Genomic DNA, 51,335 nt, shown 5'->3' with positions numbered 1-51,335 from the left:
TTAGGTGTTCGGTGTGGTAACCTCACTTTTAACCTAATTTCACGGGGGTGGCAAGTTTTTTGCATTTAAATCCCTTTAAATCAAGGATTATTAACTTTTTTAATATAAAAGTTTTGACAATACGACTTTATTACTAGGGGGTCCTTTATGACTTGGTTTACCAAATGGGCGTTACGGAACAAGGCGGCATTAGCTTTCGCTGTGTTTGCCTCTATGATTTTTGGTATTTTTAGTTACACCACGATTCCAATGGAACTGATGCCGTCTGCCGATCAGCCTTACGTGACCATTTCAGTGGTTGGAAACGGCATGGATGCTGTAAGTATGGATGAACAGGTAACACAACCGATTGAAAAAGCATTAAATGGCGTCAGAGGAAAACAAAATGTCGCAGCGCAAACAGGGAATAACTTCACGCAGATGACCGTCACCTTTGAATCTGACATTAATGTGAAAGAAGCTAAACAACAAATTCAAGAAAGAATTTCCATGGTTAATCTTCCCACTGGAGTCATGAAACCTTACGTCGTCAACCTGAACACATCTGAAATACCGATTGTTGAACTAGGTCTTACCTTTGACAAGGAAATTAGCAATCATGAGCTAAATCTCGTAGAAAACGAGATTATGCCGATGTTCCAAGACCTAAAAGGTGTCGGCAATGTCATCACCAACGGCGGCAGCAATCAACAAGTGATGATTAAAGTTGATCCTGGCAAACTAGCAGCCGCACAATACCCGCTTGAAAAGCTCTACACTCTTCTTCAAGGAAAAAATGCATCGGTGGCAGTGGGCGAACAAACCTTAAACAACGAAGCAACAAGTATCATCGTAACAGGAAAATTAGAATCCGTTGATGACCTCAAAAATATTCAGTTAAATAATAAGACCAAACTGCAAGATGTCGCTGAAATAACCATGCAAAAAGATACCGCAAGCATCACCCATTTGAACGGGAAGAATTTTATCGACGTCGTAATTCAGAAGGATTCGACCTCCAATGCGGTAACCCTCGGGAAACAAGTAGAAGAGGCGGTTAAACAAATTAACAAAGACTATGAGGGAACACTACAAGCTACTATTTTTATGAATTTAGGGAATACCGTTCTTGATTCAATTAACTCGATGACTAGAGAAGTATTGACCGGAGCATTATTTGCGACTCTTATTATCTGGTTATTCCTTCGCAGTTTCCGAATGACCCTGATCACGATTGTCAGCATTCCACTTTCTCTTTGTATTACAATGATTTTACTCTCATTTTTTGGCGTTACGTTAAACATCCTCACCCTTGGAGGGATTGCGGTATCGGTCGGACGACTGGTGGATGATAGTATTGTTGTCGTTGAAAATATTTATCGAAGAAAGAAAGATCATGAACTAACCCCTGCCTTTCTTATCGAAGCTGTTAAAGAAGTTGGCGCAGCCATTACGTCCTCCACCCTTACAACGGTGGCCGTATTTCTCCCAATGATGATTGTTTCGGGAGGTTTAAGAGACCTGGTTGCCCCGTTTGCGATTACGATCACTTGTTCACTACTAGCTTCATTGCTGGTTTCGCTGACAGTCGTACCAGTACTCAGCGGCCGTATGATGAAAAAGGTAAAAGTGAAAGAACACAAGACACATTCGTTCTACCCCACTGTGTTGAAATGGTCGCTTAACCATAAATGGCTTCCTATCATACTAGTAGTTCTGGTGGTGGCCGGGTCAGTTGGGCTGTTTGTTAGCATGCCTAAAGGGTCTGTCGATCAGAAAGATTCCGCCTACATAGCCATCAATCTTCGCTATCATAACGGAACCCCATTAAGCGAAATAAATGACGGGATTTCGAAAATGGAGAGCATTCTTGCAGATAAAGAAGGGGTAAAGAACCGTATAGCGATCGCAGGAGTCAATGAAGGTGCTGCGCAGTATGGAAATTTACAAGATGCAAACGTGGTTCAATTTATGGTTTTCCCAAAAGAAGGGACCGATTCCGCCAAATTTGTAAAAGACATTCGAAAAACAAAAGATCAATTCCCAGGTGCGGAGCTGACTGCAGACACTGCTGGATTGTTGGGAGTTAATAAGACCACGGTTTCAGTGGATGTGATTGGTAAGAATGAATTAGACATAAAAAAAGCTGCTGATCTCGTCAAGAAAGAAATTAGTACCATTGATGGCGTACAAAAAGTCGAAAGTAATGATCAAAATACAAAGCCAACCGTTACAATTACGGTGGATTCAAAATTATCCAACGCACTGGAAATCTCTCAGTCGATTCATGCCATGATTCAGCCTGCTGCGATTGGAAGCATTAAAATAGATGGTCGGTCCACTACGGTTAAATTAGGAGCCCTCAAAGAAATTCAAACGGTAAATGATTTAAAAGATTTGCAGCTAATGACACCCAATGGACCAGTTCCTCTCTCAAGCATTGCTAAAATAGAAGAGAGTAAGGAACCAGGTACCATCTATTCAAAAGACGGTCATCATTATCTTCAAGTAAATGCTTTTGTGGATTCAGATAAAATGGTGGACGTAGCTGGCGAAATTCAAAAACAGATCGCTGGATGGGACAAAAATAATACATTTGGCAAAGAAACAAGTGCAGAAATCACTGGTTCTGCCATGCAGTCATCGGAGGATTTAGTAGAACTGGGTAAACTGGCAATGTTCTCGATTGGTATTGTGTTTATGATTTTGTTGGTTACCTTAAAGTCGTTCCGTGCAAGCATTGCTATTCTGATTTCTCTGCCGCTTGCAGCTATAGGTTCACTATTAGGGTTGGTGATCACTCAATCTAGCATTAATATCTCTTCTGGGATTGGAATGTTGATGCTAGTTGGAATTGTTGTTACAAATGCGATTGTGCTGGTCGATCGAATCCGTCATAATGAGGAGAGTATGAGTATTCGCGAAGCAATTATGGAAGCAGGAAAGGTACGTCTACGGCCAATTCTGATGACAGCACTTGCTACTGTATTTGCGATGCTTCCGCTTCTGGTTGCACATGAATCTGCGATGAGTTTAAATCTTGTTTCAAAGGGACTTGCGGTGGTCGTCATTTTTGGTCTTATCGTGTCCACTCTTTTAACACTGATTGTGATTCCAACCTTCTATGAATTATTTCATTTCCGCAAAGCAAAAAAACAAAGGCTGCATGGTATCCACGTATCAGATACGTTAGACCAATAATGTCGAAAAAAGGCGATGACACATCTATCTGTCATCGCCCTTTCTTTTTTACTTCTTAAGAAGGTCTAAAAACGAACAAATCGTTAAGATCCCTTTATCAAAGTTTTCCAAGTTAAAGTGTTCATTCGGAGCATGAAGATTCTCATCTGGCAATCCGAATCCCATTAAGACAACAGGGGCATTTAGAGAATGGTTGAAATCCGATACAATTGGAATCGAACCCCCTTCTCTTTTGTAAACTGGTGCTCTTCCATAAACCGTTTCATACGCTTCGGCCGCTTTTTGAATCATCGGGCTGTCGATCGGCGTTAAGAATGGATTCCCCGTATCTTGAAGAGACACTGATATGGTGCTGCCTTTTGGCGCATGTTCTTCTAGATGTTTTTTGATCAATCCCTGAATCTTTTCCGGGTTTTGATTGTGGACGAGACGGCAAGTGATTTTGGCATGTGCCTCGTTCGGGATGACTGTTTTTGTTCCTTCCCCCTGAAAACCTCCCCATAATCCGTTGATTTCTAAGGTTGGCCGGGAGCTGATTTTCTCAGGGTATGGGAAATTGTTTTCCCCTCCGGTTAAATCGGTTAACCCTAATGATTTTTTTAGCTTTTCTTCATCAAATCCTAACGCTTTAATTTGTTCCTTTTCAAAATCTGTAAGAAGAACAACATCATCATAAAAATGATCTACATTTACTTTTCCGTTTTCATCATGAAGGGTCGAAAGGAGCTGGACTAATAAATGGTTGGCGTTCTGTACTCCCCCGCCAAACATGCCCGAGTGCAAATCTGAATTGGCGGTTTTTAGGGAAAATTCCAGTGCACAAAGACCTCTTAACGAATAAGTGATGGCAGGAACGCCTCTATCCCACATATCTGAGTCAGAAATAACGACTACATCACAAGCTAATTTCTCTTTATTTTCGGATAAGTATGGCGGAAGATGAGGACTTCCGATTTCTTCTTCTCCTTCGATGCAAAACTTAACGTTCACCGGTAATTTACCTTCTGTTTTCAAAAGTGTTTCCACTGCTTTGATATGTAAGAATGTCTGCCCTTTGTCGTCGGTTGCCCCTCTAGCAAAGATCTTTTCATCACGAATCGTTGGTTCAAACGGAGGCGTTTCCCATAAATGAAGAGGATCAACCGGCTGCACGTCATAATGGCCGTACACTAAGACAGTTGGGGTGTTCTCCTGGTGAAGCCAGTCCGCATAGACAATTGGATGGCCTTTTGTCTGGATGATTTCCACATGTTCCATTCCAATGCTTTCTAATTTATTGGCAATCCATGAAGCTGCTTTTTGGATGTCCTCTTTATGCTCGGATAAGGAACTGACGCTTGGAATTCGGAGCAATTCTTTTAATTCCTCAACATTCTGATCATGTTCGTTAGATAATAATTCAGATAATTGACTCATATTATCACCTTTTCTAGTTTATTTCCCCTTCTTATTATATATATAAAGTCATGATTGGCATCAAGTAATACAACTCGGCTAACACCTATCACGTCAAAAAATAAAGACCCCACTCGAAGTCTTCACCTCACCTTTTATAATACCCCGCAAAAGCTGGAAAACTCTATTTAATATGTTTTAATAAAATTGCCAGCCCATAAAAAAAGTCTTATTGTGGTTTAATAAAAATATAAAAATAATCCCCAAGCTATAACTCCAGCAATAAATACTAAAAACCATCGTTTTGAATACGTTATTCCTAAAATTGCTGCTGCGCAAAAGAAAGGAATAATAATAATAAACATCCAAATCGACCATAAACTTAAAATCGTTGAAATGATAGAAAGAAAGAGAGCGATCCAGATATATTTCGTATTTTTCTTCTTAATGCCAAGCGTAACAATCATTAAACTTACAATAATTGACATATAAAAAGCAACGCTTAGAAACATCGCATTTTTCCTTCCTTATGGCAGTTAAATTTGAAATGAAACCAGTTTACTATTTACCGATATTTTCTTTTCCTTTTTGATATTTCCACTCCATAATGTTTACTACAATTAGAAAAATAAGAGCTGTTCCAGATGTAGAATAAAGAATATTCCAAGATATATCGGGAACGATATTCAACCTGGATATAAATATTGGAACAAGAAAAAAAGCTAAACCAAAACTTTTTAATAATAAAAACTTCTTACGCAATTTTGCTCCCCCTAAAAATTATCAAACACCTCTTTGTAACAGTTTTAATTTCTCCTTTTTTTTAAGTACAGGACTATATAACTCATTTAACTAAATCCCCAAAAAGGCGCCTTCTTATTTAAGAAAAGCGCCCGATGTTGAACAGTGAAATATGTGAAAGATTACTCTGCAAATACGTTCTAATGAATTTGACTATCACACCTGTTTCTACGGCTTGGCGAGGAAGGCCGCTGGATTATGGTGCTTTAGGACCAATCAACGCCACCCCAAGAGGATTGCAACTTTCGCAACAGAACAATTTGGCCGATATGATACGTATCGTGCATCATGATATGACTAAGTAAACGCTCGATAGAATATCTGTTAGCAGCATATGGAGCTTTTAACTTTTCATCGTCAAGATCCGCAATCACCGTTTTTAATTTATTCATGACTTCATTAAGACGCTGCACTGTCTGGGCCCACCCAATTTCGTCTTCTGGATCCCCCGGTTTTCCAAAGGTCTCTTCATTGTTTTCTGCCTTTTGCTGATTCTCTGTACCTTTAATTCGATGGATTACGTCTTCATTCCAAAATATCAAGTGATTAACAATCTGCCAAATTGAATTGCTGATTCCCGAACTTGTCCATGCTGCCTCAGCTGCGATGACTCCATGAAGCGCTTGATCCATGGATGCAAACCAATCATTCTCATGCCAATGCATGTCGTGTTGGTCTAAAAACATTTGGGTTACAACTTGCATTCAACCAATCTCCTCACTGTTTAGTTTCATCATTCAAATCATTTATTTTGAAAATTCAACAAAATCATGATCCTTATGACTTATTCGGCTCATCCAACTTTTATTCCTTCATCATGACAAATAAAGTACACAATAGGGCAAACGTTTTTATTTCAAATGATCAACGAGCCGATTGAGTAATTCACTTAAAACCACTATCTTCCGCAAATTGTCAGTGACCTCAGCGGCTTAAAATTAATCAGCTGGGTATTTGCCATCTACACTCTTACCACTTCTGTCACGACACCTATTTACGGGAATTTGGCTGATTTATTCGGCCGAAAAAAAGTTTTTATCTTCGGGGTTATTTTGTTTGTCGTTGGCTCGATGTTGTCGGGAGCTGCCCAAACGATGAATCAATTAATTTGGTTCCGTGCTTTTCAAGGAATTGGTGCTGGTGCGGTTATGCCGTTAACCTTTACAATTATTGGTGACCTTTTTCCTGGTGCATGGAACCGACAGCTATTTATATCCTATTTGCTGTTTCCGTCATCTTTATTGTGTTGTTCGGTTATATCGAAACCAAAGTGAAGGAACCGATGCTTCCTCCATCCCTTTTCAAGATTCCTGTCATTCTAGTTTCCAATCTCATCGGTTTTCTATCTAGTGCGGTCTTAATTGGTGTGAATGTATATTTGCCAATGTGGATTCAAACGATTCTTGGCCACAGTGCGACGAGCTCAGGACTGACACTTATGCCAATGTCGATTTCCTGGCCTTTGGGTGCAACTTTTGCCGGTCGGTATATGTATAAAATTGGCTCAAAGTTTACAGCCATTCTTGGTGCTGTTTTGATTGCCCTAGGTGGAACATGGCTGCTTGCTGTGGAACTTGACTCCCCGTATTGGTATTTTGTAGGAATTATGATTGTGATCGGTCTAGGCATGGGTTACGCGACCATCCCAACCACCGTTCTCGTTCAATCAGCGGTTGGCTGGCAAATGCGTGGAGCAGCAACCGCATCAAACAGCTTTACTAAGTCCATTGGCCAAACGGTTGGGGTTACTATATTTGGAACTATTTTTAACAACTCATTGATTACGTTTGGAAAAGAGCATGCAGGGGGAAGTTGGAGTGGAGGAGGCAATATTAGTAATCTCTTAAGCTCAGAAACCATTCATCAGCTGCCTGCGGACGTCATGACGATGATCCAGGAGGCTCTTGCCCATGGAATGCACCTTGTATTTATCCTCGTGTTTTTTATTGGGATTGCGAACCTCCTTTGTACTCTCTTCCTTCCTTCACACAAGAAGGTAATGGAGCATCAAAAGCAAGTCCAACATTAAACGTGAATAGCCGCCAATTTGGCGGCTTTTACTTCTAACATAGGCAAAATATTGGATGGTTTTAACTAACCGACTTTTCAAATCAATAAACCGCTCCATTCGCTTACTTCACATTGACCATATTCATTATCACCCACTGCTACCACCGTGCCATCCGATTTTATCCCTATGGTACGACACCAACCTGCCTCGACCGCTACAATATCACGCCAATCGTTTACATCGCATTGGCCATGCTTATTCCAACCTACAGCCGACACTGTCCTGTCAGATTTAAGGCCGATGGTATGAGCATTACCCGTGTTCGTCGCCATATGCACATTACCTGCCGCAACCGCCACAATATCCCGCCAGCCGCTTAGATCACATTGGCCATATTTATTATCACCCACAGCAGACACCGTACCATCCGATTTAAGCCCCACAGTATGACGCCGACCCGCAGCTATGGTACCTTTAGGCCACGGTTTCAGCTTTAACACCCCTTCTTTCGGTGAAATGTAATCCATGTTTTACCTCCTAATAAAAATCCATGCAATAAAAGGAACAATCACCACATACAATGCAGAAATAAACCAGTTGTTTGTGTAATAAATCCGCTAAAAATTAAGGAACCTACTTTAGTCCATGAAAGTATTTTAAAATATATTTTTATGAAAAAACAGTCGCACGCAAACACCAAAGAGGAACCCTCGAACAAAGTTTATAAAACCAGCAGACATATTTATGTGTATAGAATTTTTTACTCCCCCAAATGAAACAAAAAAGGGTCTAATTGTTTAAGTATGATATGGTATGATGAAAAAAAGCAATGTTAACTCGACGTTTTTTATAGTTAACATCTATTAACTAGGAGGAGAATGATGTTTAATCTACGAGGCCATCATCTTTTTTGCCTGTTGGGCTATCGGGGAATGGGCTATTCAGAAGAATACGTAAAAAATATGACTCGTTTGCATCAAACCTTGAGAAATAACCCAAAGACGTTAATTCAGATCGTTAAGGGTCCCGATCAGTTGTGTGAAAAATACCCCAACTCTGGTCAATACCACTGCCAGGACGACAATATTTATGAAAGAGATCAAGTTATATTAGATAAAATTGGACTTAAAGTCGGAGAAGTTCTGAACTGGGAGGACATTGAATCATGCATCAGAAAGTTTGTCGTTCCTTCCGATATTCAAACTGTGTGTAAAACTTGTTCCTGGAGTTCCTTTGGAGTTTGTGAGGAAGGTATTCAAGAGATTCATGAATGGAAGGGTTTAAGAGAAGTTACATAAGCCCATCCGCCTTTAGATTCATCATTTGCCTCCACTTAAACTTAATTTAATCTATACACTGAGTTTACAAGACTTTAATATTCAGATGTTATGATTGGATTAACAACGAATGAGGAGGCAATCTAAATGAATGTGCGTGCAATGTTTATTGATATGGATGGTACTCTACTAAAAGCCTCAAATAACATTTCCAGCCGAAATATGGAAGCCGTTAATACGCTCATGAATCAGGGGGTCAAGGTGTTTCTGGCTACTGGTCGACACTATGAAGTAACAGCTCCTTACCATAATCAACTTGGATTACGAACACCGATGATTTGTTTGAATGGTGCCGCTATTCACGATGCAGATTCAGGAAAAACAATACAAATGAAAACCGTCCGACTGAACGATGAACGATTCCACCATGTGACAGCTAAAAGTGCTTGGAATGTTATTATCCATACAGCAAATGGTGTTTATTGTAAGAAGACAAATGAGGAAATTGATTATTGGACACAAGTGGGGCGGATTCCGCCACATTATATTGGAGATTTAAGACAGGCAACTTATCAAGATGTACTTAAATATAGTGTTCGAACAGGTACACCTTGTCCAAACATTTCCGCTTTGTTTAACAAGGAAGCAGAAGTCATCAATTGGAATGACGGGTTTGAATTGCTTGCACCTAATGTTTCGAAATGGTCTGCTTTAAAAAGCCTCCTTCGTGAATATCGAATCAGTCCTAATGAAGTTGTCGCTATTGGAGACGGACCCAATGATATCGAGATGCTTCGTCATGTAGGTACTGGTGTAGCCATGGGGAACGCAAGTGAAAAGGTTAAAGCGGCTGCTGATTTTATTACGGGGCACCACGAAAATGATGGATTAGCTCAGTTTATCGAACAATATCTTCTTAAATCAAAACAATCCTATGCGATATAAAGTTGTTTTATATCTACTATAAATTGCAGCGATTATCAAAAAGCTCCAAACCGATTGAACAAGTTTGGAGCTTTATTTTCCATTATTTTGACAGTGCATGTTTCGTCATTGAGTTAGTTACCTGGCTTAAAATTACTGCTGCGATTCCCTGTATGATCGTTTTCACGATGACTTGCCCAAGAATAGCTGCTGGCACGGCTTCCCATGGTAAGAAGTTGGCTCCAAGCGGGCTAAGGCCAATGATGACGAAGATCACCGAATCCAATAAGCCCCCGACGATTCCACTATAAAAAACTCTCCAGCTCATCGGCAGTTTCAATCTTGTATAAATCTCTGTATCTGTTGTTTCTGCCACGGCAAACGAGAGAGCCGAAGCTAAGACGATAATCAGTGTATCCCCTAAAATGAATGATACAACCGCAGAAAGGAATAAAGCTGTTCCTATGAAAATATAAGTCTTCTTTCTTCCATATTTATTTTGAACCAAGTCTCGAAAGATAAACGTGGCTCCGATAAATAAGGTACCCATAGGGACAATAAATACCCCCATCTGCAATGGGGCAAAAGCTGCCGTAACCACGTTCGCCGTTACGATGGAAATTAAATATAATATGATTCTCATTCTTTCCCTACTCTCTTTCTAACCTCTTACACGCCTCGCTTATTTCCCCAAAGCAAGGCATGCAATTGCGGCAATACTTTAACATCATTCAACGCTGGGTCTAAAACTACACAATCAACTAACCACTCATATTTATTCAGAAGTTTTTGAATCAATTCATTGTTATTCATATTCGTAATATCATCATTACCCACCTGAAGGTAAAAAGGAATCTCTGGGTAACGATGATGAACCTTTTTCGCATATTCAAGATCGTTTTCATCAAAGATGACGACTTTCAAACTCACTTGATGTTTAAAATCATTGTCGTTTAAATTTTGAAAAATAGAATCTAAGATTTCAAAATTGGTGATCATATTGGAACTTGGCGGCTTCGGTGAAATCGTTAGTTCATCAATGTTTAAGAACCAGTCTTGCCATCTACTCCCTTGTGTTTCGATCCCAATCTTGATGTCTTTTTCTTTTAGTAAATCAATCAACCCATCTAAATTCTTCAGCAGTGCTGGATTTCCCCCGGAGATCGTCACAAACGAGAAATTATCACCGCCAACGCTTGTTAATTCAGCCCAAATTTCTTCCGCGGTCATTTGCTGAATATCTTCTTTGGCGCTGCCGTCCCATGTAAAAGCAGAATCACACCAGCTGCAAGAATAATCACAGCCGGCGGTCCGTACAAACATTGTTTTTTGACCAATGACCATCCCTTCTCCTTGGATGGTGGGGCCAAAAATTTCTAGAACAGGAATCTTGCTCATTCCTCCATCCACTCCCTTCGCGCTTCTGCATAGCTAGTCGGAGTTTCAAAGAGACGGACAAATTCCACTCTTGCTCCATGATACTGTTCCTTCCGCTCTTCTGTTTCTAATGCTTCCTTCATTTTCTCGTAAATCCAAACCACCATATTTTCTGCGGTTGTATTCATCGATGGAAGGGTTTCATTCAAATATTGATGATCAAGGAATATCTCGATTTCATTTTTCCAAATCTCTTTAATATCGCCAAAGTCAATCATTAGGCCGCGATTATCAACAAAACCGCTGATTCCAAAAATAACCCTGTACGTGTGACCGTGCAAATTTTTGCATTTCCCTTCATAACAATGCAGATGATGCGAAGCATCGAAGGTAAACTCTTTGCTTACTAGTACACGTTTTTGATGATATTTTAATTGATGTGGATGAATGTCCTCATTTATTTTTTGAAGTTTATCAACGATACGAAAACCCATCGTTAAAACCTCCCATTTAAAAAGTCTTCAAGCCCTCTTTTTCGTAACACACAGGCTGGGCATTCACCGCATCCATCCGCAATCACACCGTTGTAGCAAGTTAATGTTTTTTCACGAACAAACTCTAATGCGCCCAATTCATCCGCTAGTGCCCATGTTTGTGCTTTGTTGATCCACATTAACGGGGTATGAATGACAAAGTTATCGTCCATCGAAAGATTTAACGTAACATTCAATGATTTAATAAAAATATCACGGCAGTCTGGGTACCCGCTGAAATCTGTTTCACAAACACCTGTGACTAAATGCTTCGCTCCCACTTGACGAGCTAAAACACCTGCAAAAGTTAGGAATAATAGGTTCCGACCTGGCACAAATGTGGAGGGAAGTTCCCCTTCACCGCCATCAGTCACTTCAATATCTGAACGCGTTAACGCATTAGGGGCTAATTGATTAAGTAAGGCCATATCTAAAATATGGTGTTTCACACCAAGCTCATTGGCTATATTTTTGGCACATTCAATTTCTAAACTATGCCTTTGATTGTAATCAAACGTAACGACTTCTACTTCTTTAAATTGTTTTAAGGCCCAAAATAAACAAGTGGTGCTGTCTTGGCCACCACTAAATACCACAATGGCCTTCTCATTTTTCAACATTTCTCACTATACTTCCTTTCAAATAGAAAAAACAGTACCCCAAGATAGAAGTACTGCTTCATCTTAGTTTTTTTAATGAGGGGGGCTAGAACCTCGGTTGCATACATGCAATGATATATTAATTTCTATGACTAAATGATTATAAACTATAATTTTAATTTTTTCACCTATTTGTCGACAAATTTTGCATCCTTTTCTTTACAAAACTACAGCAGCACGCATCTTATGGAGCTGTATCTGTTTAAAAACTAGGTAAAAAAACATATTTTCAATTACTTCTTCCTTTTGATTTCACCCATTCAGCTAATGAATGTTATGCTTTCTGAAATTACCACCCTTCACCTCTGCTACATCATAAACGGTAACAAAGGATTTTGGATCCAGTTCATTGATGATTTCTTTTAATTTTGTTTCTTCTAAGCGGTTAATGACACAGGTGATTTCTTTAAATTTTTCATGGGAAAAGCCGCCATAAGCCTCTTTATACGTTGCACTTCGGCCTAAACGATCGCGGATGGTCTCCACCATTATTTCAGGCTGAGTGGTGATAATATTGAAGGTTTTAGACCCGCTTAACCCTTCTTCTACAATGTGAATCACTTTCGATGCAATAAAGTAAGCAATGGCCGATAGAATCGCCCCTTGTAAACCAAATGCGATGCCAACGAAAATAAATACAAATATGTTTAAGAAAAGAATGAGATCACTGGTACCAAACGGTAATTTTCGAGATAGGAGGACGGCCAGCATATCAATTCCATCTAACGCACCGCCATTCCTTAAGGCTAACCCCATCCCAAATCCAAGGATAATACCGCCAACCACTGTCACTAACAATGTATCCCCCTCAATAATAGCAGGGGTATGGTGCAAGAGACTGGTTCCAACCGCTAGGGAAGCAATCCCGATAATCGAAAATAACGCGAAACTTTTTCCAATTTGCTTATATCCTAACCATATAAAGGGAATGTTGATCACAGCAATGAGAACACCTAATGGTAAATCAAATAGTTCTGATCCAACGATACTAAGACCCGTCACTCCTCCATCAGATACGTGGTTTGGAATGAGAACGGTTTCTAGTCCATAGGCAGCAATTAATCCCCCGATTATGACCATTAATCCGCGCAGAATAAATTTTAGTTTATTAGTTTTATGTATGTTGTTTGTAGTCATATATTTCCTCTCTTCCCTTTACTGTTCAACTGTATCTCTGAATTTCTCCATTAGATTTTTTTACTCATAAATTTACATCGATCTGAGTGGTAATCAGGTCTTCTTTTGTTATTCCTAAAAATTTAAGTGTCTCCGATGGTGTGGAATGGTTAAAGTGTTTTTGTAAGAGTGCAATCGAGACACCTTGTTTAAAGGCATGATATCCGAAGGTCTTTGCTAGTGAATTGGTCCCGATTTTCCCTTCAACACCTACCTTAACAGCTGCATCATGGATGATTCGATAGGCCTGTTGTCGTGTAATCGGTTGTTTAAATTTACGAGATTGGAATAAATAAATTTGTTGTTCACTGTTGACTTGGTCTAAGTAAGAATTTACCGCTTCTTTCACTCTTTTGTTTAAATAAACCGACTTCCTCCTTTCACTCTCCAGTTCAGAGTAATGATAAAAATCCTTCATTTCCCCATCCCCATTAAAAAGTTCCTTCACCTTAATTAGTAGCAGTTCAGATATTCTAAGCCCTGTATTTATTCCAACAACAAATAATAAATAATCCCTATATGAATGTTCCATAAGGTAATTTTTCATGGCATTTATTTGTTCTAAGTCTCTAAGTGCATCCACTGTTTCCAACGAATCATTACTCTCCTTCAATGTTACATAACTAAATTATAAAGTATGTTTGAGTAACATTCAAACATTCTGCCTAAGAATTATCGGATTTATATATCATAGGAAAATAGATAGTACAAGTATACTAGCCCCTAAAAAAACGAGAAAAAGGCCTTAGCCCCTGTTATATAGAGCTAAAGCCATATACTTATGATGATCATTTTCAAGCAGCACGTAATTATAAACACTTAGTATGTAATTAATGATGGTCCAAAAATTTAGTAACTGACCGAGCAGACCGAATAAGAATTGGCCCAATTAATTCCACTAAATCCAAAGAGATGTCAAGGACTTCCCACCAAATGGATTCCTTCCCTTCTTCTTTCCTTTTGTCTCTTCGGGCCTTTCTTTTCTCTTTAAATGTATTCACCATACTCTCTCCCCTCTTACCATTATTATACAATTATCTTTTCGATTTATTAACAGTTCACATACGTTTTGCAACTAAAAGTACTTCCATTTGTTCCGCAATTTAGAATACACATCTCGTGCCAACCCAAATGAGGATAGAAATCTCAAGTTACACAATTGTACAAGCATTTCTTACAATCTCTCATATCCTATATTAGTAGATTAAAAAGGTGGTGATTTAATAATGTCTGATCGAAATAGGCAAGATTCTTCAGCAGCTTATGGCTATTTTGCACTCGTAGGAACCGAGCCGATTTTAGTAAATCCCCAGGAAAATATACGATTTAATCAACATGGTTCATTGAAAAATATACGATTTTCCACGAATCGCAGTACCATAAAAGTTTTGAAATCGGGAGACTATAAGATCGAATATACATTACTCATAGATGGGCCTGCTTCCACTTCTGTTTATGGTATTTTCTTAGGCGATTCTTCTGAGCCAGAAAATCTCACAAAGTTTGGCATAACAAGGCAAGTGAATAATGCGACCCTCATGCTTATAGGACAAGCAATTATCCATGTTTCCAAAAAATCCACCATTGAGCTAAGAAATATTGGTACGACTACAGATACACTTTTACCGGTTTTAGGGGGACAAGGTATAAATGCCGCATCACTATCCATTGTGAAACTTAGCTGATAAGTGGAGTTTCCCTTGACAGCCGATCCATTGAAAGTTACAACGCTCCAAACGGTCGGTGATGTTGTAAAATATATTGAAAACCGTTAAAAAATAGAAAGTGCGGATCGCCCAACGCAAGCGGACACATGATCCTGGGTGAATGCAGGCAGAAAGCATCCGCCAATACTCTATCAAATTTCAACAGCCGTGCTGCGTTATTAAAAAAGCGTTCTACATATGTAGAAACGCACCTAGGTTACATAGAAAAAACGAGAACCATAATGGCCATTCCAAACTGAATGAGACGGGATAACATTGATACTCCCCCTTACCCACAATCCTACAGCCATCCCCCATCATACCATTAAATTCCAATTAACATTTATATTAAATCTGTGTCTTAGACAGCGTGTAGTTTATCATATAATTGACTTAGTACATAAAAATTATTTTCAATGAGGGGAGATTGGGATGAATAAAAAAATTTTAATAGCTGTACTCTGTATAGGGTTAGGTGCGGTAATTTATTTTTTGTCATCATGGCCAACAAAACCTGCAATTCCTGCTAAACTTAATATTCCTACTACCTCCTTGGAAGAAAGTATCTGTGAAAGAGTAACAGCACAATTTGGAGATTGCCAAAAAATTCTTTTGTTTGATGCTCATTCTAATTTAGTTTTTGCCGAGAACAGTTCTGGAATCTCGCCTGTGCTTACAAATAAAGAGTTTACTAAATTTAAACAATTCATTTTTCCAATGATGGATTTCCAGGAGTTCAAGGAAGAGAAAGTCGAGAGAGGACCAATAGACTGGCGAGCTAAAAATCATATCCAAAAAGATTTGTCGGTTATATATGGTTTTGCAGAAGACGAGGCGAAAACCATTGTAATAAATAGTGAAGGCAACATCCAGCCCAACAGGTTTTTGGTTCGTGATCACTTATGGGTTTGGTATGCTGTTTTTCAGAAAGATAAAGTTACATTGCCAGTAAAGGTAACGGTTTATAATTCAGAAGGTCAAATTATTTTCGGAGGAAATGGAAAGAAGGAATAAAGCTAACTCCCCCACCCTACCCGAAATGAATCACGAACCACGGCAGGGATTTGAATGCAAAATGTATTTTAACCTCTTATCACTGGATTTTATCATTTTTTGTCGAATTTTTTCGAATTATTTATATTCGTTTCTTATATTTTTTATAGTACTATTAATCTAGTTCTTTAATACCAAAATTAGATAAAGGCAAACCTTTCGAAAGAATGGGACGCAAAGTTACAGGTCTAAGGTTCTATACTATGATGGCTGTGCTGCCTCAATTAAGAGGAGAGAAAATGTATGCAATTAGATTCAAACTATCCACCATATTTTGATGGGAGAAATTTAGACCAAATAATAGCAAAAATTCAAGAAAATCAAGAAAAGTGCCACACGGTAGTTGTAAAACCAGAAATTCCAAAGGGAGAAGTAGTACAATTTCGTTATCCGCACCCGCTAGACGGACTATTTTTAAATCTTTCTGGCAATTAATAATGTCGATTCATAATGATCAAAAAAGAAGTTTGCAAAAAACACGTTGAGTTAGCACAGCGTGTTTTTTGTTATTTTAACTACCATTACTTCCGCTGATGTTAATTATCCATAAAGTTTACTTAAAATCTACAAATCTCTAAACAGAACAAATGTTTTGTTGTACAATAGTTATGTCAGATTTGATTTTCTTCATAAATAATTTATAGAGGTGGAATTTAATTGAATGGTACATCACACGCAGTAATTAGGGCAGCAACTGGATTTATTGTTGCAAATACATTTCATACTTCTCCTTCTACGACACTTTTGTTTGTAGGATTAGGTAGCGTCTCAGGATTAATGCCTGATCTTGATATTGACGGGAAGCTTCGTGAAAAAATTACTTTGTCGCATAAAGTGATTCGACTTTCTGCGATGATCATTGGAATGATTATGATTCTCTATAGTTTCTTTGAAAAAACAATGGTAGATAGATGGCTGGGGATTGGAATCGGCTGTTTGATCGTCTTGATTGCATCCTTCATTAAGCAAAGACATATGTTAACCATCACAGGAATTGCCGTCCTGGCGGGCGGATTCTCTTTAGGGGAACTATGGTTTATTCTGCTAGGGATTTATATAGTCCTTGCCTCCTTTACTTCTCATCGCAGCTATACTCATTCGATTTTAGGCACTGCGTTCTTTGGGATTATTGCTTCCAACTTCCAAGCTTCAATCGGGATTGATGGTGTTTTCTATTCGTGTTTGGCTGGTTACATCAGTCATTTAATAGCAGATTTAAAAATCCTGCCATTTAATAAACGGGGCGTTAAGCTGTTCTTACCACTGTCTTCCAAGGAAATATGAAAAATATCTGTGAATGATTAACCACACTATTTGGATTGTTTGGAGGAAATGGAACTTTCACAAACTTGTTCAACAAAAAAGGCAATGTCCATTATACATCGCCCAATTACGTCTAGAAAATATTAATCTTCTGTTCCTAAAACATCTGTATTTGGGGGCTCATAACCCATTTGACGGAGCATGGCTACTATTTGTCCCTTATGATGAAACTCATGTGTTATAGTGTGCATTAGCAATTTACCGGGAGAAATAGTTACTAGTTCAGATGCTTCTCTCCAAGGGATTTCTCTTTCAATTGGCACGTTTAATTTATGTCCATGTTGTTCAATTAATTCATTTACTATTGAATCTACTTGATCAAATCGTGATATTATTTCCTCTAAACTGAGATTATGTAATTCTTCCCTTGGAGTAAGTGGTTTATTTGTCTTCAGCAAAACAAATGAGCCAAGCCATGCAACATAGCAATCTGCTATATGAACCAATGTGTCTCTTACACTTTGCCAACCAAAACCATTTGTTTGTGTAAAATGATTAGAATCTACTTTCCCACAAAAATCTAACAGTGTTCCTCTCGTCTGCCGAACCCATCCATATTCGTGTTGAAGCATCCAAACACCCACCTTAACAGATATAATTACATGTTCTATACATGTTCTATAAATGTTAGAAAAAACCTTCAATAAGGAAAAAAACTCCGGTAAATAAGTCATAAAGTGCCTATATTTCTTTATCAAGTTATACCAAACATTTTAAATCAAAATGGAATTTGAGAGATCCAATTTGATTTTGCAAAAGATGGAGGATCGATTTTAATGAAGCATGGTTGGATGGAGGAACCGCCTTCATCCATTGACCGTTCAAAATCCTCCCATACTAAATAACATTAAATAAAAGGTAAGGAGATATGCGGACACTAAGTTCTTTTATATCACCTTACCTTCGTTTTGGATATAGTTTACCCGTATATTTTTTTCTTGATTTATTGTCCTCTTTTACAAACCTGCCCTGAATCTCAGCACGGCTTAATGTACTCCATTTGCAAGCTGCTTCATTGCGTTTAACTCTGAAGAAAGCGCCAAAAACCATTCCTTATCTCCCGTTGATAAAGCCAGATCGAGGAGAAATTCAATTTGTGCCTTATTGGTTACATTTGAAACGGGCAGTTTTTTCACCCGTTTACTTAGAATAGGGATGGTTTTTCCAATTGCTTGCTTATTGTCACTCGTAACAACGGTTACTTTCACAACACCTTCTAGACCTTCCGGTGAAAGTGAATCAATATAACCAATAATTAATTCACCCTCCCGGGATTCTGCCTTAATCCAATCACCCGTTTTTAGATTTGTATTATTATAGAAGAACATCGTTTTTCACCTTCTTGTTTTTTTCGTTTAATACCAGGATATGCATCGTAAATTAATCTGTAATCTTTTTTATTACATTTCCATTAAAGAAGTATTCAACCGATTATCGGTTACTAGCGCTTTTTAACAAGATCGACGACTTCTTTGATTGTATAGTCCCTTAAATATTCTCCCATGTGTTCTTCTACACCAAAGAAAATACTGCATAAGACTTTTTGCATATTTGCCCCGACAATACATTTTTCATTGGATTCAGGACATTTGGGCTGCAGTGCCCCTTCAGAGGTGATCTTATAGATATCCCAAAGGTTTACTTCACTTAAGTCAAGCGCAAAAAGAAATCCTCCGCCGGTTCCTTCTTTGGATTTAATAAATCCATGTTTTTTCAATAAACTTAGAACTTTTCGAATGCGAACCGGATGGACGCCAGCACTTTCAGAGATCGCATCACTAGTGGACATGCGGTCCGTCTGTAACGCAAGAAATGTTAAACTGTGAATGGCAAGAGTAAAATCACTATTCATTGGCTTGCCTCCTAAGACAAAAAACTTCTCATCTATTTTAAAGTTCATAACTTACTGTAATAATAAACATTACAGATTAACTAGTCAAGCATATCGGTAACTATGTCTATTACATTAAACATCCCATTGCTTTTTTACTTGTTCTTCAGCAATCTGTTTAATTTTTTCCCAGGTCATCTCTTTTTCCACTATGACATTGGTATGGTAATTTCGATCTTTATATAATACTTTTACGAATACTTCAATCATCTGTTGTTCCTCCTTTTGTAAATTTTACTTGTAAAGACCATGCTTTTTGCTTTAATTTGCTTCTTTCTGCAATTCGTTATACAAATAGTTTCGAATTCTCCGCGGAAGGAAACTCCGAATTTCATCTTCGTTATAGCCCACTTGTAATCTTTTTTCGTCCATGATAATTGGCCGGCGAACCATTTTGGGATGTTCGATGATTAATTTATACAATTGATTAAGCGGAAGTGTATCAATATCTACCTTTAAATCTTGGTACGCCTTTGAATTCGTTGAAATAATTTCACTCGTCCCCTCTTCTGTCATGCGAAGAATCGATTTAATTTCATCGATTGTAAGAGGATGAGATAGGATGTTTCTTTCTATATAGTCTATTTGATGTTCCTCAAACCAAGCTTTTGCTTTTCGGCAAGACCCACAGCTTGGTGTCGTAAACAAAGTTACCATTGCCATACACACTCCTTAGTAATATTCTGCCCAACATATTAAATGTAACAAAAACCATTACAGTTATCATACTGTAAATATAATCGTTACAGTTCATTTTGTCAATGGGTGTTTGATTGAATCTTATATGCATGGTTAAGATGGCATTAACCATTCGCTCTAATGATAAAAAATTCCCTTAAGTTTTTAATACCTAAGGGATTATTATCAAGAAGATCAGTCTGAATGGTTATTCTATCTCATCGTGGACTCTATTTCTTTTGTTACTATTGCTTTTCCCAATCCTGTTGGAATTTTCCCCTTTAACCTGCTTTAAGGTCGCTACGATCAGAAAGCTAACGATTACTAATAAGAGCCAGGAACTCACCTTTCCTAAATGAACGAGACTCCATGCATCGGTTTGGTTTGGATATTCCCATGCTCCAAAGAACGTTGCGATATTTTCAGCCACCCATATAAAAAATCCAATGAGTACAAAAGAAAGCGAGAGAGGCATGCGATAACGTGTTCCACCAACCTCATATGTGACCCACGATTGCCAGAAAACGACGATGACAAGTCCTGTTAACCACCAACGAACATCCAACCAATAATGGTGGGTGAAAAAATTCAAATAAATCGCAGCGGCAAGAGGGACTACCAGCAAAAACGGCGGCCATTTCACCAATTCAACCTTAAGCCTCCTCCACGCCTGGCATAGAAAACTTGCTACACTCGCGTACATGAAACCACTATACAAAGGGACTCCAAAAATTTTAGAAAATCCTTCCTCCGGATAAGACCAAGAGCCCATATGCACCTTGAAAAGTTCAAGAGTAAGTCCAATAAGGTGAAACAAAGTGATCACCTTAAGTTCATCCCGTGTTTCAAGCCCAGAACGCACCATCCCCCACTGCATCAGAAGGCAAATAATGAGCAGCCAGTCATACCGCGGCAGAAATGGAAGTGGGATGACTTGTGTAATAGCCAAAGAGGCAAAAATAACGACAGGAAACAAACAGGAAAGGGCTTGCTCCCAGCCAAAACGAACGAGTTGTTTAAGCGATCTAATCATTTGTATCTTCAAAGGTTTTTTCTGAGAATCACTTTGGATGGTTAAATTCATGCGTAACTCCCCTTTTATAAATTTGATACTAATTTTTGTAAAAGCGATATTTCCTTTTCTATTGAAATGATTTTACCATCCATTTTATCGTTTTACAATAAATAATTAATGATTATAATTATATTTTTATTGGTTAAAGTATTGTTCCGATCTGATAAAAAGTTAAAAAGCACTCCTTATTTTCAAAGGAATGCTCTAAAATTTTAATGGAAATTTATTGTCCATAACAGGAGGAATATTATTCCCTAGTTATGGCATCCGTGAAGGGTGTTTTGCAAAATAACTGGTCCTAATTTGTTAGTTTTCGAATTTGAAAGACGTACTTCTACGCTTGTATTAACTGGTAGTTCCGCTGAAATCTCATCAATTTTACCCACCCATGGATTACCGCCAAACCAGCTTGGAACGTTCTCTTTAACTAAATACAGCTTAAACCGCCAACTTTGAATCTAAATTTGATAAATGGATAGACGATAGTGAAAATAAGTAAAATTATGCTTTTAATAACGTGCAGCCAGATAAAATTCAATTTTAATACTTTGGAAGTGATCGTTGCTATGGGATTTTCCATTACACTTAATGGAAAATGTTGTGAATTTCAATATTCTCATTTATAGTTAAATTAAATAATTTGAATTACCCACATTACTTAAACAAGGAGATTATATGAAACTAGGTGCATTTTCTGTAAGTTTAAACGTGAAGGACATTCATTTATCCAAGTCGTTCTACGAAAAACTAGGATTCCAAGCTTTTGGCGGTGATATTACTCAAAATTGGCTGATTATGAAGAATGAAAATTGCGTCATCGGGCTATTTCAAGGGATGTTTGAAAAAAACATTCTGACATTTAATCCAGGATGGAATCAAAATGCAGAGAATCTCGAAACGTTTACAGACATTCGAGACATCCAAAAGAAACTAAAGTCTGAAGGTATAAAATTTCTGTCGGAGGCAGATGAAGGCTCTGTTGGACCTGCACATATGATCATTGAAGATCCAGACGGAAATCAAATTCTGCTCGATCAACATCGATAAGAGGAAAAATGGAGGAATAAAATGAGTATGGAACAACCAATTACAACGAACCTCTCATTCAAAGAGATGGCCGTGTCTTATCTACAGCTCGCTTCATCCGGCAAGGCTCGGGATGCATTCCAGCGTTACATAGGCCCTGACTTTTGTCACCATAACCCCTATTTCAGCGGAGATGCTGATTCTCTCATGCTTGCAATGGAAGAAAATGCGGCTTTAAATCCGAACAAAATCTTTGAGGTCAAACTTGTGATTCATGAGAAAGATACCGTAGCCGTTCATTCACATGTAAAGCAGCACCCAGAGGATCTCGGAGGGGCAGTGGTCCATATCTTTCGATTCAAAGATAACCAAATCGTTGAATTGTGGGATATCGGACAACCCATACCTGAGGAGTCCCCTAACGAGAACGGTATGTTTTAAGTTCATTTAAGGAGATTGAAAAAGAACGAACCAACCTACTATTATTAAATATTAAGTTGTCAGACTGTCGACAAACCCGAAAACTTGGGATTTTCCGGCAGTCTTTTTTACGGCTCTGCTAAATGGTTTGTTTTATTCGCCCCTGCTCCTTCCCTCCATACCTATCAATTGGGTCTTAAATATCTGGATCTTTTATAAAAATTAAGAACTGAAAGTTCAGCTATTGTCCAATTAAGTTATAACGCCAATTATTGCACCGCATAAAGCTTCCTGGAGGATATTCAAATTCGCATTCAGAGATAAACTGAAAGTCAAGCTTTCGACAAATTGCATTAGAAGCAGGATTATCAATCGATGGAAATGCGTGGATGTATGTGTATTTGTTCTCACTAGATGCTTCTTCAATTGCTAACTTTACCGCTTTTGCAGCTATTCCTTTCCCTTGATAAGAGGGTAGAACGCTCCATCCAGTTTCATATACACTTTCATTATTCCAAGTAGTTTGCCAATAACCCACAGAACCTACTGTTTCTAATTCTGGTAACAATTTAATACTGAACATACGTCCTCTATTACCCAGTTCAAGATATCGTTTATGTCGCTTCAAAATCTGATCTTTACTCTCTGGACCTCCAAGATGCTGCATCATTTCTGGAGCGTTTATAAGAAAAAGCAAATCAAGGTCATTATCCTCCCAAGGCTTTATCTGAATAATATGGTTACTTCCTTCCAAATTTTCTTCTTCCTCTCACCATTTATTTTTATTTACTCTTTCTTAACGAAAGCTTCAAACACACACTTCCGCTTTTTAGCAGTATATCTGCCATACCTGAATAAATGTTGGTTTAAAGGGTAGCATACCTCTGTAAACTTCAATGAGGTGATGAAAATGTCTAACATGTTGAAACAAGAAGAAATGGAAACATTAAGAGAGTTAATCAAAGACGTAGACACGGCCATGCTGACTACGGTAACTGAAGAAGGGCTTGTTTCACGTCCTATGAAAACACAAGAAATAGAGTTTGATGGTGACTTATGGTTTTTCACTAAGAAAGCGACTAATAAATATGAAGAAATTTTACATGATCAAGATGTTAATGTGACTTATGCAGGTAAATCCTATGTTTCCGTCCGTGGAAGAGCAGAAATCGTTGAGGATTTAGACAAGAAAAAGGAATTGTGGAGCAAAGCAAATGAGAAAATTATGCAAACTTCTTATGATGATTCCAACGTTATTTTGATAAAGGTAAAGGCAGAAGCAGCTGAATATTGGGAAACCGGTAATTTTACGAAGAAAATCGCCTTTTTCTATAAACGCATGACAGGACAAAGTTCTAAATCGACAGAAATTAATGAAACGGTTGAATTAAATAAATAACAGAAAAAATGGGTTGTCTGGCCATAGGACAATCCATTCAGCTGTGTTGAGTTATACCTAAAAACAAGCTGCCATAATTGACAGCACTGATCTTTCCCTTCCGCACCTATAATTTTCTTTCTTTCCTGTTTATCAAATGCATAAGGAAACGGATAAACAACATTAGAAGAAAGGTGCTGATAAATGTGTACTTCCATGTCCATGTATGGTATTTAATTAACTCGGTATATCTTTCAAACAAAATCTCAATTATCGTTAAAACAGTGGTGTACAAAATACCTTGTAGTACAATGTTAAAATATCTTGAACAATAAGTTGTTTGATAAAAGTAAATACAAACAACTGGAAATAGAAGATATTCATAAAGAAGACTGGAACTAAAATAGTTACTTAAAAATCTCACTGGATATTCGAGCATTTCCTCTTCTACAACAAGAACACCAAAAAACGTTGAAAAATATGAAGACAATGCAAAAATTCCAATCCATTTTATGATAGGTGGTTTTCTTAAGCTATAAATCAATAGCGTGATCCCGATTATGAGCAGTGACCACAATATTATTCTTTCCATAGATAAAATAGCTCCTTTTCTTTACTTTGCTTATCAATGAGTATAACCAAAGTAAAGGTCAAAGATAAGATTTTATCAATAGCCTAAAACTCATTAAAAAAAGACGCTTTCCGGAAAAGCGCCCGATTGTTGAAGATCATTGTAAAGTCCTTTTTATATGTATTATATTATTTAAAAAGTATAGGAAGCCTTGGGCTCTTTAGCCTTCTTTAGTTCTTTTAAACTTTCTTTGATTAACTCTCTTTGTTCCTCGGTAATAATAAAATCCATTAGACGTTCCTCAAAATGAGCAATACGTCTTTCCAATTCCTCTATAGTAAGGTTATTAGTATTCTTCATAAACCTACCAACTCCTCTTATAATAATTAGTATTCTTCATAAAATCTTTCAAAGCCACTATTAGCAGCGCGATATTTAAGTAATGGAAGCTATCCAAAATCTATATACAAATGGTAGTTCTATTCGAATCCTTTTAATCCCTGGATTCTTTAATTTTCCCATTGTTTAAGAACTTGTTCTTTTGCTATACGATAAACTTCTTCTTCTGTTTGGTTTTTGGTAGCTATTACGTTGGTTTGATAAATTTTACCTTGATGTGTTACATAGATGGTATACTTGTACATTTTGTTCTTTCTCCTTTTTTCATTCTAATAATCTTAACTTCTCATTCCACTTCACTAATAAATCCAATTTAATTTAGTCATTCCTGCAAATGTTTATTAACTTTTTTATATTTTACAAATAATCCGAAAGTTATTAAAGCTAAAAAAAAGGACAATTTTTGACAAATTCATAACTTTACCAAAATTGATATCATCTCTAGCAACTGTAATGACTGGAAAAGTCAATAAAATCAACAAACTTTTTATAATTATGATCTCTAATGCATTTTTTTACACTTCTTTGAATGCAGAAAATTGTCGAAATATAAATCTAAAAAAGGGGATATTCCCAAAAACCCAGCAGCTAAAATAAAAAAACTAAACTGAAACCAGAATAGATTCATCTGATTCCACTCCTTACCTTCTACATAGGATGGTAATGCATGGTTAAACTAAAGTAGAGAATAACCAGAAAGGGGGAAAAAAGCTGTGACACGGAAACTTATAGCCTTTTTCCTATTTGCCTGCCTTCTTTTCACCGGAGATTTTCAAACAGACGGCATGCCTCCGCCGGACCCCGTCCAGATGGGGATGGAAGAAGGATATTATGAAGGAATCCGTTCGGGGCTTGAAGACCGGCACAACTTCAGGATCTCCCGCGCTTGGCAGCAGATGCCGCGCTCCAAACTGAGCATAGACAACAAGGTGGAAATAGCACGGCCCCTCATAAAAATAGGACTTCTTCGACAGGTATACCTCTCTTTTTCGTCTGGGGAGAAATTCTACGACTACCTTCATGCCCATCCGGAAATGGATGCGGTACAGGCCGCCCAGCGGAAACTAGGACAAAGGTTTGTAAGGGCGTACGAAAAAAGCTTCCAAAAAGGTTATGAGAAATCCCTCACTGCTCCACCCGATAAGGCGGCAAGCTACGCAGCCTTATTGAGGGAGAAGAATAGATAACGGGAAACCAAAATGGGCTAAAAAAATCACCACACGTCTAAGAACTCATAGAGGTGTGGTGATTTAATCAAGGTTTACATAATCCCCTACTTTGATTTGATACTTTTCAAACCATCCAAGATTAACTTCGATTGCATAATGATAAAAAAGTTCCGGATCATAAGTAGGACATTCATCCTGTTTACAAGGGAACATATCTAAAATTTTTAGAATTTTCCCGTCTGAATCAAGAAATGCAATAGATAAAGGAATTAAGGTGTTTTTCATCCAAAAACCGCCATATGTTTTTCCTGAAAACACAAATAACATCCCCTCGTTTTCGGGTAGTTTTCTAACAAACATTAAGCCCTTATCTCTTTTTTCTTGAGTATCTGCAACGTGAACGGTTAAATTGGTTATCCTTTCTCCACTAGATACTGTAATCTTTTTTGTGTGAAGACTTGTTTTTTTCGCTTGACGAAAAAGAAAATCGATTATTTTAAATCTATTTTTCAATAAATTCACTCACCTTGTCTTTTCCCTTTTATTATTTGGCTCTTATTGTAAACTTTGTTGCTGTGTTCGATTCGTGGCATATTCGGACAGCTCTGGTGTTTTCATAGGCACTCATGTCCGAACATCGGTCGTCTTCAGACAGCTCTGGTGATTCCAAAGGCACTCATGTCCGAATGATCATTCCTTCTTTAGATTTTTATGATTAAATCGGTTCCAAAAACAACAATTATTCCGAAAACAGCCTATTATTTAAAGGAAGAAACTTGGAGATATTAGATAAAAACAACGTGGAAAACGCCTTTTCACTTTCTATACTTATTATATGGTTATACATTTAAGACTTTTTTTTATCATCACAGCTACAATATATTAGACAACAAAAAAAGCTGCCACCATGACAGCTCCGTTGCATAATTAATCTTGTTCTTCGAGTTCAATAAACTAATGGTACCTACTGCCAAAATCTACGATGTCATTTTCAATCCAATGACTGCTACTAATATTAGTGCGATAAATAAAATACGTCTCCAATCCTTTGCTTCTCCATAAAAAAGCATTCCAATAATGGTCCCGCCTACAGTTCCGATCCCTGTCCAAACGGCATAAGAAATTCCCGCAGGGAGGGTTTTCATAGCTAAACCTAGAAAACTAAAACTAAAAATAAATCCAATGAACAGTACCATATAGGACTGTATGTTTTTGTCTTTAACTACTTTATTCATTCCTGTAACCCCAACCACTTCAAAAGCTCCTGCCAATATGAGATACATCCAAGCCATATTACACTGCACCTTCTTTCTTACTCGATTCAGTTGTGACAAGCTTTAAGCCTACAACACCAGACAGAAGTAAGAAAATAAATAATACTTTCGTCCAACTAAAGGCCTCTCCAAATATCAACATCTCCGCCACAACAGTCCCAGCTGTCCCAATTCCAGTAAAGACGGCGTAAACAGTAGCAACGGGTAAACTTTTTATCGCTTTTATCAATAACACAAATGAAATATATATAAGGAGAGCAATACCAACCCATGTAAGCCAATTACTCGCATGCTTTAATCCTAATGCCCATAACACCTCAATAAGGCCAGCCAATACAACAAATACCCAATTTCGTTTCATTACCATTTCCCCCAAAAAAATCATTATTCCTTCGAAAGTCCACGCCAATAAAGATACCAAGAGGCATCCAATCTCTTGATTAATCGTTCGGAACCTCCATATAACATTTCAACAAATATTCCATCTAACACTCCCAAAAATGCAGAAGTAGCTCGTTGTGAGTCAATGGTTGAGCTAATTTCTCCCTCCAACATAGCCTTCTCAACGACCAAAAGGAGATGTTTTTCTACCTTATCCAGATACTCATAAACAGAACCTATAACCTGTTCATAAAGATGAGCAGGTGGAAAGAAAGAGATTCGAAGCCAAAATTTTGTTATGTTGTTCTTCTCATATCTTTCTTTATATAGCAAAAGAAAATTATATAAGAATTCCTCAATCGGTTGTGTTTTGTTACTGTCTTTATAATTAATAACGAATTTTAACTCGGCATCAAAAACATCACGGTAAACCTGTAAAAAAAGTTCATCTTTCCCTTTGAAATGAGTGTAGATGGATTGTTTTTTGATTCCTACATCATCAGCGATATGTGCCATCGATGTTCCCTCATATCCCTTATTCGTAAAATGATTCAGTGCAACATTCTTAATTTGATTAAAAGTCATAAATACCACCTTCCGAACGGTCGTCAGTTATAATGTAAAACTTATCACACATTCATTTTTCAGTCAATCTAGTCTAAAGTTTTACCATTCTTACAGATCTCTTTAGTCAAATAAGAAAAAGGCTGCAACATCGCAGCCAGATTAGTTAGAATATTCCCGTCCCTTTTCCAAAGTTATCAAGCAATGCACGCACTTCATCTGTTGATTTCGTGTTCATCAATTGATTTCTTAATTCAGCAGCTCCAGGGAACCCTTTAACATAAATTTTGAAAAAACGATGAAGCCCTGTAATGGAACGTGGCAGTACTTCCGCATATTGATCTTGAAGATCAAGCTGTAGTCTTAATAGATCTAGGTATTCTTTACTGCTATGCTCTCTAGGCTCTTTTTCAAAAGCAAATGGATTTTTAAAAATACCTCGTCCGATCATCACGCCATCAATACCATATTGTTCAGCAAGCTGCAGGCCAATTTGACGGTCAGGAATGTCTCCATTGATTGTTAGTAGCGTATTGGGTGCGACACGGTCACGTAATTTTTTGATTTCCGGAATTAGCTCCCAATGGGCATCTACTTGGCTCATTTCCTTTCTTGTCCGCAAATGAATCGAAAGGTTCGCAATATCCTGATTTAAAATATGCGTTAGCCACCCCTCCCACTCATTGACATCCTTATCGCCAAGTCGAGTTTTCACGCTGACAGGCAGCCCGCCCGCTTTTGCTGCTTGAATAAGTTCTGCCGCAACGTCTGGGCGCAGAATAAGACCACTGCCTTTCCCCCTCGATGCCACATTCGGTACTGGGCAGCCCATATTAATATCGATGCCTCTAAATCCTAGCTCTGCCATACCAATACTCATTTGACGGAAATATTCGGGATTATCCCCCCAAATATGAGCTACAATTGGCTGTTCATCTTCTGTAAAAGTTAAACGGCCACGCACACTTTTCATTCCCTCTGGATGACAATAGCTATCCGAGTTAGTAAACTCTGTGAAAAACACATCCGGTCGGCCGGCTTCACTTACGACGTGACGAAAAACAAGATCTGTCACATCCTCCATTGGGGCAAGTACAAAAAATGGCCGTGGTAAATCACGCCAAAAATTATCTATCATTTCAAAACTCAATTCCTCTCACTATGGATCAACTTCAAACACTCGGTCAAAAAATATAAAGCCAAATGTTCATATCTTATAATCTTATATCATGATTCATCACTTATTATCAAACACAAGGACATTTTTACATTTATGATTGGGGAAAAGCTATGATGAAAATCAGCAATGTTTATTTTATCGAAAATCAGTCCTAAATGCTATGTATATAGATAAAAAAAGTTACCTACCCTTTGTCCTTTTAGGTAGGTCTTCACTGTTGTTGGGTTTACATGTATTAAATCTTTCCACTCTTGGCTTTTTTAAAGGTTTGTAAGATGAGATAAAACACAAACAATATGGGTAAATAAATATACAGAAAGCTAGAGGTGACTATGTTCATAACAGTCCCTACTTCCTCAACATCTACTTTACTTTTGACATTAATCACCATGAAATGAACGATAATAATGGAGATCCATAATGAATACTTTGGTTTAAATTTAAACGATTCTTTCAACACTCGAATCGCCCCCCATAATGCCATACAACTAGGGGGAAGGATCACTAACAGCCATAAAAAAATAAAAATATATTCAAATCTTTCGATAAAGGGAAAGCGGATAATTTTTGACATCATAAGGGTTGGCCAAGTAACATGTCCAAGCTGCCCATGGCTAAAATAAACAAAGGAGATGATGGTAACCACTAAATATAAAATGGTTGTATACACTTGTGAAATGTGGGCCCATTTTTGCGAATTTTGATTATTTTTAATAAAAGGAAAATAAATAAGTAAAAATTCTGGTCCTGAATACATAAAAATACTTTCTTTTGCTGATACAAAATAGTCACTTAAATGATGATTAAAAACGGGTAATAAATTCGTCCAGTACGCATATTGGAGTGGAAAATATGCCGTTAACAAAAGGAGAGAAGGGATTAGCATCCTCCAAAAACAAATACCGGTAATAACCCTAAAGCCTCCAACAACTAAATATGAAATCACAAAAATCATAGTAAGTGATAAAAACCAAATAGGGGAATAAGGAAAAACCCAAGTAATCAGCACTGATAAATAGGACCTAATGATAGATGCAACAATTAAAAGCATATATCCATAAAAGAAAATATTTAATAGGTTTCCTAGCCATCTCCCAAATATTTGTTGATGTAAAGACATAATATCCCCATTATTTGATTTCTTTAATAAGAAATACAGTAACCAAATAATGAAATGAATACTGACTCCAACTAATAAAACTGAAATCCATGCGTCTTGTTCTGCTCCCTTTATAATTTTACTTTGAAAATTCAACAAGCCTACACCGGTTTGGGTACTGTGAATCAGAAAAAATAAAAAAAAAGGAGATACTGTTAAACTTTTATTTAATTGTTTACTCATGTTCATTCACCTTTTCTTTTTACTCTCCAATTCCTGCTTGAGATAGTTCTAATTTTAAATGTATATCCATGGAAATAGTTGGGTACACCTTTTCATAAAACTCCTTTTCGTTCCATATTTGTGAATTCGCTCTTGCTAAGTCACCAATACCTAAAGGATCGACTTGATGCTTTTGAAATTTTACGAAAAGCTTTTCAAAATCCTTTTTCATTTGTTTTTCCAATTGCTTTTTTAACAATATGCTATTTTGTTTTTTTCTTAAATCCAGCCAGTCTGGAAAATCCTTTACCATTCCATTTAGTGTTATATTGAGTGTTACCTTTGATTTCGAATCTTTAATAATAATTGACTTTTTGTTTTTTCCATATAAAATGGCTAAAATTGCTGTATCCCTCGACCGCCCCATAGGTATGTTAAATTCTGTTTGTCCGATAATCACTCTTCCTCTTAATATTTTATATAAGAAGCTTTCTTTTTGATTTAAGATAAGTTCCAGTTTGTCTTTTTTAAACACTGCTAGCCCTTTTACCTCAGTGTTACCCTTTTGATTTACCTTTAAAAAAGGAAGGGAGGGATCTCTTCCCTCTCCATAGAAATCGAATAAAAAACTTTGCAAAGTGGGTATTGGTACATTTTGCGTTCGGTAATTTTGTTGGATCATTTTATAAGGATAGTCGCTGTTTTTATCTTTATAGTTCATTAAAATTTCTCCTGCTGGTTTTTCTGAAACAGTCACTAACATATTGCTTCCAACTAAAGGATCCCTGCAAACAGTCTTAACAAAATAAGACACCCCATTTTCAGCTAGTTCTTTACCAAAGATTAAAAGATTCAATTTTCCGATTTCTATCGGTTTAGAAGATTGTGCATTTAGAGATTGTTTAATTAAATAGGATTTCCTTCCTTTCCCCTGTAAAATAGAACTCTCACCTTGTTTTTCATCTCCCGTATAATCTGTATAAAGTACCGTTCCAACATACTGGTTATTTACTTTATCAAAACCTAATACTTTAGGAAGTTGCATATCATCTATAATTTTTTGACGTGGGAAAGAGCAGCCAGGAATCATTAAAATGAGAGGCAAAAGAGCATAAAAATACCTTATTTTTTTCCGCTTCTGACTATTCATTATTAATATCATCCTTATCTTGATTTGGTGTAAATCTTTTTAATGTAAGAGGTCTTAAAAACCCGCTTCGTGTCGTTGTAAACCGATAGGAAGATCGAATAAAGCTGTCTCGAAAGTTCTTTATTCTAAAAGGAAATAGAGGGACCATATAGGGATTCCCCAAGGATTTAAGTTTTAATAAATGACCTACCAGAAGAACAAATCCGATGATAATTCCAAAGCCGCCCAAAAATGCTGCAAATAAAATAAGAGGAAACCGTATGAGACGAATGGCATTCGACATTTTAAAGATCGGAGTTGTGAAAGAAGCAAGTGCAGACAATGACACAATAATAAGTAAAACATTACTGGTTAGAGCAGCTTGGACAGATGCCTGCCCGATAACAATACCACCAACAATACCCAAGGTTTGTCCAATTTTTGTCGGCAAGCGTGCCCCTGCTTCCCTTAATAATTCAATGGTAATTTCCAAAAAAATAGCTTCCCATACCGGAGGAAATGGAACATGAGCTCTTGAACTAATTAGGGGTTGCAATAAATCATCAGGTACAACTTCATAATGAAAGGTTAAAATTGCAACATAAATTGGTGTCGCAAACAACGAGAAAATAACACTAATAATCCGTATAATTCGAAAAAACGACCCCAGTACCCAATTAAGATAATAATCCTCAGGAGATATGAAAAAATCTAAGATCGTTGTTGGTCCTGTAATGATGTAGGGAGACCCATTCGATATGATCGCAACTTGCCCCATAACCATTGCATATATAACCCTGTCTATCCGCTCCGTGGATAAAAAAATAGGAAAGGGAGTATTTGAATTATCTGAAATCATTTGATCAATTTGGGAATTATCGAAAATAACATCAAAGTTAATATCCTTTAGTCGTTGGCGAACAGTTTGAATATAATCTGGATTGGTAATTCCATCTAAATACGCAATGACTACTTCTGTTTTAGACATTGATCCAATTTTTATTTCTTCAAAAACTAACTCTGGAACAGCTATTTGCTTTCTTAACAAATGAAGATTAATACCTATATTTTCTACAAATCCAATTTTTGGGCCGATCACACTGAATTCATTTTCTGTATCATTATTCTCTCGATAACCAAGATTCGCATTTTCAATATTTATCGTTAAAAAATGTTGGTTGGAATCCTTTAATTGAACAATAACATGTCCTTTAATTAGTTTTTCTTCCACATCTAATGGATTAGTTGTAACTAAGAGATCCTCAAATGGAATAACTTTTTTTATATCATTCAATTCACTAATCTTCTCCATATTTTCTTGAATTGCGGGAAGAAGAAGGTTATTTATTTTCTTTGGATCCACCATACTCTTATAGTAACTAATGGTAATATCCTGTTCTCCAGATAGTAAAAATTGATGAAAATCACTCGATTTTTCAGCTTGGTCAAAAATTGTTTTTATTGACTTTTTCTCGTCTTCTGACTTCTGATTATTATTTTTATATTTTTGTAAAAACTTGAAAGGCATTTAGATCACCTAAATTGATTTTATGAAACTCCCAATCATTACTTTGCCCCTGCCCTTAGTTTTCATTCCCAATGTATCTTTTTACTTTTATTTTTTAACGACAAAAAACTAACCAGAAATTTCTCCGGTTAGTTTTTTCTCACTATTGATTTACATTGTTATTTTTGAAATACCTTTCTAATAAACAGTTGTTTATTCTTATAAACAATTATACTTACCAAAGCTAGTATTACCCCTGATAATACGAATACAGTTCTTACCCCAAACAAGTCTGCTAATATCCCCATTACCAAAGAGCCAGCCCCAAAAATCCCCGTTCCAATCGCACTTAATGAGGTATATACAGTAGACAACTGCTCTTTGGTTACACTAGTTTGTATAACCGTTTGTTGAGGAATGTATTTGATTTGTCCAAATAGCCCCATAAAGAGAGATAGACATAAGGCCATAAGTGGATTACTATTTAGGCTAAAAAATAGGGTGACTATGAAACCAGTGAATGAACCAACAAAAATTAAAGTACCCAGGTTCTTTTCCACAAAACTAGGATATTTAATACAATAAATGCTTCCTATGATTAAGCCTAGAAAGAAAGCACCATTGACAAACCCCCACCACTTTTCATCAACGTGTAAAGCATCGTTAACGAAAACATATAAAATCGCCGCAATCCATACCGTCCCTGCAATGGTTTCTAACGTGTCTATCAAAGCAATTCTTTTCAATACAGGTGTATTTAATAATGTTTTCCAGCCCTCTTTGAGTTGTTCTAATTTCCCTTTTTGCTCCGATGAGGTATGACTAACAGTTTCTAATAAACTTAGCAAAACACTTGAAATTACGAACAAACATCCAACGAGCCAAATGAGTTGTTGCGGACTTAATATTATTAAAAACAGACTGCCTGCGAACCACATTACTGCTTGGATGATTTGAGTAACTGTTTCAGCAATTCCATTAGCTATTATTAAATCATCATTGTTTACATAGTGTGGAATTAATGTTTGTCTTATGGGATTTGCACAACCGTCCAGAAGCGCAATCAATCCAATTATGAAGAAGATTAGATAATAATTAGATGCTGTAATACCAGCGATCTTCAAACCCAAAATAACAAGCAGAATGGTCTTTCCAATTTGTGACCAAGCCATTAACCATTTTAAATTCACTTTTCCAACAAAAAGAGGAGTTAACATGCTGGAAACAAACATAGATGAAGTAATCGTAAATGGAACGAATGATGATACTGTTGCAGAATCTGTTAAGTTGAATATCACACTAATAACACTGACGATATATAGGACATCGCCCATATTTGCAAGCGAATGACCCAACAGTAACAGAGTAAAATTTTTATTCAATTTCATTCTACATCCCCCCGATATTTCAAAATTAGTATTGTTTACGGGAGAACTTAGATTGGACTGTTCATTTTATGCCTATCTCCTTTCAAAATCGGATAAACCTGGGGGATGTTGATTTATCTCAAAAATTTTTTAAAAAATGATTATATAAATTTTAGCAAATTTAAAACATTCAAAACAGGTGCGGAGCTAAACAATCTCAAAAAGATTAATCTTCAATTAATCTCTCGCTTTTTATATAATGAATTACATATTCAAACCTTATCAAACTCAGGAAGGAGAAACTACAATGGAAAACTTTTATATGTTTGTTCTTATGTGTATTTTTTTTATCATTTTACCCGGTCCCGATACTGCAATCACTACAAAAAATACGGTCACCGCTGGGAAATCCGGGGGCCTTAAAACACTTTTTGGTATTTGTTGTGCCCTTCTTATCCATACGTCTGCTGCTGTATTAGGACTTTCCGCCATCATTGTGAAATCCGCATTAATATTTTCTGTCTTTAAATATGTGGGGGCTGTTTACTTAATTTATCTGGGTGTTAAGACATTATGGTCTTTAAAGAACAAGGAAGTAGCAGCAAGTGCTGAGATGAATACAAAAAGCAAGTTTGCTAGTACATCTTGTTTTAAACAAGGGTTCCTTACCAATCTCTTAAATCCCAAAATTGCGATTCTTTTTTTAACCTTTTTCCCTCAATTTGTTGACCCTGGAAGCAATACTTTTTTACCGTTTGTTATTATGGGTACCACTTATACTGTCTTGACCGTGCTTTGGTCAGTACTTTATGTCCATTTAATTCATCAGATTAGTAATTTTATGAAAAAACCAAAAACACAAAATATTATTGAAGGACTCACGGGAACCATACTGATAGGCTTTGGGATCAGACTATTTCTTGAAAAGGCTCATCATTAAAAGTTTTATTTTTAGGTAAATTTCTAAATACTCAAAAAAGCTTACTCGTCGAGTAAGCTTAACCTCTATAAACACTATCACATGTTCCAGGTTTTGGTTCATAAAAACAATGTTCTTTAAATTGTCCAGATTGAGGTGAACCATACCATGTTGGAGGGCATGGTACATGTGGATTAAAATACCAAAGCGCATATTTTCCTGGGTGGTCTCTCCAGTAATCCAAATTTTGTTTTGCTAATCTTCTCTCAGCAGTCCTTGATCGTTGATAAAATACATTCCCTTTTTGAACTGCCTCAAAGGAATAATTTCCACCTTGAACTTGATAAATTACTTGCGGAACTGTCCTTAGTCCTTTAAAGTCTAAACAATTTGCTACAAGTCGGTTTACAATTACATTACCAACATATAACATTCCTTGTTGTCCTTCACCCTCGGCCTCAGCTCTCATCATCCTTGCCATTAAGTCAACATCTGAAAATTGTAATGAGATGGTAAAATAGGTATAAAGATTGTGAAAAGAAGAAACGAAGGAGTTTAGCTTTAATTTGATTTATAAGGGGGATTAATAATGAAAAGGATTTGCATTCAATGTCAAACTGAAATGATAAACGATTGTAAAATAAATGTTGAATATGACTTATCTGGAATTACGATTAAACAAAAGCGTAAAGGACTATTCAAAAGTGCTTCTGCAAGGACTAAAGCATCTGTATGTCCAAATTGCGGTTTTGTGGCTCTTTATATTGAAGAGTACGAAAAATTTAATAAATAATTAATATAAAGGACGTCCAAAAAGCTAGACTTTTTGGACACCTTCATTTACACAACTTACATTGTACTAATGTCAATTACGAATCGATACTTCACATCTGAAGCTAAGACGCGTTGGTAGGCTTCGTCAATTTGGTCTGCGGAAATTACTTCAATCTTAGGAACAATGTTATGTTTTGCACAGAAGTCCAACATTTCCTGAGTCTCACGGATTCCTCCAATCATTGACCCTGCAAATGAACGGCGATGACCGATAAGGGAGAACACATTTAATGAAAGTGGCTCTGCTGGCGCACCGACGTTGACCATTGTGCCATCCAGTGCTAGTAACGAAAGGTAGGCGCTAATATCAATCTTAGCACTTACTGTATTTACGATAAGATCGAATGTTCCTGTAAGTTTTTGGAATGTTTCTGGATCGCTTGTGGCATAGTAGTTGTCTGCTCCTAATTGCAGGCCATCGTCCTTTTTCTTCAATGATTGTGAAAGAACGGTAACCTCAGCACCCATGGCATGCGCAATTTGGACAGCCATATGACCCAGACCGCCCAAACCAACAACCGCTACTTTCTTACCTGGTCCCGCCTCCCAATGGTTTAGTGGTGAAAATGTCGTAATACCTGCGCAAAGTAAAGGTGCTGCGGCATCAAGCCCAATGCTATCAGGAATCCTGACTACAAAGTTCTCCGTTACGACGATGTGGGTAGAATAGCCACCTTGTGTAGGCTCGCCGTATTTGTCGACACCAGCGTAAGTAGGGACATTTCCTTTCAGGCAGTATTGTTCCTCTCCTTTACGGCAGTTCTCACAATCCCCACAGGAATCAACCATACATCCAACCCCTACCCGATCACCAACCTTGTACTTTGTGACCTCTGCTCCTACTTCCGTGACAATTCCCGCAATCTCGTGACCCGGTACGAGTGGATAATTCACGGGGCCCCATTCGCCGTGCGCCGTATGGATGTCAGAATGGCAAATCCCTGCATATTTAATTTCAATCAGAACATCACGGGAATCAAGATCGCGTCTTTTAATTTCAGCCGCTCGAAACGGTTTGTCTGGACCATCAACAGCTCGTGCTTTAGCAGTTACCATTAATAAAACCTCCAATAATTTATATTTTTTCAAGAGGATTCACTTTAAACGAGACTCATTCATGTTCAAATTCCCCATCTATCATATTTACCCTCTTCTCTCCCCTTGCAAAACAATCTTAATCCTTAGAGTTAACTCTAGGTCAAGTAAAATAATCGAATAAATTTTAGCCTTTTAATTTCCCTTTTTATGTATACGTGACCTTTGACTTTAAGCATTTAGCATGCTAAAATCCTCCCTATCCTAGAGTTAACTCGAAGTGCATATCAAAAAGGATGGGAGATAAATGATGAAGACTTATTCTATCAGCGAAGTTGCAAAAGAATTAAACCTTACAGTATATACCTTGCGTTACTACGACAAGGAGGGTCTTATTCCTTTTGTAGAACGAACACCTAGCGGAATACGAATGTTTAAAGAATCCGATATCGGCGCTCTAAAAGTAATTGAATGTCTAAAATCCACTGGGATGCCGATTAAAGAGATTAAAAATTTTATTGATTGGTGTTCTGATGGGGATTCAACTTTGCAACAACGATATGACATGTTTATGGAACGAAAAGCGAATGTAGAAGCACAAATGGAAGAACTAAAAAAAACCATGGAAGTCATCGAGCATAAATGCTTATATTACAAGACTGCATTGGATGCCGGCACGGAAAATATTCATAAAAATGATAAAATAGAAGTTTCTACTATTAATTAGGGCTCACAGTATTGTGGGACATTTCTCCTTAAATGTTAATGTATTTAAAACCATCTAAAGAAAAAAAGCCGAGCATCCCAATTCAAACTAAGATGCTCGGCTTTTTCGATTGAAAATATTTAAACTAAACCTGCATAGCCACATCCTTGGTATCCATCCCTAATTCAATAGATAAAAAATTTCAATTTACCGAAGAAAATTCTCAATGACGGTAATTTGTTCTTTAGTATTTAATGCTGGGGCATGACCAAGTTTTGGAATCGTTACCATTTGACAGTTTGGTTTTTGCTTCATTTTTTCTGCAACATCGAGAGGTAGAACGTCGGATATTTCTCCTCGAATGAGTAATATTTTTGATTGAATTGCTTTCCAGTAGTTCCATAAGTTTAGATCTTCTGTGTGCTGAAATTGCAAAGCAATGTTTGGATCATAATCAGGACTCACTCCACCCTCATCTCTTCTTCTACATGAGTATTGGGTAAAATCATTCCACTCCTCTTCATTCGAAAGACCAAATGTGGTATAAATGGTTTGATAATACTTCTTTAATTCACTAAAGGTTTTAAATTGCGGTGGATTCCCTACATAGCTAATAATTCGTTTAATGCCTTCAATATCCTGTACAGCATTTTCAGAAGCACCTGCTCCAATGTCATTTAAAACTAAATGTGAAATCCGGTTCTGATGATTAGGCGTTCCAGCAATACGCATTCCAATGGCTCCACCCATTGAGGTCCCAACCCATCGGACCCGTTCGATTCCTAAATGGTCCAATAATTGAATCGCCAGGTTACTGTAGTTTTCAAAACAATAGTCCTTTTCAGGGGAAGAACTCCATTGGCTCAATCCCCGCCCAATTGTATCCGGACAAAGGATATAATAGTTTTGGGATAGATGGCGGGCTAAAATATCAAAGTCTCGCCCATTTCGAGTTAAACCGTGCCAACAAACCACAGCTGGTTTCTGTGGATCTCCCCATTCTGTAAAATGAACTTCCATTCCATTAATCATTTCAAACCTAGATCTAGGAGAAGACATAAAACCACCACCATTCATTTTTAATATTCCGACAATTAAATATTCGATTTACTGGCAAGAATCCCTTCTTCCACCTACTCACAATATCTTTGAAATGGGAATTTGTTTCCAATTTTTTTCATAAAACGTCGGTATTTGTAGAACTTTATTTTGTAATTTTTGAAAAAATTGTAATATAATTTACATATCGTTTATAGATAAAGGCAAACTTTTCGAAAGATTGGGACGCAAAGCTTCGGGTCTAAGGTTTAAAACTATGATGGCTGGGCTGCCTAAAATAGGACTTATTTTAGGAGGCTAGATTATGAAAAAAATCAATTTGGAATATGCAATACTAGATCAAGACTGGGGAGTTCAAGAACTAGACGATTGTATTCGTCTTCTTATTGATGTGAAATTAAATTTGGATAAAATGGACTTAGAGCCTGAAGTGAAGAATGCCTTCCCTTACTTTCATTTAATTGTTGATCTTTATCCAAACGGATATATTAACTATGAAATGTATCATCATTTTAGTAATTTAAAATTTAAAAGATTTTCGTTATATAGTTGCTGTGGACAAAAAGATGGAATGGTTTGTTCGTTCTTTAATCAATATGCAGCGGAAGTTTTTTGCGAAGTTCTAAAAAAAGAGGAGAAGATTAAGCACTTCTTTACTTGGCATCTTTCTAATAACAAAAAGAGTGTTAACCAATAATATTACAATGGTCCTGAATGGAGTTTTTTGATTTCTTAATATGATGGATGTTGTTAGAAGAGCTGCCAAAATTGGCAGCTCTGATTTTTCTATATAGCATCCTTTTTCCTTCAACCATATTTCAACAAAATAAAATTTTTATGAAGTTCCCTTTCATTTATTGAAATCCTGACAGCTAAGTCTTCCGTTCTTAAAACAAAATCTTTTACTCCAATAAATTCAGATTCAGCAATCAAATAGAATTGTGTTCCCTTTTTTAAACCTTTAAAGTTATTCTTTAACTTATATACCTTCATTATTTTAACTAGTTTCTCCCATAATCTTTATTAACACAGACATTTACACTTTTTTATTGCTTTTTTGAGTCTGCTATCAACAAAAATCCAGTAATGCTCTTCAATTAGAATCAAATCTTATTCTAGAAAAAATACAATTTTACCATTTATTTATCAATACAATCTTTCCAATTGCTTTATTAGATTCCAAAAAAGTATGTGCTTCATTTACTTGATCAAAATCAAAAACCGTTTCATCTACTAAAGGCTGAAGTTTCCCTTCCTCTACAAGATTCGTTACTTTTCGTAATATGTTCCCATATTCCTGCCTTTTTTCCTTATTCATAATTTTTAAAATCATAAAGGTAATATGTAATGATAGTGCCTTAGCATGCAGAGGTGACAAATCATGCGTTGAGCGCGCTGCGATGGATAATACGGTTCCGTAAGTGGCAGCAGCTTGGAAAGATCGATCAAGGTTTTCGCCACCGACCGTATCGAACACAATGTCAAACCCTTTACCATCTGTATGCTCTTTTACATACTCCTCCACTGACTGTTCTCGATAATTAATGGCCACATCTGCACCTAAACGCTGTCCAATGTTTAATTTTTCCTCAGATGAAGCTGTAGTATATACTTTTGCTCCAGCTACCTTTGCGAGTTGAATGGCGACATGACCTACCCCGCCTGTAGCTCCATGAATAAGGACCGTTTGGCCGTTTTGAATATTCGCACGATTATAAAGTGACTCCCATGCTGTAATCGTTACGAGAGGAAGCGCCGCTGCTTGTGCCATCGTTAAATTTTTTGGTTTAACAGCTAGAAGCTGCACATCCGCAAGCATATATTCAGTTAGGGCACCGTCTGTTCCTTTCACACCACCTGCGCAACCAAAGACTTCATCACCAATCTTGAACTCTGATACTCCGTCTCCAACCTCTACAACTACTCCAGATACATCGCCGTGTAATATCGCTGGAAATTCTGGTGCAATTGCAGATACCGCTCCAGACCGAACTTTTGTATCAATTGGATTTACACTTGTTGCTTTTACATGAATAACAACATGCCCAGGAATTGCTTCAGGCTTATGAACCATAGCCATCTCAAAAACAGATGGATCACCAAATTTTTTAATCACTTGTGCTTTCATTTGAAATCACTCCTCCCCTATCATTTTACATTAAGTATTTAATGTAGTTAAAATAATATGAACTATATTTATATAACGTATTTTCTGTTAAAAGCAAAAATCTCATCAACCGCTTGGTGATATCCACCCGATTTTTGAATCGATTCTCTTATAGTTGAAGCACCTTTAAGGAAAGATGGATCGTTTAACACATGATCTGCGGCATCACGAAGTTGATTAGCAGTCAAGCCTTGCATTGGTAATGTAATACCGGCTCCGAGATTGGCCACCTGCCCGGCAATAATCGGCTGGTCCGCGCTTTGTGGGATTACAATGAGTGGAACCCCGTAGTAGAAACTCTCATTGGTACTATTCATTCCACCATGTGTGATAAATAATTTACTCTGTTTTAGCACTTCCGTTTGTGGAACATAATTTTTTACAATAAAGTTTTGAGGGATGTCTCCTAAATCAATTAATGGAGTTTGCTTCCCTATGGACATGACAACCGTTTGATCGCTATTTCCAAATGCAGCAAAACAAAGTTTATAAAAATCAATGGCACGGTTAAAAACTGTCCCAAGAGAAATGTAAATGGGACTTTTTCCTTTGATCGTATCAAGGTCAAAGTCATCCTGCATTAATCGTGTGGAGATGGAAGGACCTATAAATTTGAAAGTTTGGTCGAATGCTTCTCCAGAAGGTTGAAACTCTCTAGTTGTATAGACGATTGTGAGTGGGGCTGGATTACAAAAAACTTCGTAAGGAGAAGCAATCTCGACATCATATTTTTCCTTTATCATAGCTGTCAGGCGTTGATATTCATCATTAATTTCCTTAGCCGTTTCTGTAGGAATATTTTTTGAAAGCCGTTCCAGGAGTTTATCGAATGATTCCTTTGTCTCCGCAAAGGATGTACAAGAATTGATGGACGGAAGATTTAGGATTTGGGCAAGTAAACGTCCACAACCAAACATGGAATCATGGATGATGTAATCAAAATGCTCACCTTCAATCTGTTCAAGCACACTAGGTATAACAATATCTGCCGTATGTAGAAGACCGTTAATCCTTTCTGGTAAATAACTTCTACCACCTTTGATAAAGGCCTGTATAAATTTTTGACCGTCCAACGTACGCACTGTTGCTCCCGTCTTCTCAATCCGCTCTCGAAAATCTTCAATTGTAAAGTACACGACCTCTTCCCCACACGAAACAAGTTCTTGTACAACTCCAATCGTTGGATTGATATGCCCTTCTGAACCGGCATTAATAAATAATACACGTGCCATTTCTTCACTCCTCATTAGGTTTTGAATCAAAATACTGTTTCATCTTCATAAAGTCATCAGGCGTGTCAACATCCGCTCCCCACATTGGATTGTCAAATGAAACAATCTTCATTACGTGCTTATATTTTTTGATAATGCTATGACCGCCACTATCCCCCTCAATTGTATGGAATTCGTTAAATAATTCTGCATCCATTAAGACCGGATGGCCTAATTCGCCTTGATATTCTGGGCGGACAATCCGAATTCCTTCTTTCCTGCTTGCTTCATAATTTTCCATTAAGGATTGGATGACTGTTCTAGAAACAAGCGGCTGATCCGCAAGGAAAATTATAACAGCATCCACCTGTTCTTTGATAGATTGGATTCCTAGTTTTAGGGAAGTGGACATCCCAGCAGCATAATTCTGGTTAAAAATGATCTGTATTTCTGGAAAGTCCATAGTATGTTGATGGATTTCTTCTATATATTTACCGGCAACCAAGATGATCGGATCCAAAGAGCTTTCAACGACTGGTCCAAGGACATAACGAAAAAGAGGTTTGCCATGTATGGATAGTAATAATTTAGGTTCACCCATTCGTTTAGACATACCTGCAGCGAGTATAATTGCACCAATTTTATGCATGAATTTTCACTTTACCATGCAAAGGCATAGGATTTCTCCCGTTTCTAACGACCATTAGTTCAGATACAATACATAAAGATACTTCTTCCATCGTTTCAGCTCCTATATCCCAAGTCATACAATTTGAGCGCTGATATTCATATCTGTATTAGTTTAAACTTTAGATTATTATAATGCATTTTTTTGTTTATTTGGTGATTCGAATAAGATTGATTAAAAAATTGATGGAGAACTAAGATCTTCAAGTAACCTGCTACGTTAGATCAACAAGATTAAAACAGTATTGTCAAACTTATCTGTAAAAATGACAAATTTATGAATCTGGAAAAAACTCTTTTCAATTTCAGTTTTAATTGATATTATTCCTATTAAATCAGTAGGAATAGTGGGTGTTATTAAAATGTCTTTGTATGAAAAATTACCAAGTGATTTTTTGATTCAATTTTATTATGAAGTGAAGAAAATGATTTCAAAAGGATTAGTTTCTAAAAATATGTACTATGAATTAGGACTAATAATTGCCGCTGCGTCAAGTAGAGGGATACTATTGGATAAGCCAAAAGATTTTGAACAACACATTGTCCACGAATTATTAATGGAATAAAGTAATTAGAATTCCGCCGTGATTGAAGTAAATAGTTAATCGTAAGAAGTCTTTCATTAAACAATCAAAAAAGCCGCTGATAAAAATCAGTGGCTTTCTTCAGCTATAGAACCCGTTAGATTAAGTGTTAAATATTATTGTTGATTTATAATCTATAAAATACCTTAAATTAGGTGACGTGCATTATTAATGCCTTATTTCATAATCTGTATTTAGAGGTGATGCATATATATTAATAAATAAGATGTAAACTGGATACAGAATGCCAGACCCATAAATCAGAAGGCTAAATCTCGGAAATAGTTCTACGCCTACATTAATAGGAAAAACAACAGGGAAAAAGGAGAAAAAAAGAATAAAATATGGCAGCCACAAAAGGAGTGACAAATAGCTGTATTTTCTACTTGTATTCCATTTTTTTGTTAAGTAAATGAATAAGATTGTCGAAAGTAGAAGTCCAATAACATTAATAACAGCAATTACAATGTAAACATTATCCCATTCCCAGCCAGTTACCATACTAATATGAGATACATTTATTATGAGTTCGATTGCTATAAACAACGCTATTGCGTATAACACACTAATAATATTTAACTTTATAAAAAACTTCATCATATACCTCCTTAATAAAGAAACAGCAACACCTCTGAGTTAAGTTCTTTATTCAATTATAATCATTCTTAAAGGAACCTGCCACGTTATAGGACAAGAAAATGACCGTTGCAGCGATCATCGTCCTTAACAAAGCACCCATTTTCAGTTTTAATTGAGAATAGGGAATTAATTTAGCTTTCGCCATTTCTTAAACCAAACAAGAAATGTATGAATAAAATCGTAATCTTGTCCGAACGTGGTCGTCTTCGGACAGCATTCGTAATTTCAAAGGCAATCATGTCTGAACAGCGATCGTCTTCGGACAGCTCTTGTTATTTCAAAGGCACTCATGTCCGAACATTGGTCGTCTTCGGACAGCTTTCGTGATTTCAAAGGCACTCATGTCTGAACAGCGATCGTCTTCGGACAGCTCTTGTTATTTCAAAGGCACTCATGTCCGAACATTGGTCTTCTTCGGACAGCTTTCGTGATTTCAAAGGCACTCATGTCTGAACAGCGATCGTCTTCGGTCAGCTCTTGTGATTTCAAAGTCACTCATGTCCGAACATTGGTCGTCTTCGGACAGCTTTCGTGATTTCAAAGGCACTCATGTCTGAACAGCGATCGTCTTCGGACAGCTTTCGTAATTTCAAAGGCAATCTTGTCCGAACTTCGCTCGTCTTTGGACAGTTATCGTAATTTTAAAGGCAATCATGTCCGAACTTCGATCGTCTTTGGACAGTTATCGTAATTTTAAAGGCAATCATGTCCGAACTTCGATCGTCTTCGGACTGCTCTCGTGATTTCATAGGCAATTATGTCCGAACATTGGTCCTCTTCGGACAACTTTCGTGATTTCATAGGAAATCTTGTCTGAACAGCGATCGTCTTCGGACAGCTTTCGTAATTTAAAAGGCAATCATGTCCGAACTTCGGTCGTCTTTGGACAGCTCTCGTAATTTTATAGGCAATCTTGTCCGAACATTGGTCCTCTTCGGACAGCTTTCGTAACTTCAAAGGCATTCATGTCCGAACATTGGTCCTCTTCGGACAGCTTTCGTAACTTCAAAGGCATTCATGTCCGAACATTGGTCCTCTTCGGACAGCTTTCGTAACTTCAAATGCATTCATGTCCGAACTTCGGTCGTCTTCGGACAGCTTTCGTAACTTCAAAGGCAATCATGTCCGAATTATAATTCCTTCTGTAAATCGCTTCCGAAAACAGCCAATATTTTTTAGAAAAACTACCTTTTCTATATTAACCTTTATCTCTAAACAAGTTTTTTGTGGTTTTTAAACATTGAAAAAGAACTAATGTTCGTATATAATATTTCTTAGGCCCCTACCGAGCTGTTAGCCTAAGTTAATGTTAAAGGAGACTGTGCAATGATTAAACCTTATTTAATGTTCAATAGAGAATGTGCAGAGGCTTTTGAATGGTATCAAAAAGCTTTTGATGGCGAAATGATTTTAATGCAAAAATACGGTGAGATGCCGCCAGACCCTAATTTTCCAATTTCTGAAAGCGATAAAAACCTTGTCCTTCATGCACAATTGAAATTAACCGATTCAGGCATCATTATGGGTTCGGATGGAAAACGGGACATTCCAAACGGAGAGAAAGTGGTCATCAGTGTTGAGCTTGACTCTGAAGAGCAAGCGAAAAAGGCATGGAATGTCCTTGCAGATGGTGGATCTGTTTTTATGGATCTTCAACCAACATTCTTTGCCAAACTGCATGGTTCTGTAAAGGACAAATATGGTGTTAGTTGGATGTTTACAGTGAATAGATAGGGAAATCGCATCATACATCAGAGCTGAAGATCCTTTCTTCAGCTCTATTGCTTGTTCATGCATATTAAGTCAAATTGGATTATCATCCACTTATTTTCTTCCACTTAAAATCATTGCATTACCTAATACTTTTTTGTTCAATAAGAGCTTGGGCAATTTCATTTCATTCGCAAGTTTGTAGCTATTCAATTCAGATTCCCCATGTTTCTTTAAGACATTTAACAGCTCACTTTGATCCCCAAATATTTTTTCATCCATAAACAAATCTAAGAAAACAAATTCACCACCAGGTCTTAAAACTCTTAATGCCTCTTTAATTACTTCAGTTTTATTACTTTGATCTTTTACTTCATGAAAAGTTAAACAACTGACAATTACGTCAAATTCATCATCATTAAAAGGAAGCGCTGAAGCACTTGCTTTCAGAAAGTCAATTCTATCAAAGACCCCTTCTATTTCAGCATTCTGTTGGCATTGAGCTTTCGAATATTCCCAATTCCCGCCCCAATAATCAATTCCCGTTAAATAGGAATTTGGAAAAGTCTTTGCCAGTTTAATAATCAGGGAACCACTTCCTGTCCCTATATCTAGAATGTTTCCCTTTTTAGCCGCATTCACCTTGGAAACTATTAAATCATGAATTTTGGACTGATAATTTCCCCCGACTGGTGCGAATTGGTAAACAGAATAAGCAAGGATACATGTTATATAAATAAAAGGCAGCGCCAACATTCCGAACAAAACTCGCAGAAATATAGGAACAGGGAATAATGTACTCAAGAGAAGACTAAGTGAAATAACCACAAAAATTAGTAGTTTGTAAATTCGAATCCAGGTTTGGTATTTTGTTTTTGTTTTTGTTTTCAAGTTATCAGCTATCCTTAATCATCTATTTTTTGTTTGTTATTATTATAAAGGAAATGAATCATCCTTTGTTTAATCTTTATAGAAATTCTTAACTAATTCGTGCATTGTGACAGGCGAACTTGCACTTTCGTATAATGAAATTGGAAACACTATTTAGATCAAACATAAGATGGTGAAACTGGAATGAAAATAAATTTATCAGAGAATCAAATGGCCGAAATAAAACGAATCATTCAAAAAGAACTTTTGATCAAAGGAATAGTACCAACAGATGACTATCTATTTATCCACTGTTTTTCAAAACTACAGAAAGAAACCGTCTATTTTCATTTGTTCATTGAAAATGATACGTTGATCCTCCGCTGCTATGCACGCTTGTTTGACAACCTTGGCCTGAGCGTGTTGGTCAGAACTACAGCAAAAAATGTATTCGAATATCTGGAATACCAAACCGGGTATCAAAAAACAATTTATCTTGAAAACGGGATCGAGGTAAAAATTTAAAAAAGAAGGCCAACTCAAATCATTGAAATTCCTTTTATCATAGTATTTCCGAAAACACTCGAACATTGGAATAAGAAAAAGCGTCTCCACTTTTTGTAGAAACGCATCCGTTACTTCCATTTAAAAAACATTTTTCTAATATATACGCTTTTTGTTTACTAAAAACGTGACCAAAGCAGCAATGATTAACACCGGAATTGCATAAATTTGTCCAACATACAATTTCCAGCTCACCGTATTATAGCCTTCTGATGCAGGAACTATGACTGAAATGATACAAACAATTAAGTAGGCTAATAATGGCGGAATTAAATTTTTCATTTGAACACCATCCTTAGTGTAATTTTACACTAATCATAACAAATATAATCAATATTGTAAATATTTCCTAAAAAAAAGACCATCCTTAGGATGATCTTTACACGCGCTTTGATCCAATATATCTAGGATGCCAATAAGAGTTATTTGTGTTGGTAATAATGACTCCTTTTGAAGAGGATGCCATTATCATTTTCCCGTATCCAATATAAATGGCTACATGGGTTGGGGCACTGGCTTTGGTCGGTGCGTAGAATAGTAAATCGCCAATCTGCAGATTAGATGGTCGATATCCGTTACCATAGTACATTTGGGCAGCCGTGCGATTAAGTGTTCTTCCCGCTTTTCCGTAGGAATACTTCACAAGACCTGAACAGTCAAATCCGCTTGGCGACATCCCGCCCCATCGGTATGGAACCCCTAGATTAGATTTAGCAATCGAAATCGCTGCAGTATGATAATTATAAGTTGCTGCTTCCGCTTTTTCACCCTTGGCGGCGAACAAAGAGCCACAAGAAGCTAAGATGGTAAAGGCTATGATGAATTTCTTTAGCATGATTGTTTCCTCCTAGTGTGAGTTGATAGATTCACTATACTAGAAAGGTATAACAGACTCATCACAGCAATATGTTAATTTTATTACAAAAGTAATTCTACTATAACTTTCTTGATCCTTAATAGAAATTAGAGATTGAATTTCTATATAAAAAAGTTGGTGCATACAATTGCACCGGACTTTTTCACATCACCAGACGCCAACCAATGGTGCCCTACCCTAACTGGCGTTTAAACGCATTACAGGCGAAGAAGTAAGCGATAATCATTATGCCGAAGCACCAGGCAAGCGCAATCCAGATACCATTGCCAACAGACCCGTCATACAAGAGGGCACGAATTGCATTTACGATGGAAGTCACGGGCTGGTTTTCAGCGAACGCACGGACAATTTTAGGCATGGTTTCGGTGGGGACAAAGGCAGAACTGATAAATGGCAGGAAAATCAGCGGGTAGGAGTAGGCTGTCGCCCCTTCTATAGATCTTGCAGTCAAACCGGGAATGACTGCCAGCCATGTCAATGCCAGCGTAAATAGCCCGAGTATCCCAGCTACCGCCAGCCAATCCAGTATATCTGCGCTGGTTCGGAAGCCCATCAAGAGCGCAACAAGGATAACCACCACTACAGTAAGCGCATTGGAAACAAGCGAGGTCAATACATGAGCCCACAAAACCGATGAGCGCTTGATGGGCATAGTAATGAAACGCGCCATCAGCCCGCACTTTACATCCGTAAAAAGCCGTACGGAAGTGTATGCGACGCCGGATGCTATTGCCATCAGCAAGATACCCGGCAATAAATAATTGACATAGTTGTCTGTGCCCGACTCTATGGCGCCGCCAAAAACGTAGACAAACAGCAGCAGCATCATAATCGGCGTAATCGCCACCGTGATAATCGTATCCGGGCTGCGCAGAATGTTGCGCATTAAACGCCCAAGTAATACCCCAGTATTGCTTTTCATTTACCTCTCCTCCTTTTTGTCAATGATCGCGAGGAAAATTTCCTCCAATGTCGGCTGCTTTTCGATGTACTCTACTTTCGCTGGCGGGAACATCTCTTTGAGTTCGGTCAGCGTACCGGTTGTGATGATTTTCCCCCCATGCAGGATGGCGATCCGGTCCGCCAGATGTTCGGCTTCCTCCAAGTATTGGGTTGTCAGTAAGATAGTCGTGCCACCGCCGGCAAGCTCCTTGACGGTATCCCAGACTTCGATTCGAGCTTCAGGGTCAAGCCCTGTCGTCGGTTCGTCTAGAAAAATGACTGCTGGCGTCCCGATCAGGCTCATGGCGATGTCAAGGCGGCGCTTCATCCCTCCGGAATATGTGTCCGCCCGCCGGTTGGCCGCGTCACGCAGGCTGAATCTTGCAAGCAGATTGTCGGCGACTTGAGCGGGATTAGAAACTCCCCGCAACTTGGCGATCATCACCAGGTTTTCCCTACCTGTGAGCATTCCGTCTAAAGCAGCGAACTGCCCCGTCAGGCTAATGCTCTGGCGAACTTGATCTGGTTGACGCTGAAGGTCGAAGCCGCTAATACCAACCTCGCCTCCATCAGGCTTCACCAGCGTCGTGAGGATGTTAACCGTCGTCGTCTTGCCTGCTCCATTTGAGCCCAGCAGTGCAAAAATTTCGCCACGCCGGACCTCAAAATCAACCCCCTGTAGGATTTCCTTGTCTTTAAAGGATTTTTTTAACCCTTTTATAGAAATCGCTGCATTGTTCATACTTTCTTCCTCCTTATAAAATGCGCTAGATTGCCTATCCTTCTCTACTCAGTCTGACAGATATTCTGTATTACTTACTACTGACTTAAAAATATAACTGAATAGTGAAGGTGACACAATACATTTGTAACCAGCTATTCAGCAGGAATGATCTATTGAATTTACTTTTTTCCCAAACGGTTTTTGATACTCTGATTCAAATCTTCACGATACTTCGCGAAATAGGTTCTAGCGTTGGCCACTAGTTCATCGGCAAAGGAAGCCACGTCGTCACCAGTGATTTCCAGCACTTGTCTGTTTTCTGCCGCACCAGCTTCGAACAGCTCGATTAATTCATACTGCATATGCAGCATATCCATCCCGTTGCCCGCTGAGAAATTCCACATGTAGTTTTGAATTTTCTTAAATACAAACTGGTAGTCCTCTGGCAGGGCTTCAACCCGTGCCATCATCATTTTGTACTCTTTTTTATCACCAATCATTTTTTTGAACATTTCCAACATGTTATTTTTCCTCCTTTTTTATATAACTGAACTAGACACGCAATTTATTGGACGAAATATCTTATGAACCTAGTTTGACTTTAAGACATTGATTTTCGATGAGACAAAATCCCATTTTTTCCAAAACAATTCAAGTTCCTGGCGGCCAGCCTCATTAAGTGAGTAAAACTTGCGGGGCGGCCCCATATCTGATGGTTTTTTTTCTATGTTCACAAGTTTTTTCTTTTCTAATCGCACGAGGATCGTGTAAACTGTCCCTTCTACGACTTCGGTAAACCCGAGTTCATTTAGGCGGCGGGTAATCTCGTAGCCATAGGTTTCATGGCGGCTGATGATTTCCAGCACGCAGCCTTCTAGCGAACCCTTCAGCATTTCAGTTAAATTTTCCATATACAGCTCCTCCTTTACCTCCTCCGTATTGTCAAAACTTTTATATTAAAAAAGTTAATAATCCTTGATTTAAAGGGATTTAAATGCAAAAAACTTGCCACCCCCGTGAAATTAGGTTAAAAGTGAGGTTACCACACCGAACACCTAATCC

63 protein-coding genes, 2 pseudogenes and 2 riboswitches are annotated in these 51,335 nt (G+C 37.4%); of the genes and pseudogenes, 19 read left to right on the top strand and 46 right to left on the bottom strand.

From position 1 onward, the window contains the following. Positions 1 to 147 precede the first annotated feature (147 nt). Positions 148 to 3,180: an efflux RND transporter permease subunit gene (locus tag M3610_RS23940; RefSeq protein WP_251463137.1), complete on the top strand. Its 3,033-nt coding sequence runs from the start codon at positions 148 to 150 to the stop codon at positions 3,178 to 3,180. Between the two features lie 48 nt (positions 3,181 to 3,228). On the opposite strand, the gene M3610_RS23935 is transcribed toward M3610_RS23940, so the two are convergent. The 4 genes from M3610_RS23935 to M3610_RS23920 all read right to left on the bottom strand — a co-directional run bounded on the left by M3610_RS23935 (position 3,229) and on the right by M3610_RS23920 (position 6,080). After that, positions 3,229 to 4,596 carry a dipeptidase gene (locus M3610_RS23935; RefSeq protein ID WP_251463136.1) on the bottom strand — a complete coding sequence of 456 codons (1,368 nt, stop codon included), beginning with the start codon at positions 4,594 to 4,596 and terminating at the stop codon, positions 3,229 to 3,231. 218 nt (positions 4,597 to 4,814) lie between these two features. Further along, positions 4,815 to 5,087 carry a hypothetical protein gene (locus tag M3610_RS23930; RefSeq protein WP_251463135.1) on the bottom strand — a complete coding sequence of 91 codons (273 nt, stop codon included), beginning with the start codon at positions 5,085 to 5,087 and terminating at the stop codon, positions 4,815 to 4,817. Positions 5,088 to 5,136: 49 nt separating this feature from the next. Then, entirely contained in the window at positions 5,137 to 5,337 is a 201-nt protein-coding gene (locus M3610_RS23925; protein WP_251463134.1) for a hypothetical protein, read from the bottom strand. A gap of 245 nt (positions 5,338 to 5,582) precedes the next feature. Then, complete coding sequence (locus M3610_RS23920; protein WP_251463133.1) at positions 5,583 to 6,080, bottom strand: DinB family protein; 498 nt, start codon at positions 6,078 to 6,080, stop codon at positions 5,583 to 5,585. Between the two features lie 198 nt (positions 6,081 to 6,278). Here M3610_RS23920 and M3610_RS23915 point away from each other — a divergent pair. Continuing rightward, positions 6,279 to 7,405: pseudogene (locus M3610_RS23915) on the top strand (MFS transporter); the annotation flags it as partial. Between the two features lie 83 nt (positions 7,406 to 7,488). On the opposite strand, the pseudogene M3610_RS23910 reads toward M3610_RS23915, so the two are convergent. After that, positions 7,489 to 7,914 (bottom strand): annotated as a pseudogene (locus M3610_RS23910) (hypothetical protein); the annotation flags it as partial. A gap of 354 nt (positions 7,915 to 8,268) precedes the next feature. On the opposite strand from M3610_RS23910, the gene M3610_RS23905 reads away from it, so the two are divergent. Further along, positions 8,269 to 8,685, top strand: a complete 417-nt coding sequence (locus M3610_RS23905; protein WP_251463142.1) for a DUF1284 domain-containing protein — start codon at positions 8,269 to 8,271, stop codon at positions 8,683 to 8,685. A gap of 126 nt (positions 8,686 to 8,811) precedes the next feature. Beyond that, positions 8,812 to 9,609 carry an HAD family hydrolase gene (locus M3610_RS23900; RefSeq protein WP_251463132.1) on the top strand — a complete coding sequence of 266 codons (798 nt, stop codon included), beginning with the start codon at positions 8,812 to 8,814 and terminating at the stop codon, positions 9,607 to 9,609. 82 nt (positions 9,610 to 9,691) lie between these two features. Here M3610_RS23900 and M3610_RS23895 read toward each other — a convergent pair whose 3' ends face one another. From M3610_RS23895 to M3610_RS23865, 7 genes are all read right to left on the bottom strand, one after another. Beyond that, positions 9,692 to 10,231, bottom strand: a complete 540-nt coding sequence (locus tag M3610_RS23895) for a VUT family protein (RefSeq protein ID WP_251463131.1) — start codon at positions 10,229 to 10,231, stop codon at positions 9,692 to 9,694. Between the two features lie 26 nt (positions 10,232 to 10,257). Next, positions 10,258 to 10,986: a 7-carboxy-7-deazaguanine synthase QueE gene (gene queE / locus M3610_RS23890; protein ID WP_251463130.1), complete on the bottom strand. Its 729-nt coding sequence runs from the start codon at positions 10,984 to 10,986 to the stop codon at positions 10,258 to 10,260. Continuing rightward, positions 10,983 to 11,459, bottom strand: coding sequence for a 6-carboxytetrahydropterin synthase QueD (gene queD / locus M3610_RS23885; RefSeq protein WP_251463129.1), 477 nt, complete (start codon positions 11,457 to 11,459; stop codon positions 10,983 to 10,985). Before queD ends, queE begins: the two co-directional genes overlap by 4 nt. A gap of 2 nt (positions 11,460 to 11,461) precedes the next feature. Beyond that, positions 11,462 to 12,115, bottom strand: a complete 654-nt coding sequence (gene queC, locus M3610_RS23880; RefSeq protein ID WP_098576612.1) for a 7-cyano-7-deazaguanine synthase QueC — start codon at positions 12,113 to 12,115, stop codon at positions 11,462 to 11,464. Positions 12,116 to 12,421: 306 nt separating this feature from the next. Further along, entirely contained in the window at positions 12,422 to 13,294 is an 873-nt protein-coding gene (locus M3610_RS23875) for a YitT family protein (protein ID WP_251463128.1), read from the bottom strand. Positions 13,295 to 13,358: 64 nt separating this feature from the next. Then, positions 13,359 to 13,925 carry a tyrosine-type recombinase/integrase gene (locus tag M3610_RS23870; RefSeq protein WP_251463127.1) on the bottom strand — a complete coding sequence of 189 codons (567 nt, stop codon included), beginning with the start codon at positions 13,923 to 13,925 and terminating at the stop codon, positions 13,359 to 13,361. 238 nt (positions 13,926 to 14,163) lie between these two features. Continuing rightward, positions 14,164 to 14,337 (bottom strand): hypothetical protein, encoded by a 174-nt coding sequence (locus M3610_RS23865; protein WP_180230272.1) that lies wholly within the window; start codon positions 14,335 to 14,337, stop codon positions 14,164 to 14,166. Positions 14,338 to 14,559: 222 nt separating this feature from the next. Between M3610_RS23865 and M3610_RS23860 the strand changes: the two genes are divergently transcribed. The 4 genes from M3610_RS23860 to M3610_RS23845 all read left to right on the top strand — a co-directional run bounded on the left by M3610_RS23860 (position 14,560) and on the right by M3610_RS23845 (position 17,376). Further along, positions 14,560 to 15,018, top strand: a complete 459-nt coding sequence (locus tag M3610_RS23860) for a hypothetical protein (protein ID WP_251463126.1) — start codon at positions 14,560 to 14,562, stop codon at positions 15,016 to 15,018. Between the two features lie 453 nt (positions 15,019 to 15,471). Beyond that, positions 15,472 to 16,053, top strand: a complete 582-nt coding sequence (locus tag M3610_RS23855; protein ID WP_251463125.1) for a hypothetical protein — start codon at positions 15,472 to 15,474, stop codon at positions 16,051 to 16,053. 178 nt (positions 16,054 to 16,231) lie between these two features. Continuing rightward, a riboswitch (cyclic di-GMP riboswitch) is annotated at positions 16,232 to 16,315 on the top strand. 20 nt (positions 16,316 to 16,335) lie between these two features. After that, positions 16,336 to 16,527 carry a hypothetical protein gene (locus M3610_RS23850; protein ID WP_098576583.1) on the top strand — a complete coding sequence of 64 codons (192 nt, stop codon included), beginning with the start codon at positions 16,336 to 16,338 and terminating at the stop codon, positions 16,525 to 16,527. Positions 16,528 to 16,749: 222 nt separating this feature from the next. After that, the gene (locus M3610_RS23845) at positions 16,750 to 17,376 is read left to right on the top strand and encodes a metal-dependent hydrolase (RefSeq protein WP_251463124.1); all 627 of its coding nucleotides are present in this window, start codon (positions 16,750 to 16,752) and stop codon (positions 17,374 to 17,376) included. A 122-nt stretch (positions 17,377 to 17,498) separates the two neighbouring features. Here M3610_RS23845 and M3610_RS23840 read toward each other — a convergent pair whose 3' ends face one another. The 7 genes from M3610_RS23840 to M3610_RS28670 all read right to left on the bottom strand — a co-directional run bounded on the left by M3610_RS23840 (position 17,499) and on the right by M3610_RS28670 (position 21,517). Next, a complete protein-coding gene (locus M3610_RS23840; protein WP_251463123.1) occupies positions 17,499 to 17,987 on the bottom strand; it encodes a DinB family protein in 489 nt (162 codons plus the stop codon). Positions 17,988 to 18,401: 414 nt separating this feature from the next. Then, complete coding sequence (locus M3610_RS23835; RefSeq protein WP_098576581.1) at positions 18,402 to 18,743, bottom strand: IDEAL domain-containing protein; 342 nt, start codon at positions 18,741 to 18,743, stop codon at positions 18,402 to 18,404. A 113-nt stretch (positions 18,744 to 18,856) separates the two neighbouring features. Then, the gene (locus tag M3610_RS23830) at positions 18,857 to 19,267 is read right to left on the bottom strand and encodes an RrF2 family transcriptional regulator (RefSeq protein ID WP_251463122.1); all 411 of its coding nucleotides are present in this window, start codon (positions 19,265 to 19,267) and stop codon (positions 18,857 to 18,859) included. Positions 19,268 to 19,381: 114 nt separating this feature from the next. Then, positions 19,382 to 19,516, bottom strand: a complete 135-nt coding sequence (locus tag M3610_RS23825) for a BA3454 family stress response protein (RefSeq protein WP_098576579.1) — start codon at positions 19,514 to 19,516, stop codon at positions 19,382 to 19,384. Positions 19,517 to 19,567: 51 nt separating this feature from the next. Beyond that, positions 19,568 to 19,963, bottom strand: a complete 396-nt coding sequence (spxA, locus tag M3610_RS23820) for a transcriptional regulator SpxA (RefSeq protein ID WP_251463141.1) — start codon at positions 19,961 to 19,963, stop codon at positions 19,568 to 19,570. 229 nt (positions 19,964 to 20,192) lie between these two features. Continuing rightward, positions 20,193 to 21,014: a DUF817 domain-containing protein gene (locus M3610_RS23815; protein ID WP_251463140.1), complete on the bottom strand. Its 822-nt coding sequence runs from the start codon at positions 21,012 to 21,014 to the stop codon at positions 20,193 to 20,195. A gap of 299 nt (positions 21,015 to 21,313) precedes the next feature. After that, positions 21,314 to 21,517, bottom strand: coding sequence for a YoqH family protein (locus M3610_RS28670; protein ID WP_483870115.1), 204 nt, complete (start codon positions 21,515 to 21,517; stop codon positions 21,314 to 21,316). Positions 21,518 to 21,734: 217 nt separating this feature from the next. On the opposite strand from M3610_RS28670, the gene M3610_RS23805 reads away from it, so the two are divergent. Further along, positions 21,735 to 22,106 carry a VOC family protein gene (locus tag M3610_RS23805; RefSeq protein ID WP_251463121.1) on the top strand — a complete coding sequence of 124 codons (372 nt, stop codon included), beginning with the start codon at positions 21,735 to 21,737 and terminating at the stop codon, positions 22,104 to 22,106. Positions 22,107 to 22,127: 21 nt separating this feature from the next. Further along, a complete protein-coding gene (locus tag M3610_RS23800) occupies positions 22,128 to 22,526 on the top strand; it encodes a nuclear transport factor 2 family protein (RefSeq protein WP_251463120.1) in 399 nt (132 codons plus the stop codon). Positions 22,527 to 22,746: 220 nt separating this feature from the next. On the opposite strand, the gene M3610_RS23795 is transcribed toward M3610_RS23800, so the two are convergent. Next, positions 22,747 to 23,259, bottom strand: a complete 513-nt coding sequence (locus M3610_RS23795) for a GNAT family N-acetyltransferase (protein ID WP_251463119.1) — start codon at positions 23,257 to 23,259, stop codon at positions 22,747 to 22,749. A 156-nt stretch (positions 23,260 to 23,415) separates the two neighbouring features. On the opposite strand from M3610_RS23795, the gene M3610_RS23790 reads away from it, so the two are divergent. Continuing rightward, entirely contained in the window at positions 23,416 to 23,904 is a 489-nt protein-coding gene (locus M3610_RS23790; protein ID WP_251463118.1) for a pyridoxamine 5'-phosphate oxidase family protein, read from the top strand. A gap of 106 nt (positions 23,905 to 24,010) precedes the next feature. On the opposite strand, the gene M3610_RS23785 is transcribed toward M3610_RS23790, so the two are convergent. From M3610_RS23785 to M3610_RS23775, 3 genes are all read right to left on the bottom strand, one after another. Beyond that, a complete protein-coding gene (locus M3610_RS23785; protein ID WP_251463117.1) occupies positions 24,011 to 24,475 on the bottom strand; it encodes a CBO0543 family protein in 465 nt (154 codons plus the stop codon). Positions 24,476 to 24,646: 171 nt separating this feature from the next. Next, complete coding sequence (locus tag M3610_RS23780) at positions 24,647 to 24,814, bottom strand: hypothetical protein (RefSeq protein ID WP_251463116.1); 168 nt, start codon at positions 24,812 to 24,814, stop codon at positions 24,647 to 24,649. Between the two features lie 149 nt (positions 24,815 to 24,963). Then, on the bottom strand, positions 24,964 to 25,098 hold the full coding sequence (locus M3610_RS23775) for a BA3454 family stress response protein (RefSeq protein ID WP_098576574.1): 135 nt from the start codon (positions 25,096 to 25,098) through the stop codon (positions 24,964 to 24,966). Between the two features lie 468 nt (positions 25,099 to 25,566). On the opposite strand from M3610_RS23775, the gene M3610_RS23770 reads away from it, so the two are divergent. After that, positions 25,567 to 26,040: a hypothetical protein gene (locus M3610_RS23770; protein ID WP_251463115.1), complete on the top strand. Its 474-nt coding sequence runs from the start codon at positions 25,567 to 25,569 to the stop codon at positions 26,038 to 26,040. A gap of 63 nt (positions 26,041 to 26,103) precedes the next feature. On the opposite strand, the gene M3610_RS23765 is transcribed toward M3610_RS23770, so the two are convergent. From M3610_RS23765 to M3610_RS23725, 9 genes are all read right to left on the bottom strand, one after another. Beyond that, on the bottom strand, positions 26,104 to 26,535 hold the full coding sequence (locus M3610_RS23765; RefSeq protein ID WP_251463114.1) for a DUF192 domain-containing protein: 432 nt from the start codon (positions 26,533 to 26,535) through the stop codon (positions 26,104 to 26,106). Between the two features lie 464 nt (positions 26,536 to 26,999). Next, on the bottom strand, positions 27,000 to 27,314 hold the full coding sequence (locus tag M3610_RS23760; protein ID WP_098576572.1) for a DMT family transporter: 315 nt from the start codon (positions 27,312 to 27,314) through the stop codon (positions 27,000 to 27,002). A gap of 1 nt (position 27,315) precedes the next feature. After that, entirely contained in the window at positions 27,316 to 27,657 is a 342-nt protein-coding gene (locus M3610_RS23755; protein ID WP_251463113.1) for a DMT family transporter, read from the bottom strand. A gap of 23 nt (positions 27,658 to 27,680) precedes the next feature. After that, the gene (locus tag M3610_RS23750; RefSeq protein WP_251463112.1) at positions 27,681 to 28,262 is read right to left on the bottom strand and encodes a TetR/AcrR family transcriptional regulator; all 582 of its coding nucleotides are present in this window, start codon (positions 28,260 to 28,262) and stop codon (positions 27,681 to 27,683) included. A gap of 145 nt (positions 28,263 to 28,407) precedes the next feature. Beyond that, positions 28,408 to 29,379: a tRNA dihydrouridine synthase gene (locus M3610_RS23745; protein ID WP_251463111.1), complete on the bottom strand. Its 972-nt coding sequence runs from the start codon at positions 29,377 to 29,379 to the stop codon at positions 28,408 to 28,410. Between the two features lie 277 nt (positions 29,380 to 29,656). After that, positions 29,657 to 30,763 (bottom strand): GerAB/ArcD/ProY family transporter, encoded by a 1,107-nt coding sequence (locus tag M3610_RS23740; RefSeq protein ID WP_251463110.1) that lies wholly within the window; start codon positions 30,761 to 30,763, stop codon positions 29,657 to 29,659. Between the two features lie 19 nt (positions 30,764 to 30,782). Continuing rightward, a complete protein-coding gene (locus tag M3610_RS23735; protein ID WP_251463109.1) occupies positions 30,783 to 31,892 on the bottom strand; it encodes a Ger(x)C family spore germination protein in 1,110 nt (369 codons plus the stop codon). Beyond that, positions 31,885 to 33,399, bottom strand: a complete 1,515-nt coding sequence (locus M3610_RS23730; protein ID WP_251463107.1) for a spore germination protein — start codon at positions 33,397 to 33,399, stop codon at positions 31,885 to 31,887. The genes M3610_RS23735 and M3610_RS23730 overlap by 8 nt, the downstream gene beginning before the upstream one ends. Before the next feature lie 158 nt (positions 33,400 to 33,557). Further along, positions 33,558 to 34,766, bottom strand: a complete 1,209-nt coding sequence (locus tag M3610_RS23725; protein ID WP_251463105.1) for an MFS transporter — start codon at positions 34,764 to 34,766, stop codon at positions 33,558 to 33,560. Between the two features lie 286 nt (positions 34,767 to 35,052). Between M3610_RS23725 and M3610_RS23720 the strand changes: the two genes are divergently transcribed. Next, complete coding sequence (locus tag M3610_RS23720) at positions 35,053 to 35,685, top strand: LysE family translocator (RefSeq protein ID WP_251463103.1); 633 nt, start codon at positions 35,053 to 35,055, stop codon at positions 35,683 to 35,685. A gap of 58 nt (positions 35,686 to 35,743) precedes the next feature. Here M3610_RS23720 and M3610_RS23715 read toward each other — a convergent pair whose 3' ends face one another. Then, positions 35,744 to 36,145 carry a cell wall hydrolase gene (locus tag M3610_RS23715; RefSeq protein WP_251463101.1) on the bottom strand — a complete coding sequence of 134 codons (402 nt, stop codon included), beginning with the start codon at positions 36,143 to 36,145 and terminating at the stop codon, positions 35,744 to 35,746. A 108-nt stretch (positions 36,146 to 36,253) separates the two neighbouring features. On the opposite strand from M3610_RS23715, the gene M3610_RS23710 reads away from it, so the two are divergent. After that, complete coding sequence (locus tag M3610_RS23710; RefSeq protein ID WP_251463099.1) at positions 36,254 to 36,457, top strand: hypothetical protein; 204 nt, start codon at positions 36,254 to 36,256, stop codon at positions 36,455 to 36,457. Between the two features lie 56 nt (positions 36,458 to 36,513). On the opposite strand, the gene M3610_RS23705 is transcribed toward M3610_RS23710, so the two are convergent. Continuing rightward, the gene (locus M3610_RS23705) at positions 36,514 to 37,554 is read right to left on the bottom strand and encodes an NAD(P)-dependent alcohol dehydrogenase (RefSeq protein WP_251463097.1); all 1,041 of its coding nucleotides are present in this window, start codon (positions 37,552 to 37,554) and stop codon (positions 36,514 to 36,516) included. A 289-nt stretch (positions 37,555 to 37,843) separates the two neighbouring features. On the opposite strand from M3610_RS23705, the gene M3610_RS23700 reads away from it, so the two are divergent. Then, positions 37,844 to 38,260: a MerR family transcriptional regulator gene (locus M3610_RS23700; protein WP_251463139.1), complete on the top strand. Its 417-nt coding sequence runs from the start codon at positions 37,844 to 37,846 to the stop codon at positions 38,258 to 38,260. Positions 38,261 to 38,446: 186 nt separating this feature from the next. Here M3610_RS23700 and M3610_RS23695 read toward each other — a convergent pair whose 3' ends face one another. After that, a complete protein-coding gene (locus M3610_RS23695; RefSeq protein ID WP_251463095.1) occupies positions 38,447 to 39,298 on the bottom strand; it encodes an alpha/beta fold hydrolase in 852 nt (283 codons plus the stop codon). 192 nt (positions 39,299 to 39,490) lie between these two features. Continuing rightward, positions 39,491 to 39,574, top strand: a riboswitch (cyclic di-GMP riboswitch). 28 nt (positions 39,575 to 39,602) lie between these two features. Between M3610_RS23695 and M3610_RS23690 the strand changes: the two genes are divergently transcribed. Then, a complete protein-coding gene (locus M3610_RS23690) occupies positions 39,603 to 39,995 on the top strand; it encodes a hypothetical protein (protein ID WP_251463093.1) in 393 nt (130 codons plus the stop codon). A gap of 435 nt (positions 39,996 to 40,430) precedes the next feature. On the opposite strand, the gene M3610_RS23685 is transcribed toward M3610_RS23690, so the two are convergent. The 3 genes from M3610_RS23685 to M3610_RS23675 form a co-directional block, all read right to left on the bottom strand. Continuing rightward, entirely contained in the window at positions 40,431 to 41,426 is a 996-nt protein-coding gene (locus M3610_RS23685) for a zinc-dependent alcohol dehydrogenase family protein (protein WP_251463091.1), read from the bottom strand. 68 nt (positions 41,427 to 41,494) lie between these two features. Continuing rightward, positions 41,495 to 42,697 (bottom strand): macrolide family glycosyltransferase, encoded by a 1,203-nt coding sequence (locus M3610_RS23680; RefSeq protein ID WP_251463089.1) that lies wholly within the window; start codon positions 42,695 to 42,697, stop codon positions 41,495 to 41,497. A 4-nt stretch (positions 42,698 to 42,701) separates the two neighbouring features. Continuing rightward, positions 42,702 to 43,325 carry a nucleotidyltransferase family protein gene (locus M3610_RS23675; RefSeq protein ID WP_251463087.1) on the bottom strand — a complete coding sequence of 208 codons (624 nt, stop codon included), beginning with the start codon at positions 43,323 to 43,325 and terminating at the stop codon, positions 42,702 to 42,704. Between the two features lie 400 nt (positions 43,326 to 43,725). Here M3610_RS23675 and M3610_RS23670 point away from each other — a divergent pair, with 400 nt between their 5' ends. After that, the gene (locus M3610_RS23670) at positions 43,726 to 43,929 is read left to right on the top strand and encodes a hypothetical protein (protein ID WP_251463085.1); all 204 of its coding nucleotides are present in this window, start codon (positions 43,726 to 43,728) and stop codon (positions 43,927 to 43,929) included. A 667-nt stretch (positions 43,930 to 44,596) separates the two neighbouring features. Here the strand turns inward: M3610_RS23670 and M3610_RS28095 are convergent. Further along, positions 44,597 to 44,731 carry a hypothetical protein gene (locus M3610_RS28095; RefSeq protein ID WP_285851466.1) on the bottom strand — a complete coding sequence of 45 codons (135 nt, stop codon included), beginning with the start codon at positions 44,729 to 44,731 and terminating at the stop codon, positions 44,597 to 44,599. A gap of 1,181 nt (positions 44,732 to 45,912) precedes the next feature. Here M3610_RS28095 and M3610_RS23665 point away from each other — a divergent pair. Beyond that, complete coding sequence (locus M3610_RS23665; protein ID WP_251463083.1) at positions 45,913 to 46,320, top strand: VOC family protein; 408 nt, start codon at positions 45,913 to 45,915, stop codon at positions 46,318 to 46,320. Positions 46,321 to 46,410: 90 nt separating this feature from the next. Here M3610_RS23665 and M3610_RS23660 read toward each other — a convergent pair whose 3' ends face one another. After that, positions 46,411 to 47,187 carry a class I SAM-dependent methyltransferase gene (locus M3610_RS23660; RefSeq protein ID WP_483870114.1) on the bottom strand — a complete coding sequence of 259 codons (777 nt, stop codon included), beginning with the start codon at positions 47,185 to 47,187 and terminating at the stop codon, positions 46,411 to 46,413. 183 nt (positions 47,188 to 47,370) lie between these two features. Here M3610_RS23660 and M3610_RS23655 point away from each other — a divergent pair, with 183 nt between their 5' ends. Continuing rightward, entirely contained in the window at positions 47,371 to 47,691 is a 321-nt protein-coding gene (locus M3610_RS23655) for a hypothetical protein (protein ID WP_251463081.1), read from the top strand. Positions 47,692 to 47,826: 135 nt separating this feature from the next. Here M3610_RS23655 and M3610_RS23650 read toward each other — a convergent pair whose 3' ends face one another. The 6 genes from M3610_RS23650 to M3610_RS23625 all read right to left on the bottom strand — a co-directional run bounded on the left by M3610_RS23650 (position 47,827) and on the right by M3610_RS23625 (position 51,184). Next, complete coding sequence (locus M3610_RS23650; RefSeq protein ID WP_098575487.1) at positions 47,827 to 48,012, bottom strand: DUF4017 family protein; 186 nt, start codon at positions 48,010 to 48,012, stop codon at positions 47,827 to 47,829. A 97-nt stretch (positions 48,013 to 48,109) separates the two neighbouring features. Next, on the bottom strand, positions 48,110 to 48,565 hold the full coding sequence (locus M3610_RS23645) for a C40 family peptidase (protein ID WP_098575486.1): 456 nt from the start codon (positions 48,563 to 48,565) through the stop codon (positions 48,110 to 48,112). Positions 48,566 to 48,779: 214 nt separating this feature from the next. Next, positions 48,780 to 49,529, bottom strand: a complete 750-nt coding sequence (locus M3610_RS23640; protein ID WP_251463079.1) for an ABC transporter permease — start codon at positions 49,527 to 49,529, stop codon at positions 48,780 to 48,782. Next, positions 49,530 to 50,291, bottom strand: coding sequence for an ABC transporter ATP-binding protein (locus tag M3610_RS23635; RefSeq protein WP_251463076.1), 762 nt, complete (start codon positions 50,289 to 50,291; stop codon positions 49,530 to 49,532). A gap of 161 nt (positions 50,292 to 50,452) precedes the next feature. Beyond that, complete coding sequence (locus M3610_RS23630) at positions 50,453 to 50,794, bottom strand: DUF1048 domain-containing protein (protein WP_098575483.1); 342 nt, start codon at positions 50,792 to 50,794, stop codon at positions 50,453 to 50,455. Positions 50,795 to 50,863: 69 nt separating this feature from the next. Next, positions 50,864 to 51,184 carry a PadR family transcriptional regulator gene (locus M3610_RS23625; protein ID WP_098575482.1) on the bottom strand — a complete coding sequence of 107 codons (321 nt, stop codon included), beginning with the start codon at positions 51,182 to 51,184 and terminating at the stop codon, positions 50,864 to 50,866. Positions 51,185 to 51,335: the final 151 nt, after the last annotated feature.

The sequence above is a fragment of the Neobacillus sp. MER 74 genome (genome assembly GCF_023714155.1).
The sequence above is the reverse complement of the archived record's forward strand: the minus strand, read 5'-3'. Positions and strand labels throughout refer to the sequence as shown.

Coding starts and splice junctions, on each gene's coding strand:
- M3610_RS23940 (WP_251463137.1), top strand. CDS start 148: ATGACTTGGTTTACCAAATGGGCGTTACGGAACAAGGCGGCATTAGCT.
- M3610_RS23935 (WP_251463136.1), bottom strand. CDS start 4,596: ATGAGTCAATTATCTGAATTATTATCTAACGAACATGATCAGAATGTT.
- M3610_RS23930 (WP_251463135.1), bottom strand. CDS start 5,087: ATGTTTCTAAGCGTTGCTTTTTATATGTCAATTATTGTAAGTTTAATG.
- M3610_RS23920 (WP_251463133.1), bottom strand. CDS start 6,080: ATGCAAGTTGTAACCCAAATGTTTTTAGACCAACACGACATGCATTGG.
- M3610_RS23905 (WP_251463142.1), top strand. CDS start 8,269: ATGTTTAATCTACGAGGCCATCATCTTTTTTGCCTGTTGGGCTATCGG.
- M3610_RS23900 (WP_251463132.1), top strand. CDS start 8,812: ATGAATGTGCGTGCAATGTTTATTGATATGGATGGTACTCTACTAAAA.
- M3610_RS23895 (WP_251463131.1), bottom strand. CDS start 10,231: ATGAGAATCATATTATATTTAATTTCCATCGTAACGGCGAACGTGGTT.
- queE (WP_251463130.1), bottom strand. CDS start 10,986: ATGAGCAAGATTCCTGTTCTAGAAATTTTTGGCCCCACCATCCAAGGA.
- queD (WP_251463129.1), bottom strand. CDS start 11,459: ATGGGTTTTCGTATCGTTGATAAACTTCAAAAAATAAATGAGGACATT.
- M3610_RS23875 (WP_251463128.1), bottom strand. CDS start 13,294: ATGACTACAAACAACATACATAAAACTAATAAACTAAAATTTATTCTG.
- M3610_RS23865 (WP_180230272.1), bottom strand. CDS start 14,337: ATGGTGAATACATTTAAAGAGAAAAGAAAGGCCCGAAGAGACAAAAGG.
- M3610_RS23860 (WP_251463126.1), top strand. CDS start 14,560: ATGTCTGATCGAAATAGGCAAGATTCTTCAGCAGCTTATGGCTATTTT.
- M3610_RS23855 (WP_251463125.1), top strand. CDS start 15,472: ATGAATAAAAAAATTTTAATAGCTGTACTCTGTATAGGGTTAGGTGCG.
- M3610_RS23850 (WP_098576583.1), top strand. CDS start 16,336: ATGCAATTAGATTCAAACTATCCACCATATTTTGATGGGAGAAATTTA.
- M3610_RS23840 (WP_251463123.1), bottom strand. CDS start 17,987: ATGCTTCAACACGAATATGGATGGGTTCGGCAGACGAGAGGAACACTG.
- M3610_RS23835 (WP_098576581.1), bottom strand. CDS start 18,743: ATGTTCTTCTATAATAATACAAATCTAAAAACGGGTGATTGGATTAAG.
- M3610_RS23830 (WP_251463122.1), bottom strand. CDS start 19,267: ATGAATAGTGATTTTACTCTTGCCATTCACAGTTTAACATTTCTTGCG.
- M3610_RS23825 (WP_098576579.1), bottom strand. CDS start 19,516: ATGATTGAAGTATTCGTAAAAGTATTATATAAAGATCGAAATTACCAT.
- spxA (WP_251463141.1), bottom strand. CDS start 19,963: ATGGTAACTTTGTTTACGACACCAAGCTGTGGGTCTTGCCGAAAAGCA.
- M3610_RS23805 (WP_251463121.1), top strand. CDS start 21,735: ATGAAACTAGGTGCATTTTCTGTAAGTTTAAACGTGAAGGACATTCAT.
- M3610_RS23800 (WP_251463120.1), top strand. CDS start 22,128: ATGAGTATGGAACAACCAATTACAACGAACCTCTCATTCAAAGAGATG.
- M3610_RS23790 (WP_251463118.1), top strand. CDS start 23,416: ATGTCTAACATGTTGAAACAAGAAGAAATGGAAACATTAAGAGAGTTA.
- M3610_RS23785 (WP_251463117.1), bottom strand. CDS start 24,475: ATGGAAAGAATAATATTGTGGTCACTGCTCATAATCGGGATCACGCTA.
- M3610_RS23780 (WP_251463116.1), bottom strand. CDS start 24,814: ATGAAGAATACTAATAACCTTACTATAGAGGAATTGGAAAGACGTATT.
- M3610_RS23775 (WP_098576574.1), bottom strand. CDS start 25,098: ATGTACAAGTATACCATCTATGTAACACATCAAGGTAAAATTTATCAA.
- M3610_RS23760 (WP_098576572.1), bottom strand. CDS start 27,314: ATGGCTTGGATGTATCTCATATTGGCAGGAGCTTTTGAAGTGGTTGGG.
- M3610_RS23755 (WP_251463113.1), bottom strand. CDS start 27,657: ATGAAACGAAATTGGGTATTTGTTGTATTGGCTGGCCTTATTGAGGTG.
- M3610_RS23750 (WP_251463112.1), bottom strand. CDS start 28,262: ATGACTTTTAATCAAATTAAGAATGTTGCACTGAATCATTTTACGAAT.
- M3610_RS23745 (WP_251463111.1), bottom strand. CDS start 29,379: ATGATAGATAATTTTTGGCGTGATTTACCACGGCCATTTTTTGTACTT.
- M3610_RS23740 (WP_251463110.1), bottom strand. CDS start 30,763: ATGAGTAAACAATTAAATAAAAGTTTAACAGTATCTCCTTTTTTTTTA.
- M3610_RS23735 (WP_251463109.1), bottom strand. CDS start 31,892: ATGAATAGTCAGAAGCGGAAAAAAATAAGGTATTTTTATGCTCTTTTG.
- M3610_RS23730 (WP_251463107.1), bottom strand. CDS start 33,399: ATGCCTTTCAAGTTTTTACAAAAATATAAAAATAATAATCAGAAGTCA.
- M3610_RS23725 (WP_251463105.1), bottom strand. CDS start 34,766: ATGAAATTGAATAAAAATTTTACTCTGTTACTGTTGGGTCATTCGCTT.
- M3610_RS23720 (WP_251463103.1), top strand. CDS start 35,053: ATGGAAAACTTTTATATGTTTGTTCTTATGTGTATTTTTTTTATCATT.
- M3610_RS23715 (WP_251463101.1), bottom strand. CDS start 36,145: ATGGCAAGGATGATGAGAGCTGAGGCCGAGGGTGAAGGACAACAAGGA.
- M3610_RS23710 (WP_251463099.1), top strand. CDS start 36,254: ATGAAAAGGATTTGCATTCAATGTCAAACTGAAATGATAAACGATTGT.
- M3610_RS23705 (WP_251463097.1), bottom strand. CDS start 37,554: ATGGTAACTGCTAAAGCACGAGCTGTTGATGGTCCAGACAAACCGTTT.
- M3610_RS23700 (WP_251463139.1), top strand. CDS start 37,844: ATGAAGACTTATTCTATCAGCGAAGTTGCAAAAGAATTAAACCTTACA.
- M3610_RS23695 (WP_251463095.1), bottom strand. CDS start 39,298: ATGTCTTCTCCTAGATCTAGGTTTGAAATGATTAATGGAATGGAAGTT.
- M3610_RS23690 (WP_251463093.1), top strand. CDS start 39,603: ATGAAAAAAATCAATTTGGAATATGCAATACTAGATCAAGACTGGGGA.
- M3610_RS23685 (WP_251463091.1), bottom strand. CDS start 41,426: ATGAAAGCACAAGTGATTAAAAAATTTGGTGATCCATCTGTTTTTGAG.
- M3610_RS23680 (WP_251463089.1), bottom strand. CDS start 42,697: ATGGCACGTGTATTATTTATTAATGCCGGTTCAGAAGGGCATATCAAT.
- M3610_RS23675 (WP_251463087.1), bottom strand. CDS start 43,325: ATGCATAAAATTGGTGCAATTATACTCGCTGCAGGTATGTCTAAACGA.
- M3610_RS23670 (WP_251463085.1), top strand. CDS start 43,726: ATGTCTTTGTATGAAAAATTACCAAGTGATTTTTTGATTCAATTTTAT.
- M3610_RS28095 (WP_285851466.1), bottom strand. CDS start 44,731: ATGGCGAAAGCTAAATTAATTCCCTATTCTCAATTAAAACTGAAAATG.
- M3610_RS23665 (WP_251463083.1), top strand. CDS start 45,913: ATGATTAAACCTTATTTAATGTTCAATAGAGAATGTGCAGAGGCTTTT.
- M3610_RS23655 (WP_251463081.1), top strand. CDS start 47,371: ATGAAAATAAATTTATCAGAGAATCAAATGGCCGAAATAAAACGAATC.
- M3610_RS23650 (WP_098575487.1), bottom strand. CDS start 48,012: ATGAAAAATTTAATTCCGCCATTATTAGCCTACTTAATTGTTTGTATC.
- M3610_RS23645 (WP_098575486.1), bottom strand. CDS start 48,565: ATGCTAAAGAAATTCATCATAGCCTTTACCATCTTAGCTTCTTGTGGC.
- M3610_RS23640 (WP_251463079.1), bottom strand. CDS start 49,529: ATGAAAAGCAATACTGGGGTATTACTTGGGCGTTTAATGCGCAACATT.
- M3610_RS23635 (WP_251463076.1), bottom strand. CDS start 50,291: ATGAACAATGCAGCGATTTCTATAAAAGGGTTAAAAAAATCCTTTAAA.
- M3610_RS23630 (WP_098575483.1), bottom strand. CDS start 50,794: ATGTTGGAAATGTTCAAAAAAATGATTGGTGATAAAAAAGAGTACAAA.
- M3610_RS23625 (WP_098575482.1), bottom strand. CDS start 51,184: ATGGAAAATTTAACTGAAATGCTGAAGGGTTCGCTAGAAGGCTGCGTG.